The organism is Streptococcus oralis subsp. tigurinus (assembly GCF_002096275.1).
Classification (GTDB): Bacteria; Bacillota; Bacilli; order Lactobacillales; family Streptococcaceae; genus Streptococcus; species Streptococcus oralis_CN.
Map to the genome: position 1 here is coordinate 57,672 of NZ_NCUG01000015.1, position 56,476 is coordinate 114,147.

General features: G+C 41.6%; 62 protein-coding genes (1 of these 62 running past the window's edge). 11 read left to right on the top strand and 51 right to left on the bottom strand.

Annotated features, from left to right (window positions below):
- Window positions 1-67 precede the first annotated feature (67 nt).
- Window positions 68-2,026 carry a peptide ABC transporter substrate-binding protein gene (locus B7725_RS02205; RefSeq protein ID WP_084874339.1) on the bottom strand — a complete coding sequence of 653 codons (1,959 nt, stop codon included), beginning with the start codon at window positions 2,024-2,026 and terminating at the stop codon, window positions 68-70.
- A 202-nt stretch (window positions 2,027-2,228) separates the two neighbouring features.
- Window positions 2,229-3,851, bottom strand: coding sequence for a putative polysaccharide biosynthesis protein (locus B7725_RS02210; RefSeq protein ID WP_000064205.1), 1,623 nt, complete (start codon window positions 3,849-3,851; stop codon window positions 2,229-2,231).
- Between the two features lie 105 nt (window positions 3,852-3,956).
- Between B7725_RS02210 and B7725_RS02215 the strand changes: the two genes are divergently transcribed.
- Entirely contained in the window at window positions 3,957-5,402 is a 1,446-nt protein-coding gene (locus tag B7725_RS02215) for a UDP-N-acetylmuramoyl-L-alanyl-D-glutamate--L-lysine ligase (protein ID WP_084874341.1), read from the top strand.
- A 31-nt stretch (window positions 5,403-5,433) separates the two neighbouring features.
- On the opposite strand, the gene B7725_RS02220 is transcribed toward B7725_RS02215, so the two are convergent.
- From B7725_RS02220 to B7725_RS02315, 20 genes are all read right to left on the bottom strand, one after another.
- Entirely contained in the window at window positions 5,434-5,634 is a 201-nt protein-coding gene (locus tag B7725_RS02220; RefSeq protein WP_000051179.1) for a CsbD family protein, read from the bottom strand.
- Window positions 5,635-5,735: 101 nt separating this feature from the next.
- Window positions 5,736-6,386: a DUF1803 domain-containing protein gene (locus B7725_RS02225; RefSeq protein WP_084874342.1), complete on the bottom strand. Its 651-nt coding sequence runs from the start codon at window positions 6,384-6,386 to the stop codon at window positions 5,736-5,738.
- Window positions 6,370-6,882 carry a YiiX/YebB-like N1pC/P60 family cysteine hydrolase gene (locus B7725_RS02230; protein ID WP_084874343.1) on the bottom strand — a complete coding sequence of 171 codons (513 nt, stop codon included), beginning with the start codon at window positions 6,880-6,882 and terminating at the stop codon, window positions 6,370-6,372. The genes B7725_RS02225 and B7725_RS02230 overlap by 17 nt, the downstream gene beginning before the upstream one ends.
- Before the next feature lie 86 nt (window positions 6,883-6,968).
- On the bottom strand, window positions 6,969-7,904 hold the full coding sequence (locus B7725_RS02235) for a manganese-dependent inorganic pyrophosphatase (RefSeq protein WP_084874345.1): 936 nt from the start codon (window positions 7,902-7,904) through the stop codon (window positions 6,969-6,971).
- An 85-nt stretch (window positions 7,905-7,989) separates the two neighbouring features.
- A complete protein-coding gene (locus tag B7725_RS02240) occupies window positions 7,990-8,274 on the bottom strand; it encodes a GIY-YIG nuclease family protein (protein WP_084874347.1) in 285 nt (94 codons plus the stop codon).
- On the bottom strand, window positions 8,264-9,013 hold the full coding sequence (locus B7725_RS02245; protein WP_084874348.1) for a tRNA1(Val) (adenine(37)-N6)-methyltransferase: 750 nt from the start codon (window positions 9,011-9,013) through the stop codon (window positions 8,264-8,266). The genes B7725_RS02240 and B7725_RS02245 overlap by 11 nt, the downstream gene beginning before the upstream one ends.
- A 53-nt stretch (window positions 9,014-9,066) precedes the next feature.
- Window positions 9,067-9,426, bottom strand: a complete 360-nt coding sequence (locus B7725_RS02250) for a S1 RNA-binding domain-containing protein (RefSeq protein WP_084874350.1) — start codon at window positions 9,424-9,426, stop codon at window positions 9,067-9,069.
- A 1-nt stretch (window position 9,427) separates the two neighbouring features.
- A complete protein-coding gene (locus tag B7725_RS02255) occupies window positions 9,428-10,828 on the bottom strand; it encodes a bifunctional Cof-type HAD-IIB family hydrolase/peptidylprolyl isomerase (RefSeq protein WP_084874351.1) in 1,401 nt (466 codons plus the stop codon).
- Window positions 10,829-10,946: 118 nt separating this feature from the next.
- Window positions 10,947-12,050, bottom strand: a complete 1,104-nt coding sequence (locus tag B7725_RS02260; protein WP_084874353.1) for a glycosyl hydrolase family 8 — start codon at window positions 12,048-12,050, stop codon at window positions 10,947-10,949.
- A gap of 8 nt (window positions 12,051-12,058) precedes the next feature.
- On the bottom strand, window positions 12,059-13,369 hold the full coding sequence (locus B7725_RS02265; RefSeq protein ID WP_084874354.1) for a glycosyltransferase family 2 protein: 1,311 nt from the start codon (window positions 13,367-13,369) through the stop codon (window positions 12,059-12,061).
- Window positions 13,370-13,511: 142 nt separating this feature from the next.
- Window positions 13,512-14,291 (bottom strand): hypothetical protein, encoded by a 780-nt coding sequence (locus B7725_RS02270; protein ID WP_084874356.1) that lies wholly within the window; start codon window positions 14,289-14,291, stop codon window positions 13,512-13,514.
- A gap of 6 nt (window positions 14,292-14,297) precedes the next feature.
- A complete protein-coding gene (gene wecB / locus B7725_RS02275) occupies window positions 14,298-15,446 on the bottom strand; it encodes a non-hydrolyzing UDP-N-acetylglucosamine 2-epimerase (protein ID WP_084874357.1) in 1,149 nt (382 codons plus the stop codon).
- A 447-nt stretch (window positions 15,447-15,893) separates the two neighbouring features.
- Window positions 15,894-16,403 (bottom strand): GNAT family N-acetyltransferase, encoded by a 510-nt coding sequence (locus B7725_RS02280; RefSeq protein WP_084874359.1) that lies wholly within the window; start codon window positions 16,401-16,403, stop codon window positions 15,894-15,896.
- 341 nt (window positions 16,404-16,744) lie between these two features.
- Window positions 16,745-16,984, bottom strand: coding sequence for a 30S ribosomal protein S18 (gene rpsR, locus B7725_RS02285; protein ID WP_000068664.1), 240 nt, complete (start codon window positions 16,982-16,984; stop codon window positions 16,745-16,747).
- A 31-nt stretch (window positions 16,985-17,015) separates the two neighbouring features.
- Window positions 17,016-17,486: a single-stranded DNA-binding protein SsbA gene (ssbA, locus tag B7725_RS02290; RefSeq protein WP_000609592.1), complete on the bottom strand. Its 471-nt coding sequence runs from the start codon at window positions 17,484-17,486 to the stop codon at window positions 17,016-17,018.
- Between the two features lie 11 nt (window positions 17,487-17,497).
- On the bottom strand, window positions 17,498-17,788 hold the full coding sequence (gene rpsF, locus B7725_RS02295; protein ID WP_001151775.1) for a 30S ribosomal protein S6: 291 nt from the start codon (window positions 17,786-17,788) through the stop codon (window positions 17,498-17,500).
- A 136-nt stretch (window positions 17,789-17,924) separates the two neighbouring features.
- Window positions 17,925-19,130 carry an MFS transporter gene (locus B7725_RS02300; protein ID WP_084874361.1) on the bottom strand — a complete coding sequence of 402 codons (1,206 nt, stop codon included), beginning with the start codon at window positions 19,128-19,130 and terminating at the stop codon, window positions 17,925-17,927.
- Window positions 19,131-19,255: 125 nt separating this feature from the next.
- Window positions 19,256-20,599: an asparagine--tRNA ligase gene (gene asnS / locus B7725_RS02305; protein WP_084874362.1), complete on the bottom strand. Its 1,344-nt coding sequence runs from the start codon at window positions 20,597-20,599 to the stop codon at window positions 19,256-19,258.
- Window positions 20,600-20,751: 152 nt separating this feature from the next.
- Window positions 20,752-21,930 (bottom strand): pyridoxal phosphate-dependent aminotransferase, encoded by a 1,179-nt coding sequence (locus tag B7725_RS02310; RefSeq protein ID WP_084874364.1) that lies wholly within the window; start codon window positions 21,928-21,930, stop codon window positions 20,752-20,754.
- A gap of 9 nt (window positions 21,931-21,939) precedes the next feature.
- A complete protein-coding gene (locus B7725_RS02315) occupies window positions 21,940-22,416 on the bottom strand; it encodes a cell wall elongation regulator TseB-like domain-containing protein (RefSeq protein ID WP_084874365.1) in 477 nt (158 codons plus the stop codon).
- Window positions 22,417-22,664: 248 nt separating this feature from the next.
- On the opposite strand from B7725_RS02315, the gene B7725_RS02320 reads away from it, so the two are divergent.
- Window positions 22,665-23,213 carry an NADPH-dependent FMN reductase gene (locus B7725_RS02320; protein WP_084874367.1) on the top strand — a complete coding sequence of 183 codons (549 nt, stop codon included), beginning with the start codon at window positions 22,665-22,667 and terminating at the stop codon, window positions 23,211-23,213.
- Window positions 23,214-23,244: 31 nt separating this feature from the next.
- Here B7725_RS02320 and yaaA read toward each other — a convergent pair whose 3' ends face one another.
- From yaaA to B7725_RS02340, 4 genes are all read right to left on the bottom strand, one after another.
- On the bottom strand, window positions 23,245-23,973 hold the full coding sequence (yaaA, locus tag B7725_RS02325) for a peroxide stress protein YaaA (RefSeq protein ID WP_084874368.1): 729 nt from the start codon (window positions 23,971-23,973) through the stop codon (window positions 23,245-23,247).
- A 76-nt stretch (window positions 23,974-24,049) separates the two neighbouring features.
- The gene (locus tag B7725_RS02330; protein ID WP_000821467.1) at window positions 24,050-25,645 is read right to left on the bottom strand and encodes a hypothetical protein; all 1,596 of its coding nucleotides are present in this window, start codon (window positions 25,643-25,645) and stop codon (window positions 24,050-24,052) included.
- Window positions 25,646-25,656: 11 nt separating this feature from the next.
- On the bottom strand, window positions 25,657-26,067 hold the full coding sequence (locus tag B7725_RS02335) for a peptide deformylase (RefSeq protein ID WP_084874370.1): 411 nt from the start codon (window positions 26,065-26,067) through the stop codon (window positions 25,657-25,659).
- Between the two features lie 103 nt (window positions 26,068-26,170).
- Complete coding sequence (locus tag B7725_RS02340; RefSeq protein WP_061598164.1) at window positions 26,171-28,867, bottom strand: cation-translocating P-type ATPase; 2,697 nt, start codon at window positions 28,865-28,867, stop codon at window positions 26,171-26,173.
- Window positions 28,868-29,174: 307 nt separating this feature from the next.
- Here B7725_RS02340 and mntE point away from each other — a divergent pair, with 307 nt between their 5' ends.
- On the top strand, window positions 29,175-30,362 hold the full coding sequence (mntE, locus tag B7725_RS02345) for a CDF family manganese efflux transporter MntE (protein WP_084874371.1): 1,188 nt from the start codon (window positions 29,175-29,177) through the stop codon (window positions 30,360-30,362).
- Between the two features lie 37 nt (window positions 30,363-30,399).
- Here mntE and B7725_RS02350 read toward each other — a convergent pair whose 3' ends face one another.
- The 8 genes from B7725_RS02350 to cdaA form a co-directional block, all read right to left on the bottom strand.
- Window positions 30,400-32,271, bottom strand: a complete 1,872-nt coding sequence (locus tag B7725_RS02350; protein WP_084874373.1) for an ABC-F family ATP-binding cassette domain-containing protein — start codon at window positions 32,269-32,271, stop codon at window positions 30,400-30,402.
- Complete coding sequence (locus B7725_RS02355; RefSeq protein WP_080566816.1) at window positions 32,268-33,467, bottom strand: CCA tRNA nucleotidyltransferase; 1,200 nt, start codon at window positions 33,465-33,467, stop codon at window positions 32,268-32,270. The genes B7725_RS02350 and B7725_RS02355 overlap by 4 nt, the downstream gene beginning before the upstream one ends.
- Window positions 33,464-34,231 carry a 4-hydroxy-tetrahydrodipicolinate reductase gene (dapB, locus tag B7725_RS02360; RefSeq protein ID WP_084874374.1) on the bottom strand — a complete coding sequence of 256 codons (768 nt, stop codon included), beginning with the start codon at window positions 34,229-34,231 and terminating at the stop codon, window positions 33,464-33,466. Before dapB ends, B7725_RS02355 begins: the two co-directional genes overlap by 4 nt.
- Window positions 34,232-34,493: 262 nt before the next feature.
- On the bottom strand, window positions 34,494-35,342 hold the full coding sequence (locus B7725_RS02365; protein WP_084874376.1) for a DegV family protein: 849 nt from the start codon (window positions 35,340-35,342) through the stop codon (window positions 34,494-34,496).
- Window positions 35,343-35,344: 2 nt separating this feature from the next.
- Window positions 35,345-35,719 carry a DUF1149 family protein gene (locus B7725_RS02370; RefSeq protein ID WP_001050095.1) on the bottom strand — a complete coding sequence of 125 codons (375 nt, stop codon included), beginning with the start codon at window positions 35,717-35,719 and terminating at the stop codon, window positions 35,345-35,347.
- A gap of 73 nt (window positions 35,720-35,792) precedes the next feature.
- A complete protein-coding gene (gene glmM, locus B7725_RS02375; protein WP_084874377.1) occupies window positions 35,793-37,145 on the bottom strand; it encodes a phosphoglucosamine mutase in 1,353 nt (450 codons plus the stop codon).
- Window positions 37,146-37,173: 28 nt separating this feature from the next.
- A complete protein-coding gene (locus B7725_RS02380) occupies window positions 37,174-37,956 on the bottom strand; it encodes a CdaR family protein (RefSeq protein ID WP_001230922.1) in 783 nt (260 codons plus the stop codon).
- Window positions 37,943-38,800 (bottom strand): diadenylate cyclase CdaA, encoded by an 858-nt coding sequence (cdaA, locus tag B7725_RS02385; RefSeq protein ID WP_001011078.1) that lies wholly within the window; start codon window positions 38,798-38,800, stop codon window positions 37,943-37,945. The genes B7725_RS02380 and cdaA overlap by 14 nt, the downstream gene beginning before the upstream one ends.
- 136 nt (window positions 38,801-38,936) lie before the next feature.
- On the opposite strand from cdaA, the gene B7725_RS02395 reads away from it, so the two are divergent.
- From B7725_RS02395 to B7725_RS10275, 7 genes are all read left to right on the top strand, one after another.
- Window positions 38,937-39,905 (top strand): NAD(P)/FAD-dependent oxidoreductase, encoded by a 969-nt coding sequence (locus B7725_RS02395; protein WP_084874379.1) that lies wholly within the window; start codon window positions 38,937-38,939, stop codon window positions 39,903-39,905.
- Window positions 39,906-39,926: 21 nt separating this feature from the next.
- The gene (locus B7725_RS02400) at window positions 39,927-40,307 is read left to right on the top strand and encodes an ImmA/IrrE family metallo-endopeptidase (protein ID WP_084874452.1); all 381 of its coding nucleotides are present in this window, start codon (window positions 39,927-39,929) and stop codon (window positions 40,305-40,307) included.
- Between the two features lie 17 nt (window positions 40,308-40,324).
- Window positions 40,325-40,843 carry a hypothetical protein gene (locus tag B7725_RS02405; protein WP_084874381.1) on the top strand — a complete coding sequence of 173 codons (519 nt, stop codon included), beginning with the start codon at window positions 40,325-40,327 and terminating at the stop codon, window positions 40,841-40,843.
- 133 nt (window positions 40,844-40,976) lie between these two features.
- On the top strand, window positions 40,977-41,699 hold the full coding sequence (locus tag B7725_RS02410; protein ID WP_084874382.1) for a hypothetical protein: 723 nt from the start codon (window positions 40,977-40,979) through the stop codon (window positions 41,697-41,699).
- Between the two features lie 147 nt (window positions 41,700-41,846).
- A complete protein-coding gene (locus B7725_RS10265) occupies window positions 41,847-42,056 on the top strand; it encodes a hypothetical protein (protein ID WP_239823766.1) in 210 nt (69 codons plus the stop codon).
- 48 nt (window positions 42,057-42,104) lie between these two features.
- Window positions 42,105-42,713 carry a tyrosine-type recombinase/integrase gene (locus tag B7725_RS10270; protein ID WP_275655506.1) on the top strand — a complete coding sequence of 203 codons (609 nt, stop codon included), beginning with the start codon at window positions 42,105-42,107 and terminating at the stop codon, window positions 42,711-42,713.
- Window positions 42,714-42,757: 44 nt separating this feature from the next.
- Entirely contained in the window at window positions 42,758-42,976 is a 219-nt protein-coding gene (locus tag B7725_RS10275; protein ID WP_275655507.1) for a tyrosine-type recombinase/integrase, read from the top strand.
- A 60-nt stretch (window positions 42,977-43,036) separates the two neighbouring features.
- Here B7725_RS10275 and whiA read toward each other — a convergent pair whose 3' ends face one another.
- From whiA to B7725_RS02465, 10 genes are all read right to left on the bottom strand, one after another.
- Window positions 43,037-43,948, bottom strand: coding sequence for a DNA-binding protein WhiA (gene whiA / locus B7725_RS02420; RefSeq protein WP_084874384.1), 912 nt, complete (start codon window positions 43,946-43,948; stop codon window positions 43,037-43,039).
- Complete coding sequence (locus B7725_RS02425; RefSeq protein ID WP_001231059.1) at window positions 43,945-44,922, bottom strand: YvcK family protein; 978 nt, start codon at window positions 44,920-44,922, stop codon at window positions 43,945-43,947. Before B7725_RS02425 ends, whiA begins: the two co-directional genes overlap by 4 nt.
- Window positions 44,919-45,809, bottom strand: a complete 891-nt coding sequence (rapZ, locus tag B7725_RS02430; protein WP_084874385.1) for an RNase adapter RapZ — start codon at window positions 45,807-45,809, stop codon at window positions 44,919-44,921. The genes B7725_RS02425 and rapZ overlap by 4 nt, the downstream gene beginning before the upstream one ends.
- Before the next feature lie 51 nt (window positions 45,810-45,860).
- Window positions 45,861-46,241, bottom strand: a complete 381-nt coding sequence (locus B7725_RS02435) for a RidA family protein (RefSeq protein ID WP_001140423.1) — start codon at window positions 46,239-46,241, stop codon at window positions 45,861-45,863.
- A 9-nt stretch (window positions 46,242-46,250) separates the two neighbouring features.
- Entirely contained in the window at window positions 46,251-46,838 is a 588-nt protein-coding gene (gene yihA / locus B7725_RS02440) for a ribosome biogenesis GTP-binding protein YihA/YsxC (protein ID WP_142357345.1), read from the bottom strand.
- Window positions 46,839-46,846: 8 nt separating this feature from the next.
- Complete coding sequence (clpX, locus tag B7725_RS02445; RefSeq protein ID WP_002874765.1) at window positions 46,847-48,079, bottom strand: ATP-dependent Clp protease ATP-binding subunit ClpX; 1,233 nt, start codon at window positions 48,077-48,079, stop codon at window positions 46,847-46,849.
- Between the two features lie 31 nt (window positions 48,080-48,110).
- The gene (locus tag B7725_RS09970) at window positions 48,111-48,281 is read right to left on the bottom strand and encodes a hypothetical protein (protein ID WP_000442251.1); all 171 of its coding nucleotides are present in this window, start codon (window positions 48,279-48,281) and stop codon (window positions 48,111-48,113) included.
- On the bottom strand, window positions 48,281-48,787 hold the full coding sequence (locus B7725_RS02455) for a dihydrofolate reductase (protein WP_084874388.1): 507 nt from the start codon (window positions 48,785-48,787) through the stop codon (window positions 48,281-48,283). Before B7725_RS02455 ends, B7725_RS09970 begins: the two co-directional genes overlap by 1 nt.
- Window positions 48,788-48,905: 118 nt before the next feature.
- Window positions 48,906-49,580 carry a (d)CMP kinase gene (gene cmk / locus B7725_RS02460; protein WP_084874390.1) on the bottom strand — a complete coding sequence of 225 codons (675 nt, stop codon included), beginning with the start codon at window positions 49,578-49,580 and terminating at the stop codon, window positions 48,906-48,908.
- 9 nt (window positions 49,581-49,589) lie between these two features.
- Window positions 49,590-50,096, bottom strand: coding sequence for an SAG1386/EF1546 family surface-associated protein (locus tag B7725_RS02465; RefSeq protein ID WP_001040924.1), 507 nt, complete (start codon window positions 50,094-50,096; stop codon window positions 49,590-49,592).
- Between the two features lie 45 nt (window positions 50,097-50,141).
- Between B7725_RS02465 and B7725_RS02470 the strand changes: the two genes are divergently transcribed.
- Window positions 50,142-50,345, top strand: coding sequence for a ferredoxin (locus B7725_RS02470; RefSeq protein ID WP_162278996.1), 204 nt, complete (start codon window positions 50,142-50,144; stop codon window positions 50,343-50,345).
- A gap of 82 nt (window positions 50,346-50,427) precedes the next feature.
- On the opposite strand, the gene B7725_RS02475 is transcribed toward B7725_RS02470, so the two are convergent.
- The 7 genes from B7725_RS02475 to B7725_RS02505 form a co-directional block, all read right to left on the bottom strand.
- Entirely contained in the window at window positions 50,428-51,390 is a 963-nt protein-coding gene (locus tag B7725_RS02475) for a glycosyltransferase family 2 protein (protein ID WP_162278997.1), read from the bottom strand.
- Between the two features lie 4 nt (window positions 51,391-51,394).
- A complete protein-coding gene (galE, locus tag B7725_RS02480) occupies window positions 51,395-52,414 on the bottom strand; it encodes a UDP-glucose 4-epimerase GalE (RefSeq protein WP_001156516.1) in 1,020 nt (339 codons plus the stop codon).
- Entirely contained in the window at window positions 52,393-52,707 is a 315-nt protein-coding gene (locus B7725_RS10090; protein WP_084874391.1) for a hypothetical protein, read from the bottom strand. The genes galE and B7725_RS10090 overlap by 22 nt, the downstream gene beginning before the upstream one ends.
- A gap of 6 nt (window positions 52,708-52,713) precedes the next feature.
- Window positions 52,714-53,817: an NAD(P)/FAD-dependent oxidoreductase gene (locus B7725_RS02490; protein ID WP_084874393.1), complete on the bottom strand. Its 1,104-nt coding sequence runs from the start codon at window positions 53,815-53,817 to the stop codon at window positions 52,714-52,716.
- Between the two features lie 16 nt (window positions 53,818-53,833).
- Window positions 53,834-54,631 carry a Nif3-like dinuclear metal center hexameric protein gene (locus B7725_RS02495; RefSeq protein WP_084874394.1) on the bottom strand — a complete coding sequence of 266 codons (798 nt, stop codon included), beginning with the start codon at window positions 54,629-54,631 and terminating at the stop codon, window positions 53,834-53,836.
- Window positions 54,618-55,295 carry a tRNA (adenine(22)-N(1))-methyltransferase gene (locus B7725_RS02500; protein ID WP_084874396.1) on the bottom strand — a complete coding sequence of 226 codons (678 nt, stop codon included), beginning with the start codon at window positions 55,293-55,295 and terminating at the stop codon, window positions 54,618-54,620. Before B7725_RS02500 ends, B7725_RS02495 begins: the two co-directional genes overlap by 14 nt.
- A gap of 101 nt (window positions 55,296-55,396) precedes the next feature.
- Window positions 55,397-56,476 carry the 3' portion of a cation-translocating P-type ATPase gene (locus B7725_RS02505; RefSeq protein ID WP_084874455.1) on the bottom strand. 1,257 nt of this gene lie beyond the right edge of the window, so 1,080 of the gene's 2,337 nt are visible here — the last part of the coding sequence; its start codon lies off the right edge, out of view; it ends in the stop codon at window positions 55,397-55,399.

Sequence of the window (56,476 nt, forward strand, 5' to 3'; positions counted from 1 at the left end):
TAGTTTCAAACTATATAAAAACGATAGTTCCTTGAGAAACTATCGTTTTTCCTGTTGAATAGACTGGTTATTTAACGTGTTTTGCCAGTTCTTCTTGGGCTTTTTTATTTGATTCTTCTTTTTCTTTCAGCCATTTTTCTTTCGCTTTTTCATACTCATCAGCCGTTACAGTCTTATCTTGTAACTTGAGATACTTGTATGATTCGACACCCTTATTTCCAGCTTGTGAGAATGGTGATGAGAATGGAACTGTCTTTCTCAAGGTCGGTGTTCCACCCTGAGAAACGTTTGGAATAGCAAGGGCGCTATCAACTAGCCAAGCTTGAATTTCAGCATATTTTTCATAACGTTTTGCTGGTTCTTGCTCCTTGTTCGCTTCTTCTAACATTTGAGTGTAAGTATCCAGACCAACTGCCTTAGCCTTGTCATTGACCTCACCTGGTTCTAGACCAATGTTTTGCAACATACCACCGTTATTGACATTTAAGATATCAAGATAACTTGATGGATCCAAGTAGTCCGCACTCCAACCGCCATTATAGATATCAAAGTCTTTTTGAGCTGCAGTTTGAGCTAGGTAGCTAGAGTTGTCAAAGTCATCTGTTGATAATTGTTGGATATCGATAACTACATTCTCAGCTCCTAGAACAGATTCGATGGATTGTTTCAAAGAGCTTGCTTCAAGTACACCTTTTTTAGCTGATTGGTCTACAGATACATCCAAGTGGATTGGGAATTGCACACCCTTAGCTTCCAATTCTTTCTTAGCTTCTGCAAATTTAGCTTTAGCCTTGTCAGGATTGTAGTATGGATCTTGCGCATCTGCAAAGTTGATTCCTTGCCATTCTTGGCCATAGTTGACCATCTTTTCTGAAACAACATCGCCAAAGTCTTTTCCGTTGATACTTACAAATGTTGGAGGTACAACCAAGTTACGAATAATCTTCGTTGCTCCGTCCTCCCCTTGAGATTGTGCTCCATAGGCTGTACGATTATAAGCATAGTTGAAGGCTTGACGGAAGTTTTTATTCAGAACTGCTTCTTGGGTTGATTTCTTTTCGATATCAGAGGACTTAGAAGTGAAGTTATAAGATTTTCTGTCCAAGTTGAAGTTCAAGTAATAAGAAGTTGCATTTTGCATACTATAGATGATGTTATCCTTGTTCTTCTCTTTAATTCCTTCAAAGCTTGAGCTATTTGGATAGAGACGCGCGTAGCTATAGACTCCTTCTACAAAGTTACGTGCTAGTGCATCTTGGTCACTACCATCATAATAGGCCAATTTCACATCATCCACAAAGACATTCTTTTCATCCCAGTAGTTGGGATTTTTCTTGAATTCGATAACAGATTTTGAAACAAAAGATTTCATTAAGAAAGGTCCATTGTACAAAATACTAGAAGGATCTACCTTACCAAAGTCATCCCCTTTTGATTTCAGGAAATCTGCATTGACAGGGAAGAGAATGGTTGAAGTTGTTTTAGAATTCCAATAAGATTCTGGACGTGTCAAAGTGTACTGAACCGTTTGGTCGTCAATCGCCTTAACACCGACAGTTGAAAAGTCAGTTGTTTTCCCGTTGATATAGTCATCCAAACCTGCTACAGAGTCTTGAACCAGGTACAAAGCTTCGGATTTTTTATCAGCAGCATATTTCAAACCTGTCACAAAGTCTTGGGCCGTTACAGGGGCGTATTCTTCACCCTCATAAGTATACCATTTTGCATCCTTACGCAATTTGTAAGTATAGGTCAAACCGTCCTGAGAAACAGTCCAATCCTCTGCCAACGATGGAACATAGTTACCGTATTGGTCATTTTCCATCAACCCATCCACCAAATTGGTCACGATGTCATTGGTTGTTGCACGGTTTTCTGCAAGATAGTTCAAACTAGATGGATCGCTCGAATAAACATAGTTATATGTTTTAGAAGCGCTACTTGAATTTCCACATGCGCTCAGTAGAATACCAGCGCTTAACACGACACTTGCAAGTGTCAGATACTTGGCCTTAGACTTTTTCATTTCCAGAACCTCCTGTTTAAAAGTTTTGTCTTATTATACAGCTTTAGTTTTATTTAGTCAAGTAATTTCTAAAGAAAAACTTAAAAAAACATATTTTTTGCTCTTGATTTTAGAAAAAGTTCTCTTTTTTTAAGAAAAATGTAGTATAAAAACCTTTCTGTTAAAGAAAGGTTAAATTCATTACTTTTATTTATAAATCTTTTTACGATATTTTCAATCGTGTACGTAGCCGGTCTGCTTGAGCTTTGCCGATTATCTTGTCTAAGAGTCGTGTCCGTAGGCTCATCAAACCATAAAGACCTCCTCCAAGCCCTCCGATGAGAGCCACATAAAGGAAACTCCAGAAACGTCCACTTGGTTGGAAGACAAAACCGAGTAGCCACTGCAAGAAGCCAACTAGGATAAACATGACAAGGGTCAAGATGGTAATCAAGATGGTTCGCTTCAATATAATCTTTCGACGAGCACCTGTTACCTGGCAGATGTCTCGGTACATCAAGACATTTGGAATAATCAAGCCGATAGTCGTTGAAATCAAAGGACCGTAGCTGTGGAAAATAGCTATGGTTGGCAATTGCAAGACGATCTTAGCAATGGAACCATAGATGAAGTAAAGAACTGCCTTGCGGTTTCGGAACATGGCCTGAAGCATAGGAGACAAGACCATATACAATCCTAGGATAGTAGACTGCAAAACTGCAAAGACAAATAAGCCCATGGCCAGACTATCTGGCTTACCGTAAAAAACTGTATAAAGAGGCTCCCCTACCATGACCACTCCAACCGTTGCAGGCAGTAGAAATAAGAAGAGCATGGTAAGGCTATCTTGGACTAGGCGAGCCGCCGCCTGCAAGTCGCCTTTTACATAGTTTTCCGTCAACAGCGGCAAGCCGACACTCCCGATTGAAACTCCCACAGAGATTAAAATCATAGTAATTTTATTAGGATTGGCTGAGAAATAAGAAAACATGACAACCAAGTCTTCATTGCTGTAGTTAGTAAACCACTTCATACTATTGATAAAGGTCATCTGGTCTAAGATTTGGAAGAGTTGAATGGCTGATCCTGTCAGGATAAAGGGAATGGCTTCCTTGATGGTATCAACCAAAAGTCGCTTACTATTGATCTTATCCCGTGTTTCAAAAACTCTTTTAAGCAAACCTTCTTGGGCAAGGAAATAAATCAAGACTGCAAAACTTGCCACCATCCCCACAAAGGCCGCAAAGGTCGATTGGGTAACGGCTGATAAGTAGTCACCAGAACCCATCTTCATAATGAAGAAGGTTGCCATCAACATCCAGATAACACGGATTACCTGCTCGGCGATTTGACTCATAGCATAGGGTTTCAGGTTATTCATCCCTTGGAAGAATCCTCTGATGACACTCATAGATGGGAAAATCAAGACTGCCCAAGCCAAGCTCTGCATGATGGGAATCAGGTCTTTCCCCACACCTGACAAATCTGCTAACCAGGGAGAAAAGAGATACAAGACCAAAGCAAAGACTAAGCCCAAGCCCGTCATAAAGCTTAGGAAACTCCGAATCAAGGCAAAGCTATGCTCTTCTTCTCGCATGGTATTGTACTTAGCCACTTGTTTGGCGACCGCAACTGGGATACCCGCTGTCGAAATCAGCAAGAACCAGGCGTAAATATTGTAGCCCATTGTAAAGAGGCCGTTTGCCTTAGCAGCATAGGTCCCCATCCAGATATACCAGGGAATAATGTAGATAGCACCAAGGAGGCGACTAATAAAGTTACTAGCTGTTAGCCAAGCAGTCCCTCGCAACATCTGGGCTTGCTGGTGATTGTTTTCGTTAGACATAGCTTCCTCATTCAATTTTGATAACTAGGAAAAGTTCCTTATCTTCCATTATAAACTTTTCCTTGTTACTTGTAAAATTCGGGCTTGAAGTTTATAATAGAAAGTATGATTAAGATTGAAACCGTATTAGATATTTTAAAGAAAGATGACCTTTTTCGCGAGATTATTGACCAAGGTCATTACCACTACAACTACAGTGAAGTTGTTTTTGATAGCATCAGTTACGACAGCAGAAAAGTAAAAGAAGGCACTCTTTTTTTTGCAAAAGGTGCTGCCTTTAAAAAAGAATACCTCCTATCCGCTATAAGTCAGGGCTTAGCTTGGTATGTCGCAGAAAAGGACTACGAGGTTGGTATCCCCGTCATCGTTGTGAACGATATCAAAAAAGCCATGAGTTTGATTGCGATGGAATTTTACGGCAATCCACAAGAGAAACTTAAAATTCTCGCTTTCACAGGGACAAAAGGAAAGACAACAGCTGCGTACTTTGCTTACCACATCCTATCTCAACGATACCCAACAGCTCTCTTGTCAACTATGAATACAACTCTGGATGGCAAGACCTTCTTTAAATCTTCCTTCTCAACACCTGAAAATATCGATCTTTTCGACATGATGGCTCAGGCTGTTAAGAATGGAAGAACCCATCTTGTAATGGAAGTCTCTAGCCAAGCCTATCTTGTTCATCGAGTCTATGGCCTGACCTTTGATGTAGGTGTCTTTCTTAACATCACTCCTGACCATATCGGTCCGATTGAGCATCCTAGCTTTGAAGACTACTTCTACCACAAACGTCTCTTGATGAAAAATAGCCGAGCAGTTGTCATTAATAGCGACATGGACCACTTTTCTGTATTGAAAGAACAAGTGGAAGATCAAGAACATGACTTCTATGGTAGCCAGTCAAGTAACCAAATCGAGAACTCCAAAGCCTTTAGCTTTTCAGCTACAGGTAAACTCGCTGGTGATTATGATATCCAACTCATCGGCCACTTTAACCAAGAAAATGCAGTTGCTGCAGGACTTGCCTGTCTTCGTCTAGGTGCCAGTCTAGAGGACATCAAAAAAGGGATCGCTGCAACCCGCGTTCCTGGACGTATGGAAGTTCTCACTCAGAAAAATGGAGCCAAGGTCTTCATCGACTATGCCCACAATGGTGATAGTCTGAAAAAACTGATTTCTGTTGTTGAAACTCATCAAACTGGAAAGATTGCTCTGGTTCTCGGTTCGACTGGAAACAAGGGTGAAAGTCGTCGCAAAGACTTTGGACTCCTTCTCAATCAACATCCTGAGATTCAAGTCTTTCTGACTGCTGATGACCCCAACTATGAAGATCCAATGGCCATTGCTGAAGAAATCAGCAGCTATATCAGTCATCCTGTTGAAAAGATTGCCGATCGTGAACAAGCCATCAAGGCAGCGATGGCCATCACAAATCAAGAACTCGATGCCGTGATTATTGCAGGTAAGGGTGCTGATTGCTACCAGATCGTCCAAGGAAAGAAAGAAGACTATCCTGGAGACGCAGCTATCGCAGAACGTTATCTATAAAAAAATCAAGGGAAGCATTCCCTTGATTTTTTTAGTCTTCTTTCTTAAATGAATTTTTAAGACCTTCAACGGCACCTTCTACAGCACCTTTAGCATCTTCAACAACTTCTTTGGCTTTGGCAACTGTTTTTTCTACAGTGCCTTCTGCTTCTGTCTTGCTATCGCCAGTAACTTTACCAAATCCTTCTTTGATAGCACCAGTTGCTTGATCCAATTTATTTTCAAGTGACATAGCTCTGTCTCCTTTGCTTTTAATACGATAAACGTTATCGCTTACATTCAGTTTATGCTTATTCTTTAGTAAAGTCAAACAATCTGCTCAAAATGAAGCAATTAAGATAAATAGAAAGTCAACCGTTCCTTGTCGAAATCAACAGTCAGCTCATACTTTCCAGCTTCATTTTGAACAATATAGCCTAGAACGACTAAACTGTCCACAAAGATATCACGACGTTTCTGAATTAATTGATCTTTTTTGAGAAACTTCAGTAAAAAGGTCGTCATATACTTGAGGGCATACTCAGGATTGACATCTCCCAAAATGGCATAGAGTTCCTGCTGTTTTTCTGTCAAAGGATATTGATTCTTGACCTTGTAGAAATAGTTGGATAGAGTCATCTTTTCTCTTGCAAAGTCCGTAGATTCGACTAAAATGGCGGCATTGGTTTGATTGCGCAATTCTGTCTCAAAAGTCTTCTCCAACAAGGCTTGATAAACTGGACTGTCCTCTCTGATAAAAATCTCTTGATCAAGGGCTAAATCATCCGTAGATTCTAAAAAAGGGAGATTGAGCGAATAGTGTTTATTTTCCCTTAGAATCAAGCCTGCCTTTATATACTCTTCCATAAGCTTATCAACTGATACATCTGGAAACTGGGCCTTGATTTCTCGTAGAATCACATCGTCATGCTGGTCCAGATAGTCAACCAAATCTATAAAAAATGGTTGTCGAGTCAAACGAGAAGGATTAAAAATCTGAATCATGAAGATTCCTTTCTTTACATTTTAAAAGAGGGGATGCCGCTAACTGACTAGGATTGGTCCCCGGCTGGTTCAGAGGCACAGCTATTCCTAGTTCTCTATAGTATTCATTCCAGAAATCACTAATTTCCTGCTCCCCGTCCCCAAATTGCATCGGAATAGTCTCAAAAATAGGCAGGATTTCTGCGATATACTGGGAGCAATAGAATCCTTCCCCATCAGGGTAAAAAGAAGAATTATAAGGAGCTCCAAGATGCTGGTTAGCTCTTTTCTTTACTTTTTGAATATCTATTTTTGGATAAAGATAAAGATCATACAGACAAGCTGGCTCTAAGAAGTCTCTTAGTTCTTGACAAATTACACCAGCTTGCCCACTAGCATGGTAAATCATCCCATCCAAATAGATGGCAACATGACTATAGTTCCCAGTAGAAGCCTGGATGGCCTGCCCCAAATCCGACTCATCTCTTACAAAAATCAAATCGCCATTTGCTAACATGCTTCTCTCCTAGAAAAAAAGGAGTTAAAACTCCTTTTGATATAAGACAAACTAGCCTTTCCTATTTTGAACTGACACTCAGGAACTTACCCATTAAAGCTTTCAGTCAACTGAGGCACTACTTGTTTCTTACGTGAAACAGCACCTGAAAGGAAAGCGTGGTTGTTTTCAAGTTTGAAGTTAAAGGCTGCTTCCACCTTGTCCATGTTTGATCCAAGAGCAAGGATTTCTGAGTTTGAGTTGACGATGTCTGTAATCATCAAGACAAAGTCAGAGTAGCCGTTTGCTGCATTAGCCGCTTGCATTGCTGCTTCGATTTCAGCTTGGCGTTCCAAGACTTCAGCAATATCAACTGTGTTAACCTGAGCAACACGAACCTTATTTCCGTTGAGTTCAAAAGTCTTAGCATCGATGTCAATTAATTCTTCAGCAGATTTGCTTGCCAAGTTTGTACCAGCCTTGAGCATAGCAAGACCGTACTCTTCCAAGTTGACACCTGCTAATTCTGCCAATTCAGGAGCAATGACTTTATCAGATGGGTGAGTTGTTGGTGATTTCAAAAGAAGGGTATCTGAAATCAAACCTGAAAGCATCAATCCTGCGATTTCTTTAGGAACTGCCACACCATGCTCTTTGAACATGCGATAAACGATAGATGAAGCTGATCCAACTGGTTCCAAGCGCATGTAAAGTGGGCTTGCAGTTTCAAAATTAGCCACACGGTGGTGGTCCACAACACCGTAAACTTCTACTTCAGCGATATCTGATACAGATTGTTGGAATTCATTGTGGTCGGTCAAGATGACTTGTTCTGCACCTTCTGCTTTAGCAGATGTGATGACGCGTGGTGCTTCTACACCAAAATAGTTCAAAACAAAAGCTGTTTCTTCATTTGGAGTACCGAGAGCTACTGCTTCCGTGTCCAATCCATACGCCTCTTTTGCAAGATAAGCAAAGGCTACAGATGACCCGATGGCATCTGAGTCTGGATTTTGGTGACCAAATACTAGAATCTTAGACATGATAATACCTCTTTAAATTTATTCATCTTATTTTAGCACTTTTTTCCTCTTTTGACAAAAGTAAGAGGAGTCAAAGGACTCCTCATTAGACATCAATATCGTTAACTAGATTTTTTTCTTGATTTTCGGATAGAAATCGTTCTTTCTGTGGACGTTTCTTTCGTTTGAGAAGAGCCTCTGCTGACATGGCTTCTTCCTTGCTAGCAAAGCCCTCTACATAGATGAGTTTAACTGGCAAGCGAGCTCGGGTATACTTGGCACCCTTACCACTATTATGAACGGCAAGGCGTTTCTTCACATCTGTCGTGTAACCAGTATAGTAAGAACCATCACGGCACTCCACCACATACATATAGGCCTTATGATCCATAGTAAATCTCTTGAATTTCTGGCGTGTAGGAACCATCATCATTGTGAACAATGAGTGGTGGCAAGACCTTGAAGCCGCTAATAGACCCATCTTTGATTGCTTCGATTAAAAGCATATTGGCTTCCTTTTCTCGTTTAGGATAGACAAGTTGCAGGCGCTTGGGTGCTAAATTGTGGCGTTGAAGCATATCTAGAATATCCAAAAGTCGATCTGGACGATGAACCATGACAAAACGACCATTAGACTTGAGAATGCTCTGAGCACTTCGACAGATTTCCTTAAGATTAGTCGCAATTTCGTGTCTGGCCAGAAGGTAGTGTTCACTCTCGTTGAGATTGGAATGCGGATCCACCTTAAAATAAGGCGGATTACACAAAATCATATCCACCTTACTTCCCTGAATGTGGGCAGGCATATTTTTCAAATCATCACAGATGACCTGCATCTGCTCTTCCAAGCCATTCAACTGAACCGAACGCTCTGCCATATCCGCCAAACGCTCCTGAATCTCTACAGAGAGAATTTTTGCCTTGGTACGACTACTTGCAAAAAGTCCAACTGCACCATTCCCAGCACAAAAGTCCACAATTAAACCCCGTTTAGGGAAGCGAGGAAAGCGTGATAAGAGAACACTATCCACCGAATAGCTAAACACCTCTCTATTTTGGATGATCTTGATATCTGTCGAAAAGAGCTGATTGATTCGCTCTCCTGGTTTTAATAATTGTTCTTCTTTCATACTTTTATTATAACAAACAATGTTAATATTACAAATGATTTAAATAATCATATTTATTGCTTCTTATTTAAATGCTCTAATGCTTCGCGCGTCCAAACAGGCATCATTCGGGCAAGAGGAGCAAATCCGTACTTGATCCGATCATTTGAAAAACGTCTCCGTCTTGGCAATTGATGTTTTTCCTCTTCTAAGGTACGGATAGAAAGGCTGGCCTTCCCAGTGTACTCGTCAAAATCCACCACCTGAACTTGGACTTCATCGCCAATTTTTAAAATGTCATAGATATTTTCAATAAATCCCGTCCGAATCTCTGAGATGTGAATCAGCCCTGTCACCCCTGTCTCTAACTCGACAAAGGCACCATAGGGCTGAATTCCTGTAATACGCCCAGTTAGCTTATCACCAATTTTCATTCTAGTCCTCAATTTCAATCGTTTCAATTACCACATCTTCAACTGGCTTGTCCATTACACCAGTCTCAACAGCTGCAATGGCATCCAAGACCGCAAAGGATTCTGCATCTACCAATTGCCCAAAAACAGTATGGCGACGGTCAAGGTGAGGAGTTCCACCTTGTTCTGCATAGATCTCAGCGATTGGTTCAGGCCAGCCACCACGCGCAATCTCTTTCTTAGAGTATGGCAAGTGTTGATTTTGAACGATAAAGAACTGGCTTCCATTGGTATTTGGACCCGCATTGGCCATAGAAAGAGCACCACGAACATTATAGAGTTCTTCAGAAAATTCATCTTCAAAAGAGTCGCCGTAGATTGACTCTCCCCCCATACCAGTACCAGTTGGGTCTCCACCTTGGATCATAAAGTCCTTGATAATACGATGGAAAATGACACCATCATAGTAACCGTCTTTTGAAAGAGCAACAAAGTTTGCTACTGTTTTGGGGGCCTGCTCAGGGAAGAGCTTGATACGCAAGTCTCCGTAATTTGTCTTAATAGTCGCCAACGGACCTTCTACTGTTTCAATTTCTATTTGCGGGAAATGCAATTCTTTTTCTACCATACCAAATCCTTCTAAGGCATCAAAAATGCCATCTTCTTCTACTGTTTTTGTAATATAATCTGCTTTTTCTTTGATTTTAGCATGGGAAACACCCATAGCAATACTGATTCCAGCATAATCAAAGAGTTCCAAGTCATTGAGACCATCCCCAAAGACCATAACATTCTCTGGTTTCAAGCCTAGATGTTCTACCACCTTTGCCACACCAGTTGCTTTGGATCCTGAAATCGGCACGATATCAGATGAATGTTCATGCCAACGCACCATGCGAAGTTTATCTGATAAGGACTCTGGTAAGTGCAAGCTATCTCCTTTATCTTCAAAGGTCCACATCTGATAAATATCTACTTTTTCATGGAAATCCGGATCCACATCTAAGTTTGGATAAATCGGATCAATAGCCTGACTGATCAACTCTGTTCGCGTGGAGAGTTTGGCGTCATGGCTACCAACCAAGCCGTATTCAATCCCCTCTTTTTTGGTCCAAGAAATGTACTCTTCTACATCTGACTTCTCAATCTGATGCTGATAAACGACATTTCCTTTTTTATCTTCTATGTAGGCACCATTCAGAGTTACAAAAAAGTCAGGCTTGAGATCTTGAATCTCTGGAACAACACCAAAAATGCCACGCCCAGAGGCGATTCCTGTTAAAATCCCTTTTTCTCGCAACTGCTTAAAAACCGTGGGAATCGTAGCTGGAATAAAACCTGTCTTTGACGTACGCAGGGTGTCATCAATATCAAAAAAGATGATTTTAATCTTCTTTGCCTTATATTTTAATTTCGCATCCATCTCTCTACCTCTTTTCCATCACTCTTTCCATTATACCATAAAGCTTATGAAATTCCTTTTTTGAAAAAAGATGAAAATCCTATCAAAAAGAGAGCCAGTAAGACTAGCCCTCTTCATCCTAGAACAACTCCATAGCAATCATAGTAATCATCGTTGCATCATAGTAGTTGTCCAAAGGTAAATTTTGTGTGAAAATGTATTTATTTTGCTGAAGAAGTTTCAGATAACCTTCTCCCTTGTCAGACGCATAGGTAATCGGTGCCAGAAAGCTACCTGCCTGGTATTGATTGAGGGCAGTTCCATTCATGTCATAACCAGCATAAATGCGTTGTTCTTTCATAAAGAAATCCATCATCTTTTGAACGAGTTTTTGACTTCTTTCGTCTTGACTTTGAGATAAGTGATAAGGCAAGCGACAAGCATTATAAGAATACGCCCCATCATATTGAGATTCAATAGTATTTGCTTTAGCAACACGCGCACCTGACTTCTCTACCCAGATAAAGTCTGGCAAGAGACCTGTCTCAGATTGAGAACTAATTTGCTCTAATTGCCCAAGCATTTTATCCTTAATATCTAGCCATTGTTTATCACCAGTTAGATTATAAAATACTTGGAAATAATGAGGTAGTGTATCAGATGTTCTCATCAGATAGTAAAAATCTGAATTTTTTTGGGCCCAATTTCCTACTTTTAGGACACCAGTCTTCTCATTATAATTGAATCGAAGAATATCAATCAAGATACTTTTGGCTTGTCCTTCATATTCCTGAGCCTTATCTGGCCACTGCTTGGCAGCTTCAATCAAGGAATAAGCGATGTAGAGATCTCCATCAGTTGCGTTTTGCTTCTCAACCGTTTCGCTACCATTTGTGATCACTTGCTTCCAAGACATCAACTGCGTTCCCTCGATACGATGATTTTTGTAATAGCGATAAAGACCCTCAAAATCTGCTTGTGTTGCTTGCCCTTTTTGGGCTGCTAAAACCGTTATGAGCATGCCGTAACTTTGGGCTTCAGATAGAACTGTTGTTCCCTCCGAATCACTCGTCGTACGAACATAAGACTGATCGTCTTTTGTAACAAGGAACTGTTGGCTCCATTGGCTGTAAATTCGATTGCGCATCTCGACTTTACTCCTTCCTCTTGCCAAAAACAAGGTTAAACAAAAGATAGAAAGGATGAGCACAAACCATACATATTTTATTTTATTCGTTTTCATAAATCCTCCTATCCTGCAAATCGCTTGGTTTTAACCCACTTGGTTTCTTTTCGGCGGAGTACTTTGTCTAGCACGATTGAAGAAATGGAATCAATGGATACAACGATAAACATCTGTGCGTAAGAGAAATAGGCTGCCAAGGCTAACCAGATTTGTTTTGTCGTCGCTTGTCCAAACTGACTTGCTAATGCCGTCATAATTTGCATCAAATAGAGACCAATCATGAGAATCCAGTTGAAGAGCATGAGCTGGGCGATGTAGATATTATCCGCATCAAAAGCAAATGGAATTCTGACATCTGGGAAGAAAAGATTAAGACAAATCGCTAGCACATTCGCTAGGAAAATCAAATCCGATAGGACAATGGCAAAGTTAAACCAAAAGAAAACACAAGAATAGTTAAAGACTTCTAGTTTAACGCGCCAGTTTGCTCTGCCAAATAAATGCTTAAAATTTGAGAGAACAACTTCGTAGTTTCCTTTAGCCCAACGTTTTCGTTGCATATAGTAACTCTTTAAAGTCTCAGGTTCTTGTTGGAAAGCCTCTGAGTTATAAGCAAGGGCGATCAATTTACCACTCTGCATGATTTTAAAAGAAATATCGGTATCCTCAGTTAAGGCACCATTTTTCCAACCACCGATACTCTTTACAAAGTCGGTTTGAATGATAAAGTTGGTTCCTGGGATACGCCCAATTTTAAAGAGATGCCACATCCCAACATGGTGCACCCGCTGGGTAACAACGATTTCTTGGTTTATACAACGAGTCAAAAAATTTTGATTGGCATTTCGAGTCTTGTTGCGACCGAAAGATGCCACGTGGCGTTCTGGGTCCTTTATCACTTCTTTGACAAGGAAATAAAGGGCATTTTTTTCAGGCATGGCATCTGCATCATAAACACAGATATATTCACCCGTTGCCATCTCTAAGGCATCGTTTAGAACGCCTGCTTTTCCTCCCGTACCAGTACGGTCGATAATAGTCAGATTTCTTCCTGCATATTCAGGCAGAGCTTGTACAGACAAACACTCTGCATAGGTGTTGTCCGAACAGTTATCCGCAAATAGAAGCAACTCCACACGATCGTGAGGGTAATTCATATCCAAGATAGCTTTTGCCGTCTGGGCAATAACCACATCCTCATTATGAGCAGGAACAACAATAGTAACCTTAGGGTAATAAGGTAGTGGCGAGGTATCCACACGAAAATCACTGTGTTTAAACCAAAAGTGAACAGCTGAAAAGAGAATTACCAAGCCCCAAGCTAGAGAAATCCAAATTGTAAGCAAGGTAAAAATCATTAACATTTGACTAATCATGATTCACCGCCTTAAAATTTTTGTTCACTCGATGGTAGAGAATATTGTATGCAATAAATAGTATAATAAAACAAATGCCAAAGGTGAGACTGAGTCCCAAAGCAATGCCAAAAAATATATTGGTTAGAGTCATGTTTCCCTCCTAATATTCTACAATTACATCTGTCTCTAATTGACGCTTGAGATTACTGGCAACATCCGAGTAGTTTTGGTATTTATCTTTATTATCAGAGTTAATCATCAAGTAACCTGTTTGGAATTGAATTCCTTGGTTTCCATCTTCTCCATGAAAAACTAAACTGCCTAGTTTCTCCTGCAAACCATTCAAATAGAGTTGCTTCAAAGAATCTTGACTACTATTAGATAAAACAAGAAAATTCCCATTTGAAACGTAATAGAGTTTATCGTTGTAACTCAATTCCTGAGAAATTACCTCTTGAATGCGACTGAGCATCAGATTATGTTCTTTCGGTTTAATCTGGAAGAACAAATCTTCATGCGCCCAATGAATCAATAGAGATTGAACCGTCATATCACTTTGTTCAGTGACCATAGCTTGGTAATCTGCTCGAGCATCATCTTCCTGATCTTGTACCTTTGAAGCTACCTTGAAGAAATAATAACGAACCTTAAGTAGAATCCCAATCAAAAGAGGAAAACTGATTAATAAGAAGACCAGTTGAATGATTGGGATATAAACCACACCCGCAACCAAAACGATAAGTCCAAGCCCAAATGTTAAGATAAGGGTCCAAGTAAGCAAAAGGTCAGATAATACCAACACTGCAAACAAGGCTAAAGCTAAAAACAAGATTTGTTCTAAAATGATTGCTCGAGCATACAAAAAACAAAGCACCAAAAGAATGACCTCACAAGCAAGCAAAGTCATAAGCCAGTTTTTAAATTGACTCCAATTTTTCATGTTATCTTATTTCCCCCCTTTGAATTCAGATACAGAAGTCGCTGCACCAAAGTACTGTTGAATGGATTGTACGATTCGTTCAGAGGCTCTTCCATCTCCATAAGGATTTGGTGCCTGAGACATTTTTCTATAAAGAGTTTCATCTGTCAAGAGTGCTGCCATTGCTTCTTTCACACGTACTGGATCAGTCCCAACTAGTTTCAAGGTTCCTGCACGAACACCTTCTGGACGTTCCGTCGTATCGCGAAGGACAAGAACAGGTTTTCCGAGGGAAGGTGCCTCTTCTTGGACACCACCTGAGTCGGTCATAATAAAATAACTTTTAGACGCCAAATTATGAAAATCAAGTACATCTAAAGGTTCAATCAAGTGAATGCGGTCATGACCAGCTAGAATATCCTTTGCTGCTTCTTGCACAGCAGGACTGAGATGAACAGGATAAACAACTTCAATTTCCTGATGAAGATCGACCATTTCACGTAAAGCTGTAAAGACATTTCTCATTGGTTGACCTTGATTCTCACGACGGTGCATGGTTACCAATACAAGTTTCTTATCTGTATCCAATTGATCTAGAACTTCATGATAGTAATCCGATTGAACGGTTAGTTTCAAGGCATCAATGGCTGTATTTCCCGTAATGACAATAGCAGACTCAGGATGATTTTCCTTGAGGAGATTTTCTTTACTCTCACTAGTTGGAGCAAAATAAAGATCAGCAAGATTGTCAGTCATCTGGCGATTCATTTCTTCTGGGAAAGGAGAATACTTATCAAATGTTCTCAATCCAGCTTCAACATGCCCGATTCGAACCTGATTGTAAAAACCTACTAAACTTGCTACAAAGGTCGTTGTAGTATCACCATGAACAAGAATTATATCTGGAAGTTCTTGCTTAACAACTGGATCAAACTTTTCTAAAATTTTTCCAGTAATATCTAAAAGGGATTGATTTTCCCCCATAATATCCAAGTCATAATGTGGCTCGATGCTAAACGTTTCAAGAACTTGATCTAGCATTTGACGGTGCTGAGCTGTCACAACTGTAATCGTCTCAATGCTGTCACTATGTTTTTGCAATTCTAACACTAAAGGGGCCATTTTAATAGCTTCTGGTCGTGTTCCAAAAACAACCATCACTTTCAGTTTTTTCATTATGGTATCCTTTAACTATCATAAAATTTGACACGTGATATTAATTTGACTATCGAATTATTCAAAAATCAATTAATTTGAATGCCCTTAATTATTTTACCGACAATTAATTTAAAAGTCAAACTTTTTCCAAAGTATAGTCTTGCATTTAATTTAATTTTAACAAACTGTAATCTTTTTGTAACAATATAGTTTACACAGTGTAAACATTGTTATTTAAGGGTTAGTTAAGGTTTTTTTAAGTCTTCTTTGAAAACAACCTTTATTTCAAAAGGAATGAATTATATACTTTTTTTAATATTTATTTTTATTTTGATATTTCAAACAATTATATTTTATCATTTTGAAGAATAGAGCAATTAATGCGAAACAAAAAATCCCTCTCTCTGATGAAAAAGGGATTGTGAGTGTTTACTATATTTTAAATTTAAACCTTAAAGACCTATCTTAGATCAAATCTTTTGACAGATACAAGACCAATTCTCCGATATCTTCACAAACCGCATTCATTTCCAAGGGCTGATTTCGATACCAAACACCTGAACCATCTGGAATATAGTCTCGTTTTATGTACAATCTCTGGGCAGGTCCATACCCTGAATGGAGACCAACACCAAGGGTCACCTTATCCGATATGAGCTTAACTCGTTTTTCCGCTTCTTCCATCAAGAGATTTCCAATACCTTGATTTTGAAAGGGCTCAAAGACATTGAAATCTGAGAGTTCTGGATAGATTTCTGCAAAAGGCCCCTGCTTAGCGCAGGGCAAAATTGTGATATAACCCGCTAAAGTACCCCCAACCTCTGCAACTAAGACTTCTCTCTCCCTACATTCTTGTTCAAGAAAATACCTAGCCAAAATTTCTTCTCTACCCGGCCAACCTTGATTGATAAAACCTTGGGATAGTTCTTTAACATCAGATGTTTGCATTTTTCTAATCAGACACGTTGTTTCCATAAGGTACTCCTTAAAAGCCTTCTTCCACTATTATAGCACGATAATAGAGATAAAAAGAAAAAGAAAGACCTAGCAAACTAAAAATAGAATCCTACTAGGCCCAGAAATATATGCTTTTGATTGTTCACAGTAAGAATCTTAATTCGCTTTCTTATTTTCAAACTCATGAAAAGAGGTCCCCCGGATCCAGCTCGCTCTCTCATTTCCATGCTCGTGAAAAAAGACCCGTAAGGGTCTTAATTCGCTTTCTTGTTTCCGAGTTCATGAAAAGAGGTCCACTGGACCCAACTCGCTCCCTCGTTTCAAAGCTCGTGAAAAAAAGACCCACCCGGGTCTTTTCTTTAATCTTCGTTTACGAAAGGCATCAAAGCCATTACGCGAGCGCGTTTGATAGCTGTTGTTACTTTACGTTGGTTTTTAGCTGAAGTTCCTGTTACACGACGTGGAAGGATTTTCCCACGTTCTGAAACGAAACGGCTAAGAAGCTCAGTATCTTTGTAATCAACATATTCAATTTTGTTTGCTGCGATGTAATCAACTTTTTTACGGCGTTTGAATCCGCCACGACGTTGTTGAGCCATGTTTTTTCTCCTTTATAGTATTAATTGTCCATTAGAATGGTAAATCATCATCTGAAATGTCCAATGGATTTGTTGCTCCGAATGGATTTTCAGAACGTGAAAAGTCTGGTACTGGGTTTGCAGGTGCTGATTGACCAGCAGTTGGTGCAGAATAAGCTCCACCTGAATGTCCTTCACGCACTCCGCGGCTTTCCAACATTTGGAAATTATCCGCCACGACTTCTGTTACGTAGACACGTTGTCCTTGCTGGTTATCGTAACTACGAGTCTGGATACGGCCTGTGATCCCGATAAGAGAGCCTTTTTTAGCCCAGTTGGCAAGATTTTCAGCCTGTTGGCGCCACATAACGACATTGATGAAATCAGCCTCACGTTCGCCATTTTGACTCTTAAATGTACGGTTTACTGCAAGAGTAAAAGTCGCAACTGCTACATTTGATGGGGTATAACGCAACTCAGCATCACGTGTCATACGCCCTACAAGTACAACATTGTTAATCATAATTTACCTTCTTACGCGTCAAGTTTGACGATCATGTGACGAAGAATGTCAGCGTTGATTTTTGAAAGACGGTCAAACTCTTTAAGAGCTACGTCATCGTTTGCTTCAACGTTAACGATGTGGTAAAGTCCTTCACGGAAATCTTGGATTTCGTATGCAAGACGACGTTTTTCCCAATCTTTTGATTCAACAACAGTTGCACCGTTGTCAGTCAAGATAGAGTCAAAACGTGCTACCAAAGCGTTTTTCGCTTCTTCTTCAATGTTTGGACGAATGATATAAAGAATTTCGTATTTAGCCATTGATATGTTCCTCCTTTTGGTCTAATGACCCCCAGCCTTTGCAAGGGGTAAGTGAGGTTCGCTCACAATAAACCATTATACTAGAAAAACTGACAGATAGCAAGTAAAAAAGATAAAAGTGAAAAAAATAACTTTATTACTTAAAAATAACATCCTCTTTGAGTTCCAAAGCACTGGCCATCTCTTTCAAAATGAAAAATAGCAAAAAGCTGGCTAGCACTAAAACGAGCCCTAAGTAAAGGAAGGCTTCTACAAAACCTAGAGCATCAATCAGCCACCCCGTCAAAGGAAAAATAACAATCATACTTAGGCTGAACATCATAGAGTAGACACTTAGCATAGTTGCCCGTACCTCGCTTGGGAGTCGCTTTTGTAAATCATTATCAAAAATCGGCTGAAAGAGGGCATATAAGGCGTTATTGAGCCAATAAATCAAAATGTAAATCAGTGGCGTATCAAAATAGGAAAGCAAATAAGTTCCTCCCGTCAAGAGTACAAGAATTGGAAAGAGTTTTAAGGCTGAATACCTCTTTCCAATCTTACTTGCTAGATAAACTGCCCAGATATTCAAAACACTGCCGATCAGCATGACTATCGAAATCTGCCACCCTTCTAAGTCAGGCAGTTGATTTTGATAGTAAAAATAAAACATGCACATCAGTGTCCCGATGATTTGGGAAAGAATCATCCAACTAAAAAGACTGGGGTTTCTCCGCAACTCCTCTTTGACAGTCCAGATTATTTTTTTCATTGTCAGACGCTCAGATTTTTGTGCTTTAACACTAGGCTCTTTTAGCATCCAAGTTAGGAAAAGAACGATTATCGAAGTAACAATCATGATATAGTAGGTCAAGTGCAATTGACCATGGACAAAAAATTCCGCTAAAACAGTCCCCAAAGACCGAGTTCCTTCTGCTACTCCTGACATAAAACTGGAGATAGACAAGTAGCGCTCTTTTAATCCAGCCTCCACGGCCGAATCATAAACCATAGCTGCACTCGTCCCCGAATCAAAATTATAAGACAAGGCACTCACCACCATAGCGAGTGCGTAAATCCAAAAATTACCTTGTCCTAGTAACATGAGAATAGACGACGCGATTCCAGCTATTCGACTTAAATATAGATTGGTTTTATAGGAATAGCGGTCAGCTAACATTCCAGAGGGAATTTCACAGATGACACTGGTGGCATGAAAAATACTTTCCAATAAGCCAATCTGCCAAAGCGACATCCCGTTTTGACTGAGAAATAGAATCCAAAAGCTGGTAATGCCCAGAAAGGCAAAAAATTCCACACCAGCCATGAGACCGATATTCTTCCGGTAATTTCGTTTAAACATAGTTTCTCCTTTAACAAGTGTATTTGTATCTTTGTGTTTGTCACTTGTTAAGCTGTGCTTTACATGTTCTCCACCTCTTATTTCTTCTACTTTGAAAAAACGCCCCTAGGGCGTTTTGATTTATTTTATGGTTTGATACGGTGCAACATACGTGGGAATGGAATGGCTTCACGGATGTGTTTTGTACCTGCTGCGAAGGTTACCATACGTTCGATACCGATACCAAATCCACCGTGTGGAACTGTACCGTATTTACGAAGGTCAAGGTAGAATTCGTACTCTGTACGATCCATACCAAGTTCTTCCATCTTAGCGACAAGGGCGTCGTAGTCTTCCTCACGCATAGAACCACCGATGATTTCTCCATAGCCTTCCGGTGCAAGCAAGTCTGCACAAAGCACGCGCTCTGGATTTCCAGGAACTGGTTTCATGTAGAAGGCCTTGATAGCTGCTGGGTAGTTCATAACAAATGTTGGCACACCAAAGTAGTTTGAAATCCAAGTTTCATGTGGTGAACCAAAGTCATCTCCATGCTCCAAATGCTCGTAATCAGCATCTTCATCGTTTTCATGCTCTTGCAAGAGATCAATCGCTTCATCATAAGTGATGCGTTTGAATGGCTCTGCAATGTAGCGTTTCAAAAGCTCTGTATCGCGTTCCAAAGTTTCCAAGGCTTGAGGAGCACGGTCAAGAACACCTTGAAGAAGGGCTTTAACATATGCTTCTTGCAAGTCAAGTGACTCATCGTGTGTCAAGTAGGAGTACTCAGCATCCATCATCCAGAACTCTGTCAAGTGACGGCGTGTTTTTGATTTCTCCGCACGAAATACTGGACCAAAGTCAAAGACACGACCCAGAGCCATAGCACCTGCTTCTAGGTAAAGCTGACCTGATTGGCTCAAGTAGGCTGGCGTTCCGAAGTAATCTGTTTCAAAGAGTTCAGTTGAATCTTCTGCTGCGTTTCCTGAAAGAATTGGGCTATCAAACTTCATAAAACCGTTCTTGTCAAAGAACTCATAAGTTGCATAAATGATAGCGTTACGGATTTGCATAACAGCCACTTGCTTACGAGAACGAAGCCACAAGTGACGGTTGTCCATCAAAAAGTCTGTTCCGTGTTCTTTTGGTGTGATTGGGTAGTCTTGAGATTCACCGATCACTTCGATGTCTGTAATATCCAACTCATAGCCAAACTTAGAACGTTCGTCTTCTTTGACAATTCCTGTCACATAAACAGACGTTTCTTGGCTAAGGCGTTTAATCGTATCAAACTTCTCAAGTCCTACCTCTTCACCAAATTTTTCAATAAAGTTTGGTTTGAAGGCGACTCCTTGGAAAAAGGCTGTTCCGTCACGCAATTGCAAGAAGGCAATTTTCCCTTTTCCTGATTTATTGGCAACCCAGGCTCCGATGGTCACTTCTTGACCAACGTAGTCTTTTACTTCGATGATTGTTACACGTTTTGTCATAATCTATCTTCCTTTTTTCGTTTAACTTGTCCGAAGACATCATTACCCACTATTTTACCATAAATAGACTGCGATAGCTAGGTTCTACTAGAGAAAAATCGCGAGATTTTCGATACAAAAAATCTTCGTCAAAAAGGCGAAGATTTTGAGTTTTATTTTTCCATAAATTGATGCAAACGGCGAATGGCTTCTTTCAAGGTGTCCAAGTCAGTTGCATAACTGAGACGAACATTTTCTGGCGCCCCAAATCCTGCTCCTGTAATCAAAGCCAGACCGACTTCCTCAAGAATAGCTGTTGTAAAGTCCGTCACATCGGTATAGCCCTTCATCTCCATCGCTTTTTTTACATTTGGGAAAAGATAGAAAGCTCCTTGGGGCTTGACTACTTCAAATCCTGGCACTTGGCACAAAAGAGGATAGATGGTATTCAACCGTTTCTCAAATGCTTGGCGCATGGTTTCGACAGAGTCTTGTGGCCCAGTTAGGGCTTCAATGGTAGCATATTGTGATACGGCAGTCAGGTTTGAGGTTGTTTGTCCTGTCAATTTGCTCATAGCAGCGATAATTTCAGGATTTCCCACAGCATAACCTACCCGCCAACCAGTCATGGCATAGGCCTTAGATACACCGTTAATCACGATGGTTTGCTTGCGAATGGCTTCTGATAAACTAGAGATTGGAACAAATTTGTTCCCGTTATAAACCAGACGACCGTAAATATCATCTGCTAGGATAAGAACATCATGTTCAACAGCCCAATTTCCGATAGCCAAGAGTTCCTCGCGAGAGTAGATCATACCGGTCGGATTCGATGGTGAATTAAGAACTAAGACCTTGGTCTTATCTGTTCGGGCTGCTTCTAGCTGCTCTACTGTTACTTTAAAGTGATTATCTTCCTTGGCCTGGACAAAGACTGGCACACCTTCTGCCATCTTGACTTGGTCTCCATAACTGACCCAGTATGGTGTAGGAATGATGACCTCATCGCCTGGATTGACCACAGCCATAAAGAAGGTATAGAGAGAGAACTTAGCACCTGTAGCAAAAGTAACCTCATTAGCTGCTACGGAATAGCCATAATAGCGTTCAAAGTAGGTATTAACTGCCGCTTTTAAGTCTGGCAAACCTGAAGCAACTGTATAGAAGGAAGCTCGTCCATCACGAATCACTTCCACCGCCGCATCTTGAATATTTTCAGGAGTATGAAAATCTGGCTGTCCCAAGGTTAAGAAAAGAACATCTTTTCCTTGAGCTTTTAACGCTTTGGCTCTTGCATCACTGGCTAGAGTGACACTCTCTTCCATTTCTAGTACACGCTTGGATAGTTTCATATGCCCTCCTTATTGGATCACTGCTCCAGTTTCAAAATCTATCAGATAGTAGTGGTTTCCTGACTTAACTTCCCAAATCGGCTTGTCCTGATAGCGACCAAAGGTGACTTTGTCAATATCGCTAGCTCCTTTTTCCCTCGAAATCGTCGCTGCCTTGTCTTGAGAAATCCCCTTATCAAGCTGATAAACGTAAATCTTATGTTCATTCTTTTCAATCAGTACGGCAATGGCCTCTTGCTTTTTATTATGTCCTAAAACGCTGTAATAACCTTCTAGTCCATTATAAAAATCAACCTGATCTGCCTTTTCCAATTCTGCATACTGCTTGGCCAGTTTTTCTCCTTCAACCCTAGCATCTTGATAGGGTTTCATGCTGAGTGATATCAGATAAAGAAAGGAAGTCGTCATGACTAGCAGTACCAGAGAAATGCCGATTCCATATTGTATAAGTAGCTTATTTTTTGCTTTTTTCTGTCTTAGTTTCACTCGTCTATTTTACCATCTCTCCTCCTTTATTACAAGTGAAGACAGGAACATTCCGAGATTATTTTCCCTTTGAAATTAAATACAATATCTGCCTGTCTATCAAATACTGTTTTCTCAGAACTAAGTTTTTCCACCCCTAACAAGTAAACTTAGCTGAGCACATTTATTGCTAATTAGTATTATTTGTTGTAACATAGATGGTGACAAAAGAGTTCACTCTTTGAATTTTAAACTAAAGGAGACACGTCATGTCTAAAAAAGTACTATTTATCGTCGGTTCATTACGCCAAGGTTCTTTCAACCACCAAATGGCCCTCGAAGCTGAGAAAGCACTTGCCGGAAAAGCAGAAGTCAGCTATCTTGATTACTCAGCTGTTCCTCTCTTCAGCCAAGATTTGGAAGTTCCAACTCATCCAGCTGTAGCTGCTGCTCGTGAAGCTGTCCTTGCTGCTGATGCCATCTGGATCTTCTCTCCAGTCTACAACTTCTCTATCCCTGGAACAGTGAAAAACTTGCTTGACTGGCTCTCTCGTGCCATTGACTTGTCTGATACACGTGGTGCTTCTGCCCTCCAAGACAAGTTTGTTACTGTCTCATCTGTAGCCAATGCCGGTCACGATCAACTCTTTGCTATTTACAAAGACCTCTTGCCATTTATCCGTACACAAGTCGTTGGTGACTTTACAGCTGCTCGCGTCAATGACTCTGCTTGGGCTGACGGAAAATTGGTGCTAGAAGAAGCAACTGCTTCATCACTTGCCAAACAAGCTGACGACCTTCTTGCAGCCATCAATTAATCTAGTAAAAACCAGCTCATTCGAGCTGGTTTTATGCTTGTTTCACAAAGACGAGTTCTAAGTCACTTGATAAATCAGGTTGGTATTCAAAGCCGGCGAAGCGGAGCTTACGAGTTTGTTCGACTGTTTGAACTTGCCCTTCTATCAAGGCTGTCAAAAAAGCCCCACGCGCTTTCTTGGAAATGGTTGAGTGAATCTTCAGCTGACCAGCCTTGTCCTCCATAAATTTGAAGGTCACCATCTTTTCTCTGATTTCCTTAGAAAATACTGTTTCAAACTCTGATGACAAGAGAGAAAATATCAAGTCCTCATCCTCTAGCGCCTCATCGTAGGCTGACTTCCAATGACTCTTTAAAGTCTTACCAGCGACCTTTAACTTCATCAAAAAGTCCAAACGGTGAGGAGCCATGGGCGACAAGGCGGGGACAACACCGTATAAAGCCGAGGTAATCAGGACATGATTTTTAAGATAGGTTTGTTCAGCCTCGGTTAACCCATCTCGTTTGATGTGGCGATACATGAGACCATCGAAGAGTTTCAAGGCTGGATAATGTTTAGCCCTGTGAGCTTTTAGAGCTTGAATATGAGCGTGCTCTTCCTCTGCTTTCTCGGCAGATACCTTATAAAAAATCTCTAATTCACTAGCTGAGTAATGCGCCAGTGAGTCAAGGACTGCCTGACTTTCTTCCCTCAATGGAAGTGTTTCAATACAAGGATGGTCTGTGTTCATTTCTTTTGCTGTTGGGATTAAAATTTTCATAATGTTAGTGTAGCATATTTTTGAATCACGACCAAGAATTTCATCTTAAAAACCTCGGTTCATACCGAGGTTTCTTTTACTTGACTTTAAAGGTCTTGAGATAGTTATCTTTTCCAACTTGACCTTCGAAGGATTGGCCATTTTCGAGGTAAGGAAGGTCGTCTGACACAGAAGCCTTGACCTTGTAAATCTTGCCATCAACTTTGAAGAAGTATACAGTATCACCCTTGATGACAGCTGATTTAAGGTCTGAAATCACTCCCTTGATACTTTCTACCGTTTCGTTATCCAGGTCAAGATCGTTTTTATTGGCATACTTGCTGAGGAGTTCATCTACCGTAGTTGCTACAATGACGTTTTGGTACTCCACGGCATCGACCAATGCATACTCCTTGACCAAGCCTGCATTGTCCTTCAAGCCCATGATATAGAGCGGTTTGTCATTGAGATTAACAAGGATAGGGAAGGTAGCCTTGTAGGACTTCTCTTGCACTGCTCCTTCAGCCGAAGCACGGGCAGATTCTTCGGTTGCTGAAGCTAAGTTGTACTTGGTGATTTCACCAGTGCGCATATTTTCAAGGATAAATCCTAGATTACTTTCGTCAGCATTGGCTGAAGTCACCCCTGTGTAGAGATAAATGTCATTTCCGATAGAAAGATAGTTATAGCCCTCTGTCGTTTGGGTAACATTTTTCTTTGAAATCAAGGCATTCCAGAAACCGTCTTTGTACTTGCCGTTGTAGTTGATTTGTTCGATGGTTTCTTCGGCCGGATAGACACGATCTACCCACTCTGGCACTTCATCCAATCTGTATTCCTTGGTTTCTCCATTGGTGGCGTCTAAGATAATAACAGATGAAGGACGAGGAACTCCTAGACCAAACTGCTTTTGATAAACTGTTGCTACATAGAAAGGATTGCCTTCATCATCCACCTCAAAGGATGGGGTTTTAAAAATTTTGGTTGGGTACTTGATCCGAAGATGACGTTTGACGTCTCGGTTAAAATACTCGGAGTCTGAATACTTCATCGGTGTTTTTAAATCCACCAATTCCGCATTTCCTGTCACCATATCAACCTTGATATACTCGCCAATCCCCTTGGACTGATTATTGAACCATTTAATCGGATCAGCATATTCCAAAGGTGTCACCCGATAGGGCTTGCCATCAACTGTCAGCTGGGTATAAGTATCTGCTGCTACGTACTGGGAGACCTTATCCGTCAGAGACCCCAGGTAACGGTCACCAATCTTTTCTGCAGTGCTCCGATCTAGGATTGGAACCTTACTGGTATCACTCTTAGGAAAATCTTTAAAGTCTTTTTCTGTGATGGACACCACATTAGCATAATTTTTTGCTTGGAAAAAGCTAGAAGTTACTAGGCTTACCAGACCAGCAAGGGCAAAGATAAGTCCCGCGGCCAGCAACAATCCTCCACCTAGTCTATTAAAATGAAGCCCTTCTAGATTGAGTTCGTTGGCAACCTTGCCATGACGTACATGAACCGTCTTGAGAAGATTGATATCCCTTCGAAAACTAAACAAAATTCCCATCACCACCAAATGTCCGCATAGGAAAAAGATAAATTCCCAACTCGTAAGATTAAGTGGTGGTAAAAAGATATACCAGGTCGTTGCGATAAAAACAAGTTCAAAGAGTATGCGTTTCATCTGAGTTCCTCCTAAATAATTCGTCCTTCCAAATGATCCAGTTCATGTTGGCAGATCTGAGCTGGAAAACCTGTCAGTGTAATGGTCTGTTCCTGCCACTTGCTATCGCGATAGGAAACCGTAATCGTTTCATAGCGAGTCGTTGACCGTACCCCAGTCAAAGACAAACAACCTTCCTCTGTCTCGTAAGGAGCTTCAGAGGAAAGGAGAATGGGGTTAAACATAACTATGGGAACTAGGCCAAAATTAAAGATAATCACGCGCTTCTGCACACCAATCATATTGGCCGCCAGACCGACACAGGTCTCTCGATTAGCCAGCAGGGTATCCTGCAAATCCTTAGCCAGATAAAGTTCCTCCTGACTTGCAGGTTTCGATACCTGTGACAAGAATAAGACATCTCGGACAATTTTCTTTTCCATTCTCTTACGCTCCTTACAACTTTACTTTATTATAGCACAAAAGGGGGCAACTTCTAGTCCTTTCCCTCAAATGCAAAAAAGCCATCCGAAGATGACTTTCTTTTTAAATCGCGTTCTTATCAAGACCAAGTTTACGTTGAACAAACTTAACGATTTCGACAATGATAATCATTGAGAAGCTTCCAGCCATGACAATTCCCCATTGTGACAAGTCTAGTTTAGTTACGTGGAAGATACCTTCAAGTGGTTCTACGACGATCGTTGCCATAAGAAGAATGAAGGATACCAAGATAGACCAGTTGAAAGTCTTAGACTTGAATGGTCCAACAGTCAAAATAGACTGGTAAACAGATTTTACATTGTAGGCATGGAAGAGCTGGATCAAACCAAGTGTTGCAAAGGCCATAGTAAGAGCATCAGCGTGGATAGCTTGATTGTCACCCACATGAACTGGGTAAAGAAGGGCAAGACCATAAACGGACAGAACAAGGGCGCCTTGAAGGAGACCTTGATAGATAATGGAACTCATGACCCCACCTGAGAAGAAGCTTGACTTGCGTCCACGTGGTTTGTGGGTCATAACACCTGGCTCAGCTGGCTCAACACCGAGAGCAATAGCTGGGAAGGTATCCGTTACCAAGTTAATCCACAAGAGATGAACTGGCTGTAGGACATCCCAACCAAACAAGGTTGACAGGAAGATGGTTAATACTTCAGCCGTATTGGCAGAAAGAAGATACTGAATAGTCTTTTGAATGTTTGAGAAGACCTTACGTCCTTCTTCAACTGCGACGATAATGGTCGCAAAGTTATCATCCGCAAGAATCATGTCTGATGCACCCTTAGAAACCTCTGTACCAGTGATTCCCATACCGATACCGATGTCGGCTGTTTTCAGAGCTGGCGCATCATTAACACCGTCACCTGTCATGGCAACGACCTTACCTTGGTTTTGCCAAGCTTTCACGATACGAACCTTGTGTTCTGGAGATACACGCGCATAAACAGAGTATTGACCAACGACTTTTTCAAATTCTTCATCTGAAAGTTCGTTAAGCTCAGCACCAGTCAAAACATGGTCTTCCGAGTCATTTTCGTCGATAATTCCCAAACGTTTAGCAATAGCTTCTGCTGTGTCTTGGTGATCACCAGTGATCATGATTGGACGGATTCCCGCTTCTTTAGCCACACGAACGGCTTCAGCCGCTTCGGCACGCTCAGGGTCAATCATACCGATCAATCCAGTAAAGATCAAGTTGTTTTCAAGCTCTTCAGAAATGAGGTTTTCTGGAATGCTGTCTACAATCTTATAAGCACCTGCAAGGACACGCAAAGCTTGGTGAGCCATGTCAGAGTTGTTTGTATGGATTAATTCAGTGACTTTCTCATCGATCGGAGCAACATCTCCAGCCTTGTCACGAGCAACACAACGTTTCAAGAGTTGATCTGGAGCCCCTTTGACTGCTACGAGGAATTTACCATCTGGCAATGGATGAACCGTTGACATGAGTTTACGATCTGAGTCAAACGGCAATTCAGCTACACGAGGATATTTCTCTAAGAACCCTTTAACATCGTAGCCCTTGTCCAAGGCATACTGGATGAAGGCTGTTTCCGTTGGATCCCCGATCAGGTTTCCTTCCGCATCAATCTTGGTATCATTAGCCAAGACAACTGAACGAAGTAGTGGCATGTCCAAGCCAAGTTCAATATCATCAGCTGAATCATGTAGGACTGCGTCATAGAAGACTTTTTCGACTGTCATCTTGTTCATAGTAAGCGTACCAGTCTTATCAGAAGCGATGATTTCAGTTGAACCAAGCGTTTCAACTGCTGGCAACTTACGAACGATAGAGTTTCGTTTTGCCAAAACTTGAGTACCAAGGGCAAGAACGATGGTCACGATAGCAGGAAGTCCTTCTGGGATGGCTGCAACAGCAAGCGCAACAGAGGTCATCAACTCACCAAGTGGATCTTTGCCTTGGATGAAGACTCCAACTACAAAAGTAACAAGGGCAATAACCAAAATTGCATAGGTTAAGACCTTAGAAAGGTTGTTCAAGTTTTGTTTAAGAGGAGTATCCGTCTCATCAGCATCTTGGAGCATGCCAGCGATATGACCCACTTCAGTATACATACCTGTATTGACAACAACACCAAGACCACGACCATAAGTCACGTTTGAGTTTTGGAAGGCCATATTGACACGGTCACCAATACCAGCATCTGCAGCGAGCTCGACTGTCAAGTCTTTTTCAACTGGAACAGACTCACCTGTCAAAGCTGCTTCTTCGATTTTAAGAGAGTTGGCTTCTAGCAAACGTAGGTCTGCTGGTACCACATCACCAGCTTCAAGGGCAACGATATCTCCTGGCACCAATTCTTTGGAATCAATCTCTGCCATGTGCCCATCACGAATAACGCGAGCAGCTGGACTGGACATAGACTTGAGGGCCTCGATGGCTTCTTCTGCTTTTCCTTCTTGGTAAACACCAAAGGCAGCGTTGATGATAACCACGGCTAGGATAATGATGGCATCTGCGATATCTTCACCACCAGATGTTATGACTGATAAGATAGCTGCAGCAATTAGGATGATAATCATCAAATCCTTAAACTGTTCAATGAATTTAACCAAGAGAGATTTTTTCTCACCCTCTTCCAGTTCATTGCGTCCATATTCAGCTTGGCGTTTTTGCGCTTCGCTTGACGAAAGGCCTTGCTCAGTTGCTTCAACTGACTTCAAGACCTCTTCAGGACTTTGAGTATAAAACGCTTGGCGTTTTTGTTCTTTTGACATGCGTCTCCTCCTTGACATTGTGTGCAAAACAAGTTCTCTTTTTGTTTTATGACAAACAAAAAGAGACTTGTTAATCATAACAAGTCTCGCTGTTTAAGATAGGGCCGGAAGGTATACTTTGCAGTACACAATTCGGAATGACGACACTATCACAGGTTTCTGCCAGCTACTCCCTTGAGTAGTACTATTATACCAAATTTTGAAAAGTTTTCAATCATTAAAATTCGGTGAAGGTGGACTAAATTTGAATTTTCCCGCAAAAACCAGTATAATGAAAGAATATTACTTATACTGAAAAGGAAGTTTGATGAAACAATCAATCTCAAATCTCAAGTTAGCTGAGCGTGGTGCCATTGTCAGTATCTCGACCTACTTATTCTTGTCTGCGGCAAAATTAGCAACTGGTCATCTACTTCATTCATCCAGTTTGGTAGCGGATGGTTTCAACAACGTATCCGATATTATCGGAAATGTTGCTCTTCTGATTGGCATTCGGATGGCTCGCCAGCCTGCAGACCGTGACCACCGCTTTGGACACTGGAAGATTGAAGATTTAGCTAGTTTGATTACTTCCATCATCATGTTCTACGTTGGCTTTGATGTGCTTCGGGATAGCATTCAGAAAATCCTCAGTCGGGAACAAACGATTATCGATCCTCTGGGAGCATTTCTAGGAATCATTTCCGCAGCGGTTATGTTTGTCGTTTATCTCTATAACACACGCCTCAGTAAGAAATCCAAATCCAAAGCTCTAAAGGCAGCAGCTAAAGATAATCTTTCCGATGCAGTCACCTCGCTTGGTACTTCCATTGCTATCCTAGCCAGCAGTTTTAATTATCCGATTGTGGATAAATTAGTCGCTATCATCATCACTTTCTTTATCTTAAAGACAGCCTATGATATCTTTATCGAATCGTCCTTCAGTCTTTCAGATGGTTTTGATGACCGGCTACTAGAAGACTACCAAAAGGCCATAATGGAAATTCCAAAGATTAGTAAGGTCAAGTCCCAAAGAGGGCGTACCTATGGTAGCAATATCTACCTTGATATCACGTTAGAAATGAATCCCGATCTATCAGTCTATGAGAGCCACGAAATTGCAGACCAGGTCGAGTCTATGCTGGAAGAGCGTTTTGGAGTCTTTGATACCGATGTCCATATCGAGCCAGCACCTATACCTGAAGACGAAATTTTAGACAATGTCTACAAAAAATTGCTTATGCGCGAGCAATTGATTGACCAAGGAAATCAGCTAGAAGAACTCCTTGCTGAGGACTTTATCTATATCCGTCAAGATGGAGAGCAGATGGATAAAGAGGCTTATAAGGCTGAAAAAGAACTTAAAGCTACAATTAAGGACATTCAGATTACCTCCATCAGTCAGAAAACCAAACTTATTTGCTATAAGCTAGATGGCATCGTCCACACCAGCATCTGGCGTCGCCATGAGACTTGGCAAAATATCTTTCATCAAGAGACTAAAAAAGAAGAATAGAAAAATCCTGTCGTAATAACAGGATTTTTCTATTCACCTAACTATCAAAGTCACTTAGGTATTCATAGCGTTCGTATTTTTCAAGGAGTTCTTCGTTTTTCTCGTCTAGCTCTTTCTGAAGCGTCGCCAGTTTGCCAAAGTCAGAGCCATTTGCCTGCATCTCTTCTTCAATAGCAGCGATACGATTTTCCAAGGCTTCAATATCCCCTTCAATGCTTGCCCACTCCTGCTTTTCTTGGTAGGTCATACGTTTCTTGTCTTCACGTACCTTGACCACTTTCTCCTTTTCGGCCTTTTGCACTTGATTGGCCATCTCTGTTTCAAAGGCTTTTTCGTCAAGATAGTCTGTGTAATGACCAAAGAAAGGACGAATCTTGCCATCCTCAAAAGCAAGAATCTTAGTTGCTACCTTATCCAAGAAATAGCGGTCATGGCTAACTGTCAAGACAGGGCCTGCAAAACCTTGCAAGAAATTCTCTAAGACTGTTAAGGTCGCAATATCTAGGTCATTTGTCGGCTCATCCAAGAGAAGAACATTTGGTTTTTCCAAAAGCAATTTGAGGAGATAAAGACGCTTTTTCTCTCCACCAGACAACTTCTCAATCAAGGTTCCATGAGTCGAACGTGGGAAAAGGAACTGCTCCAGCAACTCAGCAATGGAAGTCGTAGAACCACCGCTGGTCTTGACCTCCTCTGCCACTTCCTGCAGATAATTGATAACTCGCTTGCTCTCATCCAATCCTTCAATTTGCTGAGAGAAATAGGCGATGCGAACTGTTTCCCCAATCACAACTTGTCCTGCTGTCGGCTCAAGACTTCCTGCGATGAGGTTAAGCAGAGTTGATTTCCCGACACCGTTGTCCCCAACGATACCGATACGGTCTTTAGCTTGCACCAAGAGATTAAAATCTTGCAATATTGGCTTATTCTCATAAGCAAAGGAAACATCTTTAAACTCGATGACTTTTTTCCCAATCCGACTGGTTTCAAAGTTCATGGTCAAGTCTGTTTCAGCAACACCGCCTGAAACTTCTTTTTTCAAGTCGTGGAAACGATTGATACGAGCCTGTTGTTTGGTAGCACGCGCTTGCGGTTGTCTACGCATCCAGGCTAATTCTTGCTTATAGAGTTGTTCCTTTTTGTGGAGAAGTGCTGCGTCACGCTCATCTTGTTCTGCCTTTAAGCGAACATAGTCCTGATAATTTCCCTGATACTCGGTCAAGCCTGCTCGGTCCAACTCGAAAATCCGCGTTGATAGTGCATCTAGGAAATAACGATCATGGGTGATAAAGAGAACGGTCTTCTTGGAATTTTTCAAAAAAAGAGTCAGCCACTCAATGGTCGCAATGTCCAGGTGGTTGGTCGGCTCGTCCAGAAGCAAGAGGTCGTGGTTTCCGAGGAGAACTTGCGCCAACTGAACCCGTCTTCTCAAACCACCTGACAATTCACCAACTGGAATCGACAAGTCCTGAATACCCAACTTGCTAAGAACAGTCTTGACCTGACTTTCGATTTCCCAGGCTTGAAGAGAATCCATCTCAACCATGACTCGTTCCAAACGAGCCTGCTTGTCCTCGCTGTAGTTGAGCATGATCAACTCATACTCACGAATCAGCTGAATTTCCTTGAAGTCGCTGGAAAGAACCGTATCCAAGACCGTCTTGCTATCATCAAAGTCTGGATTTTGAGTCAAGTAGCCAATCTGATAATCATTCTTAGCTGAAAAGGGGCTGACGTCCCCATCAAAGCCAGAAGTGCCAGAAAGGACGTCCAAAAGGGTTGTCTTACCCGTTCCATTAACACCAATCAGACCAATTCTATCCAAATCATGGATAATAAAGGAAATATCCTTAAAAACGGTCTTGTCTCCGACGGATTTGCTTAGTTTTTCAACGATAAAATCACTCATTTTTTCTCCCTCAGGTAAGCATGGATGGCTTGACGATCATTTTCCAATTCTCCATCGACAATGGCAAACTCAATCTCTGTTAAAATCTCTCCCAAGTCTGGTCCTGGCTGGTAACCATATTCCTTAATCAGAACTCCTCCGTTAATCTGGATTTCTTTCTTATCATGAATGGTCAAACTCTGGTAAGTTTCTGTGATGGCTTGTGGGTTGACTTCTTTCCCTTGAGCCTGACGAAGACTTTCAGCTTGTAGAAGGGAATCCAAGTCAAAGCGGTAACAATCGCGCTTGCTCAGCTCTCCTTCTTCTCGCAAAACCAAAATAGTCAGCAAATCCTGTACTTGCTTGGCAAACTGGCGTGAGGTTTTCCAAGCTTTCAAAAATGGCTGTGCATCTTTAATCTCCAAAGCCCACAACAGAGCTGCCCAGGCTTGTTCAGAAGATTCAAAAGTGAAATCAGTCTCCAAAACAAACAGTCTGTTGAGCTTGCCCTGGCTTCCTGCCATGTCTGGAAGATAGTCATAAGCTCGACTCTCAATCATGGAAGACAGACCAACTCGCCAAAAAGGAGCCAGCAAGAGTTTATCAAACTCAACGAAGGTGCGCTCCACAGAAATTTTCTCCAAGAGTGGCGTCAAAGTCTTCATCGCCACAAAAGTTTCTGGTTCAAGTTTAAAACCGAGACTGGCCTGAAAGCGGAAACCACGCATAATACGCAGAGCATCTTCGTTGAAACGCTCACTAGCCACTCCAACTGCTCGCAAGACTTGGTTTTTCAAATCTTCTAAACCATGGAACAAGTCAATAATTTCGCCTGTCTCATCCAAGGCAAAGGCATTAACTGTGAAATCACGGCGCTTGAGGTCCTCTTCTAGCGAACGCACAAAGGAAACCGCACTGGGTCTACGATAGTCCACATAGACATCCTCTGTTCGAAAGGTTGTTACCTCATACTCCTCGTCCCCATCTAGAACCAAGACGGTTCCGTGCTCGATTCCGATGTCAGCTGTACGAGGGAAAATCTGCTTGGTTTCTTCTGGATAGGAAGAAGTCGCAATATCCACATCGTGGATGGGACGATTGAGGAGGGCATCTCGAACAGAGCCCCCAACAAAATAGGCCTCAAAGCCTGCTTCTTTAATTTTTTCTAATACTGGTAAAGCCTTCTGAAATTCAGAAGGCATTTGCGTTAATCTCATAATAAGTGTTCTAATCCATAGACAAGCTCATGACGCTTGACAACTTCTTTGATTCCCAAATTCACCCCTGTCATGAAGGAGCTGCGATCATAGGAGTCATGACGAAGGGTCAATCCTTCCCCCTGATTGCCAAAGATGACTTCCTGATGGGCTACCAAGCCTGGTAGACGGACTGAGTGTATGCGCATGCCATCAAAGTTAGCACCACGAGCACCTGCAATCAATTCTTCCTCATCAGGCGCACCTTGCTGAATAGACTCTCGAACTTCCGCCATTAACTCGGCAGTTTTAATAGCTGTTCCACTCGGAGCATCTTTTTTCTTGTCATGATGGAGCTCGATAATCTCCACATTTGGGAAATATTTGGCAGCCTGCGCCGCAAATTGCATCAGCAAGACAGCTCCCAAGGCAAAGTTAGGGGCAATCAAGCCACCCAAATCTTGTTCACGGGAAAACGCTTTGAGTTCTGCAATTTCTTCACTAGTGAAGCCTGTTGTTCCAACCACTGGAGCAAAGTCATTTTCAAGAGCAAAGCGTGTATTTTCGTAGGCAACAGCTGGTGTAGTAAAATCTACCCAGGCATCCGCTTCAAAACCAGCCAAGTCATCCTTATCATTGAAGACAGGAATTCCCTGCCATTCTGACGCAGACTCAAAGGGATCCAAAACTGCGACCAAGTCCAAGTCCGGATCAGCAAAGACCATCTGACAGGCAGCTTGGCCCATCTTTCCCTTAAACCCGGCGATAATTACTCGAATACTCATCTCTACTCCTGTCTAAGATACAAAGCCTGTAAGAACATAAAGTGAAAATAGGAGTTCTGATCAAGGAGTGTCTACTCCTTGGAAGAACTATCTTTTTCACACAGGGTTCTAGGCATGTTCAATTATCAAGATACAAAGGACGTTAGTTGCCCATGAGAAATAGGGAATGACGCCGACTTTCCACGAAAGGCAAGACAGGCATCTTTTTCAAGAGGCAATAGTCCGTGTTCAATTACTATGATATAAAGCTTGTAAGAACAATCTAGACGACTGGTGTATAGCTTAAAGCGATACTACCTTCTCCAAGGTGGGTTCCAATGACACTACCAAAGGTATCAATTGGAATCTCAGCAGTCACACCACTCTCCATCAAAAGCTGACGTAAGCCCGCTGCCTTTTGAGGAGCATTGCCATGTATGACTGTGATACGGTAATTTCCATCTTTTGTCGACTCTTTGATGATTTCCACCAAACGTTTGATTGCCTTCTTTTCTGTACGAACTTTTTCGTAAACTTCAATCACACCTTGGTCATTGAAATAAAGAATGGGCTTGATACTAAGGAGATTCCCTAAGATGGCCGCCCCATTTGACAGACGTCCCCCCTTAACCAAGTGGTCGAGGTCATCTACTATGATAAAGGCTGAATTATCAGCAATTTGAAGAGCTAATTTCTCCTGAATCTGAGCAAAATCATCGCCCTGTTCTGCCCATTCAAAGGCACTCTCTACCATAAATCCTAGAGGGGAACTTGTGATATGGGTATCTGGAAAGGCTATGGTCAAGCCATCATACTCATCCAACATGTATTGGATATTCTGATAAAAACCTGAAATCCCTGACGAAAGAAAGAGTCCCAAAACATGGGTATAACCTTGTCCTTTCAAGGAACTTAGAATCTCATCCAATTTGGCAATACTTGGTTGACTGGTTTTAGGCAATTCTGCAGACTGAGCCATTTTTTGATAAAATTCCTCAGCAGTCAGATTGACACCTTCAACATACTCCTCCCCATCAATATTGACAGGAATATCCAAGATAAATAGATTCTCTCTTTGCAGCGTCTTCTCCTCTAAATAGGCCGAAGAATCTGTAATGACAGCTAATTTCATGACTAAAACTCCAAATTGATCCCTGGAAGATCCAAGGCGATTTCTGTTACTTCATACGTCAAACGGTTGAGCATGTTCAAGCATGGACGTGCCAAGGTTTCAACTTCTTCTTGGTTAAATTCACTTGGTTCGTTAACAATACGACCTTCCACATGGTTAACTTGAGAAATCGTTCCACTGATAACAAATTTGTCAAAGACAATCATAAAGCTCAAGATAACAACTAGCGAGGTTACTTGGTTTTCTTGGTCGTATTGGAGCAACTGGAAATTCACGTCTACCTTAGTTTCAGGAGCCCCATTTTCATTTTCCCATTCAAAGTTACGAGCATCAAAGTGATACTGGCTAACAAATTCTTGTTCTCGTTTAAGATTCATTTCTCTCTCCCATTGCTACAATTTACTATGCAATTGTACCACATTTTTATCATTTCATCTAGTTTTCTAGGCTTTAGTCAATACCGATCTCATCTTTAACAACAGTAGCAATCGTATCTACATAGTAATTGACTTCTTCTGTTGTAGGTGCCTCTGCCATAACTCGCAAGAGAGGTTCGGTACCACTTGGGCGAACAAGGATACGGCCGTTTCCTGCCATTTCTCCTTCCATCTTTTCGATGATTGCCTTGATGGCTGGTACTTCCATGGCTTTTTCTTTCATGGCATTTTCCACTCGGATATTGACCAGTTTTTGTGGGTAAATCGTTACTTCTGATGCCAGTTGAGACAAGGTTTTACCGGTTTCCCGTATAACTTTTGTTAATTGAACAGCAGTTAACTGTCCATCACCTGTCGTATTGTAATCCATCAAGATAACGTGACCAGACTGTTCACCACCAAGGTTATAGCCTGATTTTCTCATTTCTTCGACGACATAGCGGTCACCAACTGCAGTGACTGCCTTGTTAATGCCAGCACTCTCCAAGGCCTTATGGAAGCCAAGGTTAGACATAACCGTTGTCACGATGGTGTTTTGAGCCAACTGGCCTTTTTCAGAAAGGTATTTCCCGATAATATACATAATCTTATCACCATCAACGATGTCGCCATTTTCATCAACAGCAATCAAGCGGTCACTGTCTCCGTCAAAGGCCAAACCAATAGCTGACTGGCTTTCTTTGACTAGTTCTTGGAGAGCTTCTGGGTGAGTAGAACCCACATTCAAGTTGATATTAAGACCATCTGGTGTTTCCCCGATAACAGTCAGTTGAGCACCCAGATCAGCGAAAATCTGGCGAGCACTTGTAGACGCTGCACCATTAGCTGTATCCAAGGCCACTTTCATTCCTTCAAGAGGAGTTCCAGTTGAAACAAGGTAGCCTTCATACTTACGTAAACCTTCTGGATAGTCCACTAAGGTTCCCAAGCCTTCGGCACTTGGACGAGGAAGGGTGTCTTCTGTAGCATCTAGCAAAGCTTCGATTTCTGCTTCTTTTTCATCATCAAGTTTGAAGCCATCCCCACCAAAGAATTTAATTCCATTATCAAGGGCTGGGTTGTGACTCGCTGAAATCATGACACCTGCACTGGCTCCCTCGGTTTTGACTAAGTAAGCAACTGCTGGTGTTGCAAGGACACCAAGTTTGTAGACGTGAATCCCTACAGAGAGAAGACCTGCCACCAAGGCTGATTCTAACATTTCTCCTGAGATACGTGTATCACGTCCTACAAAGACTTTAGGGGCTTCTGTTTCGTGTTGGCTAAGAACATATCCACCAAAACGTCCCAGTTTAAAGGCCAATTCTGGTGTCAGTTCTACGTTTGCTTCTCCACGGACTCCATCGGTCCCAAAATATTTACCCATTTTATTTATCATCCTTTTCTATTATTTATTATTGTTTAGACGAATCTGATTTTGTTTCTGAACTCGTTGAAGACGAACTGCCTTCTGAGGAACTTGTTGACGAGTTACTTGAACTAGACGTTGCTGTTTTTGTTGTAATTTTCATAGTTGTGTCAAACGGCATAATGACGCTTGGTAAGACATTTCCATTTTTATCGACTGCTTGTAGAGGAACAGAGGACGAGTAGTTTCCAGTTATCCGTTCACTCGTCGGTAAGATAGCAATGACACGATCTACTTTGGAGAGGGTTTCCTCATCACTAATAACCGTTACTTTTTCATCTGATACAGTAACTGTATCGATTTTCACGCGAGAATCAATCTGACTAGGATCAATCTCCGGCACAACAATGACATTGTCTCGTTTTGCTTTTTTACCAACCTTCACTGTTATCTTTTGCGGTGTCGCAACAGCCGTCAAACCACTCGGTAAATTTTCAATAGTCAGAGGAACTTCGATGGTTCCTACACTGGCATCAGAGAGATCAGCCGTCACCTTAAATTTGCGGGTGCTTTCCTGCATCTCACTCGCTAAAGCAACTCTGTTTGACCCTGTTAGAAAGACCGTCACCTCAGATGTAAAACCACTGATAAAATACTGATCGCTGTCATACTGAATATCAATTGGGACATTAAGAACTGTGTTTGTATAAGTCTCCGTCCGCACCTGTCTGGCACTGTTACTATTCTGATAGTTTGTCAATGTTGCATAGATAAAGAGAATGCAGGCGAAAAAGAAGGAAGAAATGATGTATAGACTATTTTTTCTCATGTTTCAATCCTCCTAGCAAGCGCTCTTTCAGACCTTGCTTTTTCTCTGATTTTGGAAGTAAGATTCTTCTTAATTCAGATTCAAACTCTTCCAAGGTCAAATCATGCTTAAAGACTCCATTATAGGTGATGGAGATTCCACCCGTTTCTTCCGAAACCACAAAGGTAAGAGCATCTGATACTTCCGACAAACCAATCGCCGCCCTGTGACGCGTTCCAAACTCCTTGGAAATCCCGGTATCTTCAGTCAAGGGTAGATAGGCTGAAGTTACAGCAATCCGGTCTTCCTTGATAATGACAGCACCATCATGCAAGGGAGTATTGGGAATGAAAATATTGATAAGCAATTCAGCCGAAATTTTAGCATCTAAAGGGATCCCTGTCGAGATGTATTCCTGCAAGGTTCTCACTCTCTGAACCACTACAAGCGCCCCAATCTTACGAGGACTCATGTATTCAACTGATTTCACAAATGCACGAACCATCTGCTCTTCCGCACTGATAGGGGCATTGGAGAAGAAATCAGTAGCCCGGCCCAATCGCTCCAAACCAGTCCGAATCTCTGGTGAAAAGATAACCACCGCTGCAATCACCCCGTAGGTGATGATCTGATTGATCAACCAGGAAATAGTCGTTAAACCAATCATATTGGAAAGAATCTGGGCTAGAATAAAAACTAAGACTCCACGGACCAATATCATAATCTTGGTGCCTGCAATAGCTTTAGTAAAATGATATAAAATATAAGTCACAATGAGAATATCAATCAGATTGGTGACTATACTCCAAGGACTTGAAAACAAACTCGTCCAGTATTGTAAATTGGATAATTGTTGAAAATTCATCCTTGGCCTCCTCCCTGTCAAAACACTTTACTTATCATTATACCATTTTTTGCCCATTTTTTCCCTGTCCTACCTCATTTTAAATTAAGCAAAAATATGATAAAATAAACTGACTAGAAAAAACAAAGGAGAAATCATGTCTCAACTCTATGATATTACCATTGTAGGTGGCGGTCCTGTTGGCCTCTTTGCTGCCTTTTACGCCCACCTACGCCAAGCCAAAGTCCAAATCATCGACTCCCTTCCCCAGCTCGGTGGTCAACCAGCTATCCTCTACCCTGAAAAGCAAATCCTTGACGTGCCAGGTTTTCCAAACTTAACTGGGGAAGAGCTGACCAATCGCTTGATTGAACAGCTAAACGGCTTTGATACCTCTATTCATCTCAATGAAACCGTTCTTGAAATTGAGAAACAAGATAAAGGATTTGCCATTACAACCAACAAGGGAAGTCACCTGACTAAAACCGTTATCATTGCCATGGGTGGTGGCGCCTTCAAACCACGTCCGCTCGAATTAGATGGCGTTGAAAACTATGAGAATATCCACTACCACGTTTCCAATATCCAACAATACGCTGGGAAGAAAGTAACCATCCTTGGTGGGGGAGACTCAGCTGTGGACTGGGCTCTAGCTTTTGAAAAAATTGCGCCAACTACCCTTGTTCACCGCAGAGATAATTTCCGCGCCTTGGAACATAGTGTGCAAGCTCTGCAAGAATCATCTGTAACCATCAAGACACCTTTCGTTCCTAGCCAACTCCTTGGAGATGGTAAAACACTCGACAAACTAGAAATCACCAAAGTCAAATCAGATGAAATCGAAACTATCGAAGTAGACCATCTCTTTGTCAACTATGGTTTCAAATCATCTGTTGGCAATCTTAAAAATTGGGGTCTGGACCTCAACCGTCACAAGATTATCGTCAATAGCAAGCAAGAATCCAGCCAAGAGGGGATCTACGCCATTGGGGACTGCTGCTACTATGAAGGAAAAATTGATTTGATTGCGACAGGACTGGGTGAAGCTCCAACTGCTGTTAACAATGCTATCAACTACATCGACCCTGAGCAAAAAGTACAACCAAAACACTCGACCAGTTTATAGGGAGCAAAGGTTGGATTGTTTATAACTGAAAAAGGATTTTCTCTATATCTAAGCATAGAGATAGAGGTTTTTGAAGATGGTCTATTCCCAAATGAGGCCTTTTATATCCCAGCCTTCCAAACTATGTTTTTGAGTGATGCTACAGCAGACGAGAAAAGGGTACAAGTTGCTTTACATGAGATAGTCCATAAAAACCACGCACCAGAAATTTATCGCCTTTTCAGGGAGAAATGTGAGCTTGAAGCTAACCGAAATATGAGCCATCATCTGATAAAGGCCGAGTTAGATATAGCTGAAGATACCACTACATTTAATTACCTGGTCTTTATGGAAAAATACAATTTAAAAGCCATTGCTGATGAAACAATGGTTAAAAAGGAATATTTGGCTTTGCTGAATTGAAAAGGGAGTAGGATCAAATGAAAAAAATATTTTCTATATCGTCTGTATTGCTTTGTACACTTTTTCTTTCAACCGCTTGTACGAATCAAACACAAAACTCATCAAGCGCTCCGAGTACACAATCATCCTCATCAGATGAGGATATAAGCGTGGAAACCTATTTTGATAAATTACTTTCCAAAGTCGATAAAGTCACAACAGACAATTACAAGTCAGATGACTATAAAATCTATGATTACAAAACAGTTCTCCGGGAACCAGAAAAGTTCTTCTCTTTAAAAATGAGAATCGACAATCTGGAAATAGTACAAATTTTTAAAGAAGGTAAGTACAAAAAAATACTGGCTACACAGCCTAGTGGCAATTTCTATATGTTGTTCATGGAGACCAAACGTATAGAAAAAAGATTTTTAGAAAAAGATCATTTATCGGTAAATGGGCGGTACCTACTTTCTTATGAATATACTACAAATAGCAACAAAGAGAAAAGCGTACCTTTAATTTACGTCGATGCGTATTTGATGTTGAAGAATTAAAATATAAACTCAGCTAATTATTAAAAATCCCCACTCTCGTCATAGCCAGATTTTAAGTGCGAGAAAATCATGTAGTTGTTGGAAATTTCTTGCCTTTAGGTAGTTAGAGTTAAACATTAGAGAGGTTTCTAAAATGGGAATATTTAATTTTTTATTTGGAAGTAAAAAACAAAAAGAGCCACAACAGATTTCCGTTACTGTGGCTCCACCTAAAGAATTTGACTACTATCGCCCTGAATATTTCAAAATACTAAACTCAAGACCTAATATGTCTGAATTGTATGGAAGAGGCTTTGATTTTCCAAAATACAACGATAACTTTATAACTACAGAGGGATATCCTCTTAGAGAGTTACTGCTCTTGGTTTGGTGGGGCAAAACAAAGAATGGGAGAAAATCGACTATATCGATCCCTAAATATTTTTTTCATGATTACAATCTAAATGCTGAAAAAATAACAAGAAAGTTCAAAGATGAATCCTTGCTTTATGATGATGAAGGCAAAACACTTTTGACCGAGGAAGGGAGAGTTATTGCTGACAAATATTCGTCACTATGGGAGATACACTCAGCTAAAGAATATCCAACAAATCTTGATATTGATTTCCCAACGTGGAACAAAAATAAATTTGATCTAATAATGTGCCAAATGCAAATCAGATATCACAGTGAATACGCTAAATTTTGCAAAAAATTAGTTAATTATTTCAACTCCCTAAATGCACCAACAAGCGCTTTAAAAATTCACAATGAAATCAATTACTACATAAATGAAATGAATAGTAATTTAGCAAGAGTAAATGACTTGAAAGAAAAATTGATTATCTTGCAAGACAGAATAGATGATAATATATAACAAACAAAAAAGTCCCCACGCTCAAATTTTGGTCAAGGAGAGTGTGAGGAAACTATGTATAGGAAACAACCATTAAAAAGGTCATTTTCTTATACTCATTTTATCAAAAAGTAAGATTAAAAGCAATGTGGATGGAAGAATTGCCCAATGGCAAGTTTAAATATTTGGGGCGATACAAGGATCCGTATACTAAGAAATCAAAAAATCTCAGTCACGATAGAAAAGAAAACACCACAAGCAAAAAACTGGGCTACACTTATTCTTCAAGAAAAAATAAACAAGAAACTCAACACTAAACAAGTAGAGAGTGTCACTTTTGAAAAAATTTATAACCTTTTCTATAAATCGTGGGCGTAAACAGTCAAAGAATCCACAAAACATAATTGTAAGTCAGTTGATAAGACAATGAAGCAAGTTATACCAGCTGATACCTTATTTGCCAATCTTGACATGCGTTTTCTTCAAAAGGCTATTGAAAAAATTATTGAAGGCAATGGGTATATTACAGCTAAAAAAGTACGTCATAGACTCAGAGGTATATTCAAGTACGCCGTTCAATACTCCTATATTGAGAATAACGAGGTGGATTATACTACGATTCCTCAAAATCAAAAGACTTTAGAAGAACTGGAAAAGAAATGTAATAATTTCCTTACCATGCAAGAAATAAAAGCACTTGTTGATGTTCTTAATAGTCGAGAATATCATCAAAAGTACGCTGATATGGTGCTTGTGCTTTCCTTGACCGGAATGAGATATGGTGAGTTAACTGCCTTACAATTAAAAAATATAGATTTTCAAAACAGCAGAATTGAGATTACAGGTAATTATGATTCAGTTAGCAAAATCAAGACACTCCCAAAAACTACGAACTCAATACGGACAATCAAAGTATCAGAGACTGTCATAGAAGCTATTAAAAGGCAGATAGTGCGACTTAGTGAACGTTTCCAACCTTCATCTAGTGAAGATTATATTTTCGTTTTGAAAGATGGAACCAACCTACAACAATAGCTTGCTTTATACAGATATTAAAAAAATATGGAAAACAGGCAAAAATAGAAAAAAACTTATCCAGCCATATTTTCAGACATTCTCACATTTCATTTTTAGCAGAGTCGAGTTTGCCTATCAAATCAATAATGGATCGAGTTGGGCACTCAAATGCTAAGATAACTCTAGAGATCTATTCTCATACTACTGAAGATATGGAGGATAAACTTGTCAATAAATTGGATACTATTTTTGAATTTTGCCCCTCTATTGCCCCTTTTTAGTTTTAGAACACAACAAAACCCCTTGAAAACATTGATGATTCAAGGGGTTGTTTTATATCACTATAATTCATCGGCTATTTTATTTATTTTTCTGAGTCTGTGGTTGACACCACTTTTAGTCAGGGGATTGCTCAGGCTATCTGCCAACTGCTGGATAGAGTAGTCCGGGTGCTGGATTCGCAACTGCGCCACCTCTTGCAAATCCACAGATAAATTTTCCAAACCCATTCTATCTTTGATTTTACTGATATTATTAATGGTCTTCATACTAGCAGAAACCGTCCGAGCGATATTGGCTGTTTCAGCGTTATTGGCTCGATTGAGATCGTTACGAGTTTCACGCAAAATCTTGACACGCTCAAAATTATCACGCGCCTGCATGGCCCCAATCACGATCAAGAAATCCATGATGTCTTCTGCACGCTGGAGATAGGTAACTGCACCTTTCTTGCGTTCAATAACCTTGGCGTCCAGCAAAAACTGCTGAAGAAGAGAGGCCAGTCCTTGGGCATGGTCCAGATAAACAGAACTAATCTCCAACTGGTACTTACCAGACTCAGGATCTCGGATGCTGCCATTTGCCAGAAAGGCCCCACATAAGTAGGCACGACCAGCCTCCTCATCTGCTAAAATATCGGGATCAATACCTGTCTCCAAACCAAAGAAGGAATCCGCAAGCCGCAAATCAGCTAAAAGCTCTTGCACTCTCTCATCGGTATAGACCGTATAGACACGATTCTTACGAAGATTGCTCCTCTGATGATGTCGAATTTCTGACTTAATATCATAAAAATGGAGAAAGGACTCATAAAGGTGCCGAGCCAACTTGGCATTTTCAGTCACAACAGACAAGGTCAGGCCAGAAGTCGAGAGACCGATGCTACCAGACATCTTGATAATGGCCGATAGTTCATAACGACTGAGATGGTGTTGACCAAGAATTTCTTCTTTTACTGCAACTGTAAAACTCATTTTCTCACCTGTATAATGCGCATCAATTCATCTACAATCAAATCGCCATCATGGAAGGCTCCTCCATTTTCCAAACGAAGGAAGTTGGATGAAATCACACGAGGAACCTGCTTGCAAAGGCCAGCAAAGTCATGCTCTACCTGAACCAAATATTCATCAAAACGGTTGGTATCCATGTATTCTCTAGGAACCTTTTCGATATTAACCAAGACCGTATCAATAAATGGCCGACCTAAGTGTCGATGGAGGACTTCCACGTGGTCACTGTCTGAAAAGTGCTCTGTTTCCCCACGCTGGGTCATGATATTGCAGACATAGGCGATTTCCGCCTTGGTCTCCAAGAGAGCCTGCCCAATCTCCTCAATAACAATATTCGGCAAAATCGATGTAAAGAGGGAACCAGGCCCCAAGACAATCATGTCACTCTCGAGAATAGTATTGACCACTCGACGGCTGGCTTGCGGTGTTTCATCATCCAAGGTATTGGTCACATAGACATGGTCGATCATGCCTGGATGATCTGCAATGTGGCTCTCACCTGCCACCTCAGAACCGTCTTTAAAGACCGCATGCAGTGTCAGAGGCTGATCGCTTGATGGGTAAATTTTTCCTGTCGTGTGGAAAAAGAGACTTAGCAACTGCATAGCATTGTAGGTAGATCCTTGCATTTCAGAGAGCCCTGCTATGATGATATTCCCCAGGGGATGACCCGCAAAAGCACCAGCCTCTTCTGAAAAGCGGTACTGAAAAACCTTCTCATAAAACTTAGGCATATCCGACATGGCTACCAGGACATTGCGAAGATCACCTGGTGGTGTCAGCTGTTGGATATTCTTTCTTAGTTCACCAGAAGAGCCACCATCATCAGCTACCGTTACGATGGCAGCGATATCAACATCCTTTTCTCGCAAGCTTTTCAAAATGACGGGGATACCTGTTCCTCCACCAATTACCGTTATCTTTGGTTTTCTCATGAACGGTTTACCGTTTCCTTTCTTCTGTCTTTGTCACGATGGCTTTCATTGACAGGCCAGTTTTTAGCAAGGTCCTCAGCTATGCGCTTGGCAAAAGCAACACTACGGTGTTGTCCACCTGTACATCCTACTGCAATGGTTAAAACAGACTTTCCTTCTTTTTTGTAACTTGGCAAAATTGGCTCAATCAAGGCGAGTAAGTGCTGATAAAAACTTTCAGACTCTTCATGATTCATCACATAGTCATAAACTGCTCGATCCTCACCTGTCTGATTGCGGAGTTCAGGGAGATAGTAGGGATTTGGCAAGAAACGGACATCAAATACCAAGTCTGCATCAATAGGGATACCATACTTGAATCCAAAAGACATGACCTCGATACGGAAAGACTGAGCTTGTTCTTGATCCGAAAACTGCTCTGCAATAGTTTTACGCAATTCACGAGGAGTGAGTTCGGTCGTATCCACCACATTTTGGCTCATGTTTTTCAAAGGTGCCAAGAGTTCACGCTCCAGCTTGATGCCGTCTAAAATCCGACCATCCGCTGCTAGAGGGTGACTTCTTCTAGTTTCCTTGTAACGAGCGACTAATTCCTTATCTGCTGCGTCTAAAAAGAGGATTTTGAAGTCCAAATCGTCTTGGTTTTCCAATTCATCCAAAACAGCCTGAATCTCTGAAAAGAAAGAACGGCTCCGCATATCGACTACCAAGGCCAGTTTGTGGTCATCATCCTTGGTCTCGACTAACTGTAAAAACTTCGGCAAGAGGGCTGGTGGCATATTGTCAATCGTAAAATATCCCAAATCTTCGAAGGACTGAATGGCTACCGTTTTCCCTGCACCACTCATCCCTGTTACAATCACAAGGTGAAGTTGTTTTTTTGTCATCTATCTCTCCTTATATCAAAAAAAGTTTGGCAGAGCCAAACTTCAACTAGCTTATCCAATCTCTGCGATCACTTCAATTTCGACTTTTACATCACGAGGAAGACGTGCAACCTCTACAGCTGAACGAGCTGGGAACTCCTCGTTAAAGGCAGTCTGGTAAACCTCGTTAAAAGGAACAAAGTCATTCATATCGCTCAAGAAGCAAGTTGTTTTGACAACATGGTCAAAGTCTGTTCCTGCTTCAGCCAAAATAGCACCGATATTTTTCAAAACTTGTTCGGTCTGTTCTTGGATCGTTTCTCCTACAATTTCTCCAGTTTCAGGAGATAGGGGAACTTGACCGCTAGCAAACAAAAGATTGCCAACGATTTTCCCTTGGACATATGGTCCGATAGCCTTTGGAGCTTTATCTGTATGAATTGTTTTTGCCATTTCTTTCCCTCATAATTTTTCTAATATTGCATCCCAAGCCTGATCCATCCCTGCCTTGCTGACAGATGAAAAGAGGATGAAGTCGTCACTTGGGTCAAAGTTTAATTTCTTTTTGATTGCTGATTCGTGCTTGTTCCACTTACCACGAGGAATCTTGTCTGCCTTGGTCGCAACGATGATAACCGGAATCTCATAATACTTGAGAAATTCGTACATCTGCACATCATCTGCTGACGGGTCATGACGGAGATCCACCAGACTGACCACGGCACGGAGGTTTTCCCGAGTCGTTAGGTACTCCTCAATCATGCGCCCCCACTTTTCACGTTCCTTTTTGGAAACGCGGGCATAGCCATAACCTGGTACATCCACAAAGCGCATCTTGTCATCAATGTTAAAGAAGTTGAGGAGCTGAGTTTTGCCAGGTTTCCCTGATGTACGGGCTAGATTCCTGCGGTTCAGCATAGTGTTGATAAAGCTAGATTTGCCAACATTTGAACGCCCTGCAAGGGCAATCTCTGGCAGGTCATCCTGCGGATAATGAGACTTATTGGCCGCACTGAGCAAGATTTCAGCATTGTGTGTATTGATTTCCATAGTCACCTCTAGGCTGTTTCTAGAATGGGTTTTTCCGTTCCATCAACAGCTTCTTTCGTGATGCGGACCAATTTCACATTTTCCTGACTTGGCACTTCAAACATAACATCTAGCATGGTTTCTTCGATGATTGAGCGAAGACCACGCGCACCAGTTTTACGTTCGATAGCTTTGTTGGCAATCTCTTGAAGGGCTTCGTCATCAAATTCTAACTCGACATCGTCATAGGAAAGCAAGGTTTGGTATTGTTTGACCAAGGCATTTCTTGGTTCTTTCAGGATGCGAACCAAGTCATCGACCGTCAATTGCTCAAGAGCAGCAAAGACAGGCAAGCGCCCAATCAACTCAGGGATAATCCCGAATTTTTGAATGTCTTCTGCGATGATTTCTTGCATGTAGGAGCTGTTTTCGTCAATCGCCTTGTTATTTTGGCCAAAACCGATGACTTTTTCCCCCAGACGTTGTTTAACGATTTCTTCGATGCCATCAAAGGCACCACCCACGATGAAGAGGATATTCTTGGTATCTACCTGAATCATCTCTTGTTGTGGATGTTTGCGTCCACCTTGAGGCGGTACGCTAGCGACAGTTCCCTCAATAATCTTGAGAAGGGCTTGTTGCACCCCTTCACCCGAAACATCACGTGTGATAGACACATTCTCGCTCTTCTTGGCAATCTTGTCAATTTCATCCACGTAGATAATCCCACGTTCTGCACGTTCGATGTTAAAGTCGGCAGCCTGCAAGAGTTTGAGGAGAATATTTTCCACGTCCTCACCCACATACCCAGCCTCAGTAAGAGCTGTCGCATCTGCAATAGCAAAAGGTACATTCAAGCTCTTAGCCAAGGTCTGAGCAAGGAAGGTTTTCCCAGAACCAGTTGGGCCAATCATCAAGATGTTTGACTTCTGCAAATCCACATCTTCTGACTCTTCACGCGTATCGTGGAAATTGATGCGTTTATAGTGATTGTATACAGCCACTGCCAAGGCACGTTTGGCACGATCCTGACCAATCACATAGTGGTTCAAGATATTGAGGAGCTCGATTGGTTTTGGCACTTCAGACAAGTCTGCCAAAACTTCTTCGGCTAACTCCTCCCGAATGATTTCCTGGGCCAACTCCACACATTCATTACAGATAAAAGCGTTGTTCCCAGCGATTATTTTCTTTACTTCTTCTTGGCTTTTGCCACAAAATGAGCAATAAACCATCATATCATTTTTCCTATTTGTAGGCATGATTTCCTTCCATTCTAATTTATCATTCTATCTAAAATAAGTTCATGTAAAAAGCATGAATACTGTTTACCAGATTGGTAAAAGCATTCAGCCAGAGTAAGGCAGACAGTCCATAGCGCTTCTTACGAAAAGCCTGTGCTCCAGTCAAAATACAGATCACACACAAAAAAGCTGTGAAAAATCCAAATATACTGCGCTCCATTAGACTTCCTTTCTATCTCGGTATTCGATGGTAAAATCATAGTCATTTTTCTCATCTCGGGTGTAAGATTTGCTTGCGACTGTCTCAAAACGAGACAAGTCAAACTCCTCAGGAAAATAGGTATCTCCCTCTACTTGAGCATGAATCTGCGTCACGATGATTTTATCTAAATACGGCTCAAAAGCCTGAAAAATCTGCTTTCCGCCAATGATATAGAGATTTTTTTCCTGACTCTGATACCACGCTAAAACAGACTCCACATCTTGAAATACAAGCGCCCCATCTATGACTTCTTCACTATTGCGCGTTAAAATCAGGGTTTGCCGTTTTGGAAGCAGACGACGTCCCATGCCATCAAAGGTCACTCGGCCCATCAGTATAGCATGATTTAAAGTTGTTTCCTTAAAATGTTGCAACTCTGCCGGTAAATGCCAAGGGAGACGATTTTCCTTCCCAATCACACCTTTTTCATCCTGGGCCCAAATGGCTATGATTTTCTTTGTCATGCTTCCGTCCTTTTTATTGATATTACTATTTTATCAAAATTCTCCCAAAAAGACTGTTTTGAAACGCGCACAAAAGAGAGAAAAGGAGCAGGTATCATCTAGCCTGCTCCTCTCGTCCCTAGGACATATATTTTTTTGCTTCTGATTCAATTTTTTCGACCACTTCTTGGATACTTAGTCCAGTTGTGTCGAGGTAAACTGCATCCTCAGCCTGTTTGAGAGGCGAGGTTTCACGATGACTATCTTTGTAGTCACGTGCCGCAATTTCCTCTTTCAAAGTTTCCAAGTCAGTTTCAATCCCTTTAGCAATATTTTCCTTGTAACGACGCTCTGCTCTTTCTTCAACAGAAGCTACTAGGAAAATCTTAAGTTCAGCTCGTGGTAAAACAACTGTCCCTATATCACGCCCATCCATGACGATGCCACCTTGCTGAGCAATCTCTTGCTGGAGCGAAACCAGTTTCTCACGCACTTCAGGAATTGCAGCAATGCTTGAAACCTTGTTGGTTACTTCATTTTCACGAATCGGATGAGTAATCTCAACATCCCCTACAAAAACAAGTTGTTCGCCTGTTTCTGAACGTCCAAAACTAATGGGATGTTGATCAAGCAATTCCAAAAGTTGCTCTACTTTTCCTGCATCCAACTGGTGTTTGAGCGCTATATAAGTCGCAGCACGGTACATAGCGCCCGTATCGAGATAAGTATAACCAAAATCTTTAGCGACAATCTTTGCAACCGTACTCTTACCACTGGAAGCTGGACCATCAATAGCAATTTGAATTGTCTTCATTCCCGACTCCTATCTTGTCTTGATCACATCACCTGGATTGGCAAACCAAGATCCAGATGACATATGAGAAGGATTTAACGCTTCCAACTGGGCAATGGAAATCCCTGCACGCTGAGCAAGAGCTGCCTCACCCTCTCCAGGATGCACAGTGAGTGTTCCCTCTCCTTCTGTGTGTTCTTCTGAACTGCTCTCTGAAGGAGTTGTTTCAGAAGAAGATGTTTCTTCTACCTTGCTACTTGAAGATGACGATGCTTCTACTTTAGAACTTGAACTTGTAGAAGGAGACGATGTATCATAGAAGTCCTTCAAAGATGAAGTACGATTGCTTCCTCCGGTTGATAAGTAAATCAATACAACTACCATCGCTACAACGATCACAAAGAAGAGGCTAGCTAGAACTGTTAAGACACGATTCGCAACAGCGCCTTTTCCTTTTTGTTTACGGCGACGACGCTCTGATCTTGATTCTTCCTCACTATTTTCATAGATATCTTCTTGCCATGGTTCCTTTGCCATACCTTACTCCTTGTATTTTTTAAACTTTCTTATTACAATATAAATATGAAACTCACACTTATACCTGAACGGTGCATCGCCTGCGGGCTTTGCCAAACCTATTCTGAACTTTTTGATTACCATGATAATGGAATCGTTCGATTTTGCGATGATCCAGTTGAATTGCAAAGAGAAATCGCTGAGAACAGCGATGTTCTGGAGGCCATCAAAAATTGTCCTACACGTGCACTTCTAAAAGATCCATCATAGTTTAAAAGGGAGGTTGATTTTGTAGATTCTCTTTATCACTTTAATCCCTTCACCTACTAGTTTAGCATATTTCTAGGTAAAATTATAGTCTTTTCCGGTTATTTTTTCCTTCAAAAATAGAAAGATCACTTTTTTCTTTGATGAGGTAGAGTGGTCTTTTTTTGGTTTCCAGGTAAATCTTACTGATATACTTGCCCAGAATCCCAATGGTCAGAAGTTGAATCCCTCCAAGAAAGAGAATGACGGCCATCAGAGAGGTCCAGCCAGATGTTGGATTTCCCAAAATAAGAGTCCGAAACACTACAAAAACAGTCATCATAAAAGAAATAAAACAAGATAGGAGTCCAGCTACAAAGGCTATACTCAAGGGGAAATCTGAAAAATTGAGAATCCCTTCAATCGAGTAGAAAAAGAGCTGTCTAAAACTCCAACTGGTCTTGCCAGCCTGTCGTTCAACGTTTGGATAATCAAGATAGTGCGTTTTAAAACCCACCCAGGCAAAGAGTCCTTTAGAAAAACGATTGGACTCGGTCAGGGTTAAAATAGCATCTACCACAGGCCTTCTCATCATCCGGAAATCACGGACGCCTGAGGGCAGAGCTACTGGGCTGATTTTTTGCATGAGGCGATAAAAAAGATCAGCACAGAAACTGCGAAATAGGGGTTCTCCCTCCCGACTGGTTCTCCGTGTCCCAACACAGTCCAAGTCAGCATTCTGGTCTAGTAAGGCTTTCATCTCAAGTAGCATGCTAGGAGGATCCTGGAGGTCTGCATCCATCACGACCACCAAGTCTCCAGTTGCATGCTGCAAGCCTGCATACAGAGCTGCCTCCTTCCCAAAATTTCGCGAGAACGAGATATAATGCACCGCAGGATTTTGTAGCCGATAGGCCTTCAAAAGCTCCAAAGTGTCATCGCTTGAGCCATCATCTACAAAGACATACTCGATCTCTGCTCCCAATTCTGGAAGCAGTGCTTCAACAGACTGATAAAAAAGAGGAAGTACTTCCTCTTCATTTAAACAGGGGACAATGATCGAAATCATTATCTTAATCTTCAAATCCGTTTGGATGCTTACTTTGCCAACGCCATGCGTCTTCACACATTTTCGTGATATCAAATTCTGCTTCCCAGCCGAGTTCTGCTTTGGCTTTTGCAGGATCTGAATAGCAGGCAGCGATGTCTCCTGGGCGGCGTTCTACGATGCGGTAAGGAATAGGACGTCCCACTGCTTTTTCCATATTTTGAATAATTTCAAGAACAGAGTAGCCCTTGCCTGTTCCAAGGTTATAAATATTAAGGCCAGACCCCTTTTGGATTTTTTGAAGAGCTGCAACGTGACCTTTAGCCAAGTCAACAACGTGGATATAGTCACGAACACCAGTTCCATCTTCCGTATCGTAATCGTCTCCGAAGACTTGCACTTGCTCTAATTTTCCAACAGCTACCTGAGTCACATATGGTAAGAGATTGTTTGGAATACCGTTTGGATTTTCTCCTAAATCTCCACTCTCATGTGCTCCAATTGGGTTAAAGTAACGAAGCAAGACCACATTCCATTCTGAGTCTGCTTTGTAGATATCGGTCAAGATTTCTTCTAGCATGAGTTTGGTACGACCGTAAGGATTGGTCACTGAAAGTGGGAAATCTTCTAAGATTGGAACCGTGTGAGGATCTCCATATACTGTCGCAGAAGAACTGAAGATGATATTCTTACAGTTTGCTTCTTCCATAACTTTTAAAAGACTAAGAGTTCCAGCGATATTGTTGTCATAGTAGGCAAGAGGGATACGGGTTGATTCGCCAACAGCCTTCAAGCCCGCAAAGTGAATCACACCAGTCGGTTCTTCCTGCTTGAAAATATCTCTGAGAGTATCTGTATCACGGATATCTGCCTCATAGAAAGGCACTTCAACCCCTGTAATTCTCTCAACAACTTCTATACTTTTACGATTACTGTTGACAAGGTTATCCACCACAACAACCTGATGACCTGCTTGGATTAACTCAATAACTGTGTGGGTTCCGATAAAACCTGCTCCACCTGTTACCAAAATTTTTTCTTGCATCTTTTTTCCTCGATTCTCGAATTATTTTTTCTTATTTTACCATTTTTGATAGGAAATGTCATTTGCCATCCTAGAGGGGAGACTAAAATTTCAGTAAAATGCTTATACTCTTCGAAAATCTCTTCAAACCACGTCAGCTTCACCTTGCCGTAGGTATGGTTACTGACTTCGTCAGTTCTATCCACAACCTCAAAACAGTGTTTTGAGCTGACTTCGTCAGTTCTATCCACAACCTCAAAGCCGTGCTTTGAGTAGCCTGCGGCTAGCTTCCTAGTTTGCTCTTTGATTTTCATTGAGTATTATTCGCTTTTTACTCGTTTGACATAGTTTTCAATTGGATAGTTTACTGGGTCCAGAGTCAATTCCTTGTCTTGGATCAGTTGAGCTAAATGGTAACCAATGATAGGGCCGGTTGTGAGGCCTGATGAGCCTAGACCACTGGCTGCATAGACACCTGCTAAACCAGGTACTTGCCCAAAGAAAGGTGAGAAATCACAAGTATAGGCACGGATTCCCACACGCTCACCCGATGATTTCGCTCCTGCCAAGGCTGGATAGTGAGGCAAGGCTGCCTCCTCTATTTGTTGGAGCAAGGTTTCATCTACTGTCAAATCAAATCCCATATCATTTTCGTGGGTAGCGCCCAAGGACAATTTCCCACCTGCAAAAGGGATCAAATCCCACTCCCCTTCTGGCATGACAACAGGGTAAGAGTTCATATCTTGGCTAAGTTGATAATCTCGTAGTTGTCCCTTTTGAGGACGAACATCTACCTCATATCCTAAAGGCTCCAAAATGTCCCCCAACCAAGCTCCTGTCGCCAAAATAACCTGATCAAACATCTCTTCACCAATCTGGTAACCTGATGCTAAAGGTATCGGACTCACTTTTTCTTTGACCAACTTGACCTGACTGGCTTCTAGCAAACGAGTCACTAAGAGCTGGCCATCTACTCTCGCCCCACCAGAAGCATAGAGCAGGCGGTCAAATCCCTGCAAACCAGGGAATAATTCATTTGCAGACGCTTGGTCTAAAATGGCTAATTGACCTATCAAGGGAGATTCTTCCCTACGCTGGAGGGCTAGTTCATAGAGTTCTTCTAACTTGGATTCGTCCTTTTTCAAGAGAAAAACTCCCGAACGCTGGTAAAAGTCGATTTCCTGACCAGACTTTTCTAAATCAGCCAACAAATCCACATAAAAGTCAGCCCCCAAGCGCGCCATCTTGTACCAAGCTTTATTGCGGCGTTTGGAAAACCAAGGACTGATAATTCCTGCCGCAGCCTTGGTTGCCTGACCTTGACCATGGTCAAAAACGGTCACCTCTAGGTCGCTTTCTTTTGAGAGATAGTAGGCAGCTGTTGCTCCCACAATCCCTGCTCCAATAATGGCAACTTTTTTCATTGTCTTCACCTTCTAACTAGATATGGTGGAAAGGATTAGTTGATGCCTGACTAGGCAAGATATCAATAGTCCAGCCCTTTTCTGACTTCCATTGAGTAAGTAGTGCTGCGATTCTTTCCACAAAGAGAACTTCAATATAGTGGCCTGGGTCCAATGCCAACAAGCCATCAGACAGCATATCCTGAGCAGTGTGGTAGTAGATATCACCAGTGATGTAGACATCTGCCCCCTTTGCCAAAGCATCAGGATAGAAAGACTGACCACTACCACCGCAAATGGCAACTCTTGAAATTTCCTTCTTCAAATCACTCTCTTGATAATGTACCATTCGAAGACTATCTAGACCAAAGACTTGCTTAACATGCTGGGCCAATTCCCCAAATATCTGAGGCCGAATATTTCCAATACGACCAATTCCACGTTCTGGACCTGTTTCCTGAAGATAAGTCGTCTCCTTGATACCTAGCATCTGGCAGAACCAGTCATTGAGGCCATTATCAACGATATCAATATTAGTATGGCTGACATAAACTGCGATGTCATGCTTGATCAGGTCGATATAAATCTGATTTTGCGGACGGCTAGCAACCAAGTCTTTGATGGGACGAAAAATCGGCGCGTGCTTGGCGATAATCAAATCCACACCCTTCTCAATGGCTTCAGCCACCGTCTCTTCACGAATATCCAGAGCAACCATGACTTTTTGGATATCCTTGTCTAGAGTCCCGATTTGCAGACCACGACTGTCTCCCTCCATAGAAAATTCTTGCGGACAAAAGGCTTCATAACGTTTAATCACTTCACTTGCTAACATGGAGCACCTCCTTGATGGCTTGAATTTTATCTACTAGAACTTGACGTTCATCCAGATTTTTTTCTGGGATTTGGCTAAGAGCGAACTCTAGCTTAGTAGCTTCTTTTTGCCATTTTTTGATAAAGACTGGGCTGACTTCTTTGGACAAGAAAGGTCCAAAGCGAACATCACTTGCTGATAGCTTCATTTGTCCCGCTTCCACCACCAAAATCTCGTAGAATTTGCCAGCTTCTTCTAGGATGCTTTCTGCTACGATTTGAAAACCGTGGTCTTGTAGCCAGATGCGCAAGTCGTCTTCACGATTATTTGGCTGGAGAATCAAACTCTCTACATTAGCTAACTTGTCCAAGCCTTCTTCCAATATGGTAGCAATCAAACGACCTCCCATACCTGCAATGGTGATAACCGAGACTTGGTCTACCTCTTCAAAGGCTGCTAAGCCATTGGCTAAACGGACTTGGATTTTTTCTTCCAATCCGTGGGCCTCAACATTCTTGAGCGCAGACTGGTAGGGACCTTCTACGACCTCGCCTGCAATGGCAGCTTCAATTTGGCCTCTCTCGACCAACTCGATAGGTAGATAAGCATGGTCACTCCCCACATCAAGTAACACAGCACCTTGGGGCACAAAGGACGCCACCAATTCTAATCTCTTTGAAATCATCTTCTCTCGCTTTCCAAAACTCTATTACCTTTTATTATACCACATTTCAGCTAGCAATCTTGCACCTAAAAAGACCGCAATCCACAGATTGCAGTCCTTCTTTATTTTCTAGCTTGATAACGACTGGTTAAGATAAATATCACAGTAAAGACAGCCATCATGACAAGATAAACAGGGAATGTTTGTCCTGTCAAGGTCGAAATTTCAAGCAGTTTCTGAATTCTTGGGTAAAGAGCTGTAGTCAGGAAGCCTCCTACTGACCAAACAATCAAGAGGACACGCCAGAGAGTAAATGGCATGCAAGCTCTAAATACGGATAAGAATCCGATAGCCCCAAGGAGATAATAGAGCAGTGTTGAGATTTCTAACTCTGACCAACCTTGGCTAGCCCCAAAGATTTTGACAAAAAGAACGCTGAAGACGACCATAAGTGCACTTGGTAGAGCACGAAGCATAGATCTTCTGAGAAAGTTTGGCTCAACAGGCTTGATATTTCGCTCAAAGGTCAGAACGAATGGTGGAAAACCTTCCACAAACTGGTCAATCATGGTAATCTGGATCGGGATAAAAGGGAAAATCAAGATCCATTCAGTCCGCCCCAGAAGTGCGCTGGCGATACAAATCACCGCTAACAGGAAGGAATAGATGGTCTTAATCAAGAAAATCGGTGCGATATGGGCGATGTTATTGACCACGCGACGGCCTTCAAAGAGAATCTCAGGAACATCATTAAAGTCTGAGTTCAAGAGAACCAGATTGGCAATCTGACGTGTTGCCGGATCTCCCTCAGCCATCACGATGGAACAATCTGCTTCACGAAGGGCCAGAATATCATTGACACCGTCCCCTGTCATAGCTGTTGTATGCCCTGCTTTTTTCAGCGTTTGGATGATGAGTTTCTTTTGATGAGGGGAAACCCGTCCGAAAATGGCTGTTTCCTCAGCCATGACAATCAATTCCTCATCCGTGATTTTTGAACAATCAACATAGCTTTGATAGTCTGCAAAGCCAGCTTTCTGGGCAATGCTGGATACCGTAACTGGATTGTCCCCAGAGATAATCTTGAGTCCCACTTCCTGGGAACGGAGGTAGTCTAGTGTCTCAGCTGCTCCTTCTCGAATGGGGTCCAAAATCTCCAGCAAGGCTAGAGCCTGAATATCAGATGGTTTCTGTGGTTTGTG

What these genes read in the sequence shown, in the direction of transcription:
- B7725_RS02215 (WP_084874341.1), top strand. Translation starts at nt 3,957, where the DNA reads ATGATTAAGATTGAAACCGTATTAGATATTTTAAAGAAAGATGACCTT.
- cdaA (WP_001011078.1), bottom strand. Translation starts at nt 38,800, where the DNA reads ATGAATTTTCAACAATTATCCAATTTACAATACTGGACGAGTTTGTTT.
- B7725_RS02330 (WP_000821467.1), bottom strand. Translation starts at nt 25,645, where the DNA reads ATGAAACGCATACTCTTTGAACTTGTTTTTATCGCAACGACCTGGTAT.
- rapZ (WP_084874385.1), bottom strand. Translation starts at nt 45,809, where the DNA reads ATGACAAAAAAACAACTTCACCTTGTGATTGTAACAGGGATGAGTGGT.
- B7725_RS02335 (WP_084874370.1), bottom strand. Translation starts at nt 26,067, where the DNA reads ATGGAAAAGAAAATTGTCCGAGATGTCTTATTCTTGTCACAGGTATCG.
- cmk (WP_084874390.1), bottom strand. Translation starts at nt 49,580, where the DNA reads ATGAAGACAATTCAAATTGCTATTGATGGTCCAGCTTCCAGTGGTAAG.
- B7725_RS02240 (WP_084874347.1), bottom strand. Translation starts at nt 8,274, where the DNA reads ATGGATCATAAGGCCTATATGTATGTGGTGGAGTGCCGTGATGGTTCT.
- B7725_RS02410 (WP_084874382.1), top strand. Translation starts at nt 40,977, where the DNA reads ATGGGAATATTTAATTTTTTATTTGGAAGTAAAAAACAAAAAGAGCCA.
- B7725_RS02465 (WP_001040924.1), bottom strand. Translation starts at nt 50,096, where the DNA reads ATGGCAAAGGAACCATGGCAAGAAGATATCTATGAAAATAGTGAGGAA.
- B7725_RS02235 (WP_084874345.1), bottom strand. Translation starts at nt 7,904, where the DNA reads ATGTCTAAGATTCTAGTATTTGGTCACCAAAATCCAGACTCAGATGCC.
- wecB (WP_084874357.1), bottom strand. Translation starts at nt 15,446, where the DNA reads ATGAAAAAACTGAAAGTGATGGTTGTTTTTGGAACACGACCAGAAGCT.
- B7725_RS02490 (WP_084874393.1), bottom strand. Translation starts at nt 53,817, where the DNA reads ATGAAAAAAGTTGCCATTATTGGAGCAGGGATTGTGGGAGCAACAGCT.
- glmM (WP_084874377.1), bottom strand. Translation starts at nt 37,145, where the DNA reads ATGGGTAAATATTTTGGGACCGATGGAGTCCGTGGAGAAGCAAACGTA.
- B7725_RS02425 (WP_001231059.1), bottom strand. Translation starts at nt 44,922, where the DNA reads ATGAGAAAACCAAAGATAACGGTAATTGGTGGAGGAACAGGTATCCCC.
- B7725_RS02300 (WP_084874361.1), bottom strand. Translation starts at nt 19,130, where the DNA reads ATGTTTAAACGAAATTACCGGAAGAATATCGGTCTCATGGCTGGTGTG.
- yihA (WP_142357345.1), bottom strand. Translation starts at nt 46,838, where the DNA reads ATGGAAATCAATACACACAATGCTGAAATCTTGCTCAGTGCGGCCAAT.
- B7725_RS10090 (WP_084874391.1), bottom strand. Translation starts at nt 52,707, where the DNA reads ATGAAAATCAAAGAGCAAACTAGGAAGCTAGCCGCAGGCTACTCAAAG.
- B7725_RS02365 (WP_084874376.1), bottom strand. Translation starts at nt 35,342, where the DNA reads ATGAAATTAGCTGTCATTACAGATTCTTCGGCCTATTTAGAGGAGAAG.
- B7725_RS02270 (WP_084874356.1), bottom strand. Translation starts at nt 14,291, where the DNA reads ATGAAAAATTGGAGTCAATTTAAAAACTGGCTTATGACTTTGCTTGCT.
- B7725_RS02405 (WP_084874381.1), top strand. Translation starts at nt 40,325, where the DNA reads ATGAAAAAAATATTTTCTATATCGTCTGTATTGCTTTGTACACTTTTT.
- yaaA (WP_084874368.1), bottom strand. Translation starts at nt 23,973, where the DNA reads ATGAAAATTTTAATCCCAACAGCAAAAGAAATGAACACAGACCATCCT.
- B7725_RS02435 (WP_001140423.1), bottom strand. Translation starts at nt 46,241, where the DNA reads ATGGCAAAAACAATTCATACAGATAAAGCTCCAAAGGCTATCGGACCA.
- B7725_RS02340 (WP_061598164.1), bottom strand. Translation starts at nt 28,867, where the DNA reads ATGTCAAAAGAACAAAAACGCCAAGCGTTTTATACTCAAAGTCCTGAA.
- B7725_RS02350 (WP_084874373.1), bottom strand. Translation starts at nt 32,271, where the DNA reads ATGAGTGATTTTATCGTTGAAAAACTAAGCAAATCCGTCGGAGACAAG.
- B7725_RS02205 (WP_084874339.1), bottom strand. Translation starts at nt 2,026, where the DNA reads ATGAAAAAGTCTAAGGCCAAGTATCTGACACTTGCAAGTGTCGTGTTA.
- B7725_RS02225 (WP_084874342.1), bottom strand. Translation starts at nt 6,386, where the DNA reads ATGATTCAGATTTTTAATCCTTCTCGTTTGACTCGACAACCATTTTTT.
- whiA (WP_084874384.1), bottom strand. Translation starts at nt 43,948, where the DNA reads ATGAGTTTTACAGTTGCAGTAAAAGAAGAAATTCTTGGTCAACACCAT.
- B7725_RS02245 (WP_084874348.1), bottom strand. Translation starts at nt 9,013, where the DNA reads ATGAAAGAAGAACAATTATTAAAACCAGGAGAGCGAATCAATCAGCTC.
- B7725_RS02455 (WP_084874388.1), bottom strand. Translation starts at nt 48,787, where the DNA reads ATGACAAAGAAAATCATAGCCATTTGGGCCCAGGATGAAAAAGGTGTG.
- clpX (WP_002874765.1), bottom strand. Translation starts at nt 48,079, where the DNA reads ATGCCTACAAATAGGAAAAATGATATGATGGTTTATTGCTCATTTTGT.
- B7725_RS02220 (WP_000051179.1), bottom strand. Translation starts at nt 5,634, where the DNA reads ATGTCACTTGAAAATAAATTGGATCAAGCAACTGGTGCTATCAAAGAA.
- B7725_RS02500 (WP_084874396.1), bottom strand. Translation starts at nt 55,295, where the DNA reads ATGATTTCAAAGAGATTAGAATTGGTGGCGTCCTTTGTGCCCCAAGGT.
- B7725_RS02495 (WP_084874394.1), bottom strand. Translation starts at nt 54,631, where the DNA reads ATGTTAGCAAGTGAAGTGATTAAACGTTATGAAGCCTTTTGTCCGCAA.
- B7725_RS02230 (WP_084874343.1), bottom strand. Translation starts at nt 6,882, where the DNA reads ATGTTAGCAAATGGCGATTTGATTTTTGTAAGAGATGAGTCGGATTTG.
- B7725_RS02470 (WP_162278996.1), top strand. Translation starts at nt 50,142, where the DNA reads ATGAAACTCACACTTATACCTGAACGGTGCATCGCCTGCGGGCTTTGC.
- B7725_RS02210 (WP_000064205.1), bottom strand. Translation starts at nt 3,851, where the DNA reads ATGTCTAACGAAAACAATCACCAGCAAGCCCAGATGTTGCGAGGGACT.
- B7725_RS02370 (WP_001050095.1), bottom strand. Translation starts at nt 35,719, where the DNA reads ATGAATCTTAAACGAGAACAAGAATTTGTTAGCCAGTATCACTTTGAT.
- dapB (WP_084874374.1), bottom strand. Translation starts at nt 34,231, where the DNA reads ATGAGTATTCGAGTAATTATCGCCGGGTTTAAGGGAAAGATGGGCCAA.
- B7725_RS10270 (WP_275655506.1), top strand. Translation starts at nt 42,105, where the DNA reads ATGAAGCAAGTTATACCAGCTGATACCTTATTTGCCAATCTTGACATG.
- B7725_RS02265 (WP_084874354.1), bottom strand. Translation starts at nt 13,369, where the DNA reads ATGATTAGTCAAATGTTAATGATTTTTACCTTGCTTACAATTTGGATT.
- B7725_RS02380 (WP_001230922.1), bottom strand. Translation starts at nt 37,956, where the DNA reads ATGAGAAAAAATAGTCTATACATCATTTCTTCCTTCTTTTTCGCCTGC.
- B7725_RS02310 (WP_084874364.1), bottom strand. Translation starts at nt 21,930, where the DNA reads ATGAAACTATCCAAGCGTGTACTAGAAATGGAAGAGAGTGTCACTCTA.
- B7725_RS02250 (WP_084874350.1), bottom strand. Translation starts at nt 9,426, where the DNA reads ATGAAAATTGGTGATAAGCTAACTGGGCGTATTACAGGAATTCAGCCC.
- mntE (WP_084874371.1), top strand. Translation starts at nt 29,175, where the DNA reads ATGAAACAATCAATCTCAAATCTCAAGTTAGCTGAGCGTGGTGCCATT.
- B7725_RS02320 (WP_084874367.1), top strand. Translation starts at nt 22,665, where the DNA reads ATGTCTAAAAAAGTACTATTTATCGTCGGTTCATTACGCCAAGGTTCT.
- B7725_RS02355 (WP_080566816.1), bottom strand. Translation starts at nt 33,467, where the DNA reads ATGAGATTAACGCAAATGCCTTCTGAATTTCAGAAGGCTTTACCAGTA.
- B7725_RS10265 (WP_239823766.1), top strand. Translation starts at nt 41,847, where the DNA reads ATGGCAAGTTTAAATATTTGGGGCGATACAAGGATCCGTATACTAAGA.
- B7725_RS09970 (WP_000442251.1), bottom strand. Translation starts at nt 48,281, where the DNA reads ATGGAGCGCAGTATATTTGGATTTTTCACAGCTTTTTTGTGTGTGATC.
- B7725_RS02475 (WP_162278997.1), bottom strand. Translation starts at nt 51,390, where the DNA reads ATGATTTCGATCATTGTCCCCTGTTTAAATGAAGAGGAAGTACTTCCT.
- B7725_RS02255 (WP_084874351.1), bottom strand. Translation starts at nt 10,828, where the DNA reads ATGGATGCGAAATTAAAATATAAGGCAAAGAAGATTAAAATCATCTTT.
- B7725_RS02280 (WP_084874359.1), bottom strand. Translation starts at nt 16,403, where the DNA reads ATGGAAACAACGTGTCTGATTAGAAAAATGCAAACATCTGATGTTAAA.
- galE (WP_001156516.1), bottom strand. Translation starts at nt 52,414, where the DNA reads ATGCAAGAAAAAATTTTGGTAACAGGTGGAGCAGGTTTTATCGGAACC.
- B7725_RS02260 (WP_084874353.1), bottom strand. Translation starts at nt 12,050, where the DNA reads ATGAAAACGAATAAAATAAAATATGTATGGTTTGTGCTCATCCTTTCT.
- ssbA (WP_000609592.1), bottom strand. Translation starts at nt 17,486, where the DNA reads ATGATTAACAATGTTGTACTTGTAGGGCGTATGACACGTGATGCTGAG.
- rpsR (WP_000068664.1), bottom strand. Translation starts at nt 16,984, where the DNA reads ATGGCTCAACAACGTCGTGGCGGATTCAAACGCCGTAAAAAAGTTGAT.
- rpsF (WP_001151775.1), bottom strand. Translation starts at nt 17,788, where the DNA reads ATGGCTAAATACGAAATTCTTTATATCATTCGTCCAAACATTGAAGAA.
- B7725_RS02395 (WP_084874379.1), top strand. Translation starts at nt 38,937, where the DNA reads ATGTCTCAACTCTATGATATTACCATTGTAGGTGGCGGTCCTGTTGGC.
- asnS (WP_084874362.1), bottom strand. Translation starts at nt 20,599, where the DNA reads ATGACAAAACGTGTAACAATCATCGAAGTAAAAGACTACGTTGGTCAA.